The sequence below is a fragment of the Acinetobacter sp. YH01010 genome (assembly GCF_013420775.1).
In the GTDB taxonomy this organism is placed as follows: domain Bacteria; phylum Pseudomonadota; class Gammaproteobacteria; order Pseudomonadales; family Moraxellaceae; genus Acinetobacter; species Acinetobacter amyesii.
Genome location: NZ_VOYF01000014.1, coordinates 1 through 57,671 on the forward strand (window position 1 = coordinate 1; position 57,671 = coordinate 57,671).

Sequence of the window (57,671 nt, forward strand, 5' to 3'; positions counted from 1 at the left end):
AATGGGAGTGCATGAGCTGTGGTACAGCTCATGATCGAGATATAAACTCAGCTCTAAACATTCTTGCGCTTGGGCATAAGCGTCTAGCTGTAGGAATCACCCTCTTTTAAGGGGGTGAGGATGTCAAAACAATGAAAACTCAAAACATTGCCATCATCGGTGCAGGTACGGCAGGATTAGCTGCTGCTGCAATGCTTGCTGCTCAAGGCCATCAAATCTGCTTATATGAAAAAGTCTTACAACTTGAACCTGTGGGTGCAGGATTATTATTACAACCTGCCGGACTGGCAGTTTTCGAACATTTAGGCATTTTGGAACATGCCTTAAGCCTAGGTGCTGTGGTAACCGGTCTTGAAGGTCAACTGGCTGGCGGCGACTTGCTGATAAACAGTCATTATCGACAAGCCGATGAACGTTCATATGGACTCGGCATTCACCGTGCCACGCTCTGTCATGTCCTCGCATCCAAAGTCCGTGAGTATCCTCAACACGTTGAGTGGTGCATGGCGCATGAGGTACATGAACTTCAAGAATCCTGTGACGGTATCAACGTGATTGGGCAGTCCGCAGATCAATCCTTTCAACGTCAGTTTGATCTCGTGCTGATCGCCAATGGCGCACGCAGCCATTTACGCCCTAAAGCATGGGAAAAGCTCAACCAAGCCTATCCTTGGGGGGCAAAGTGGATCATCGTGCCTGAATGCGAAGTGCTGAATCCACAGATCTTGCATCAGTTCTATGACTGCTCCAACATCATGATGGGTGTAATGCCTACGGGAGCAATTCCAACGCAGCCTGAACAGCGCCTTTCGAGCATTTTCTGGAGTCTACCTACAGAAGATTTAGAAGGATTCTTAAAAACCAAAAGCGCACAGCAGCAATGGTTGCTTGAAGTTTCGAAACGCTGGCCGAGTGTTGCAGAATGGTTAGCACATGTGATTCCACATCCAGATGATCCGCAGCAATGGCTGTCTGCCAACTATCGTGATGTGGTGCTGAGCAAACTCGGTGAAGGTCGTATCGGTATCTTAGGAGATGCGGCTCATGCCATGAGTCCACAACTTGGACAAGGTGCCAATATGGCGCTGCTCGATGCATGGGCCATCAGTCATGCCCTGCTCCAATATCAACAGGATTCCTCACTGCAAAACCTCTGGCAGCAGTATCATCAACTGCGGTTGCCGTCCGTGCGGTTTTACCAATTTTTTAGCCGCCTACTGACACCGTTTTATCAATCACATCATCGCTGGACAGCACCGCTGCGTGATATTTCATTTCGTGCCATGTATCAGCTGCCGTTTTTCCGCAAAGAAATGGCCATCACGATTTCTGGCTTAAAAACAGGTGCATTTGGACAAATGAATTATGCCGACATTGCCCGAAAACCTGCAGATGATTCTGCGGCTGAACTGCGCAATTTAAAATTTGATTAAGAATTAACTCCCCATCATTCTCTTGATGGCTTACACTATAGTGCTGCTCAAATGCTGCGGCATTTATTTTTTGATTTTTGAATTGGTGAAATCCTCATGAACAACCTGCAATGGCTCGATGAAGTAAAATTTAACGAACAAGGCTTAGTGCCTGCTATTGCACAGCATCATCAAAGCGGGCGCGTATTGATGGTGGCATGGATGAACCGTGAAGCGTTGGCGCAAACTGCAGAAAAAAATCAAGCGGTGTACTTTTCACGTTCACGCAATAAGCTATGGCATAAAGGTGAAGAATCTGGCCATTTCCAAACCGTACATGAAATCCGTTTGGACTGTGATGCTGACGTGATTGTGCTACAAATTGAACAACATGGCGGCATTGCCTGCCATACCGGCCGTGAGTCATGCTTCTACCGCAAGCTTACTGCCAATGGCTGGGAAATTGTCGATGCGCAATTGAAAGATCCTGCTGCAATTTATGGTGTAAAATCAGCAAATCCGCATACCCTTGCGATGAATGCATCCAATGCGCAATCTGAGCAAGTCGAAGTACTCGACTACTTAGGTAAAATGATGGCTGAACGCAAACAAGCTGATCCTGAGTCCTCTTATGTGGCGAAGCTTTACCATAAAGGCCTGAACAAAATTTTAGAAAAAATCGGTGAAGAAAGCGTTGAAACCATCATTGCCGCTAAAGATTTTAAAATCGAAGCCAATGAAGACAACAAAAACGATTTGATTTACGAAGTGGCAGATCTTTGGTTCCATACCATTGTAATGCTAGGTTATTTCGATATTGATCCTCAATTGGTACTCAACGAACTCGCTCGTCGTCAAGGCCTTTCGGGTTTGGTTGAAAAAGCCAACCGTCAGCACTAAAAGTCTCAACCGTGCCAGATCTTAAAAAACCGACCGCGACCTATGAGCAGGCCACTGCCATAGATAACGCACGTCTTGGCAAATCATTTAAAGTGATTGCCTATGCTGGCACAGGTAAAACCACTACACTCCAAATGATCAGTGATGCCATGCCTCAGCGGCGTGGCATGTACTTGGCATTTAACAAAGCCATTGCCACCGAAGCACAGAATCGTTTTCATCAAAATGTCGACTGTCGAACCTTTCACTCATTGGCCTATCGTAGTGTTCCACGTGGAGTGACTGACAAACTGCGTCTACCACGTTTAAGTCCGAGTTTTATTGCCAAAGAATATCGACTAGAACCGATCACCCTACGCCGTATGATGGGCGGTCGTTATGAAAAATATGTACTCATGCCTTCGCGCTTGGCGAGTCTGGTAGCAAACGCTGTCAGTTATTTCTGTTCGACCAGTTCACAGTACCCTGCCCCACGACATCTACAAGCGCCGAGTTGGTTGCATCCTGACGATATCGAAAGCTTACAAAAGCATTTATATCCTGCGATTGAACGTCGTTGGTTAGAGTCGATTGATCCGAACCATGCAGCAGGGATTGGGCACGATATTTATTTAAAACTTTGGGCTTTGTCTGAACCAAATATTCCTGCGGATTATGTGCTGTTCGATGAAGCTCAAGATGCTGACCCACTAATGCTGGGGATTTTACTGAAACAGCGGAATACCCAAGTCATCTATGTTGGCGATGCGCATCAACAAATTTATGCATGGCGTGGCGCAGTCAATGCCATGCAGCAACTCCCATTACCTGAATCACGTTTAACCACGTCGTTCCGTTTTGGTGAAGAAATTGCCTTGAACGCCAATGCTCTGCTGGGCGCATTGAATGAAACCGTACCGTTATTGGGTAATCCACAACTCAACTCTAAAGTGGTTAATAAGCCTCATACCAAGATGCGGGATGCCATTTTATGTCGTACCAATGCACGCGCGATGGAACTGTTATTGGCGGGTTTGGTCAAAGGTGAAAAAGTTAGCCTGCAAGCAGATCATGCGCGACTCAATCGTTTTGTCGATGCTGCAGCCATGCTCAAACAAGGCAAACGCGTGGTCGATGTCCCAGAGCTTGCATGGTTTAACTCATGGCATGATGTACATGAATATTGTGAAACCAATGACGGCAGCGATATTAAACCGCTGGTGAAGTTGGTCGATGATCACGGCACTGACCCGCTGAAAAAGGCGCTGGCGAAAATCACCCCGATTGATCAAGCCGACTACATCATCTCGACAGCCCATAAAGCCAAAGGTTTAGAATGGGATCGGGTACATATAGAAGATGACTACCAATTTAAACTCAACGATAAAGATTATAAAATTAGTGACGAAGAGTTACGGTTACTTTACGTGGCTTGCACACGTGCTAAAGTAAGTTTAAATATCCATCATATTTATGACTTGATGCAGCATTTAAAGCGTCAAATGCCCAAATCTTTGGCACAGGCGGTCAGCTAGTATGATGACAAAGGTGAATAAACAATAAATCAGTAAAAGGTGCACCATGAAAATACAATCGATTCAACTCAAGCACACCCTTCATTTTACTGATATCACCCTCAATTTTAATTATCACGATCTACCGATTACCTTAATTTTGGGTGATCAAAGCTCCGGAAAAACCTCCCTACTGCGCTTTAGTTATCAGGCCCTCACTTGGTTTGCTGCACGCTATAAAGATTTGCGTACTGCAGGCGTGGTGATGCTCGATCAAGACATCATGTTAAATCGCTTACAGTCGAAACTTGATATTCAGGTCAGTTTTCCCGAAGACATTGGCGCATTTCAGCTCTCAAGTGATCAACAAGACCAAGACCCGCAATGTTGTTCATGGCAATTGTATAAAACTTTAAACAGTCAAGGTGTCGGCCTCAGTAAGGCCGAAACACAGCAATTAGAATCCATGGTTGCACTATATCAAAAAGCCCTCAAAGCTGATCCGTTACAAGGGTTGCCACTCATTGCCTATTACCCTGCTGAACGCTTCGTCAACGACGTAAATATTCTCAATAAAAACAATCCTGCTATTTTTCAGCCTTCACATGCCTATGAAATCTTGGCCATTCCCTTTACCACGTTTATTCGTTTTTTTGAGTGGTTTCGTGAAATATCCGACATCGAAAATGCACAAAGTGCCGAATTAATTCAAAATTTATTACATCCAAAAAACCCAACTGACGCATCCAACACATCTGACACGCCACTTTTTGGACAAAAACTGGCGCAAGCTCAGGCCGATCTACACGCGCCGTCACTCAGATCATTAAAACAAGCTTTAGAGACCGTGTTGCCCGATGTGACCAATATTTATCTGCAATATCACCCCAAATTACAGTTAATGGTCTGCTATCAAGGCAAAGACATGTTGTTTCAACAGTTGTCGAATAGTGTGCGCAACCTTGTGGCCTTAATTGGTGATATTGTGCGTCGCCTCTGCCTACTCAATCCTCATAGCTTATATCCGTGCCAAGAAGGTGACGGTATTTTATTGATCGACGCCATAGACCACCAACTCGATCAAAACATGACTCAAGTGATTTTGACCCGTTTAAATCAAGCGTTTCCACGACTCCAAATCATTGCCAGCGGCAACCGTCCTGAACTGCTGGAACAGGCTTCTCGTTTTCAGTGCTTACAACTACAGAATAAAAAGCTCAGTGAGATTCAGCCTGAAAAACTACAAGAAACTTATGATCAGATTTATCAGCAGTTGCAACTCGGATCAAAGGTATCGCTTCCAGCCAAAACTGAAGAGACTGAATTAAATGAGCCACTGAACAGCCCAGATACGATCCAGCACATGTTGCAATTAATCCAGACGCAACTGACCGAGCAACAGCAACAAGAATTGGTTAGGGCTTTATCACAGCGGGGTGATCAGGACGTTACGATCCAACCGCTAAGTTAAAAAAACTGAGGCTGATTAAGTGAGCGTAATCCATAGCCTCGATGTTTAAATATTCAGCAACAAGGCCGCAATAGATGTCTAGACAGTTTCGTCAGGCGTATAATGTGTAAGTGGTTCATAAAAAAGATTGATGTTGTTTTACGCATGTAATATGATCGGTTTTATTTGCAATTTTCATAGTAACATCGGAAATTGCTATCGCTTTACGAGTTGCGCAACACAGCTTGTTTTTAATTTTTTTGACACACATGGCTTTCAAGATTGAATTTTTGGACTGCTCTTTGCTGTCCTGTAATCCTTGAAAGATGAAATACACCTAGGTTTCACCGCCTAATCATGACAATGGATACGAGTGTGCTACCGATTATTATATTGTTACCGTTAATACTAGGCACAACACTTGTCTCGTGGTTGAAGCAATTCTCTCGCGGGGTAACAGCTTTAGGGGCGATTGGCGTCAGCCTCAGCAGTTTAGTTTTATTATTGAGTCAGGCTCAAGATGTCTTTAATGGCAAAACCATCATTCAAACTTGGCCGTGGCTCACTCAAGTTGGCATAGATTTCAGTTTCCGTCTCGATGCACTGGGCTTATTGTTTTCCCTGCTCATTACCGGGATCGGCACCTTAATTTATATCTATGCCTACTATTATTTAAGTCCAAAGAACTCGCTCAGTAAACTGTATGTTTTATTGATGCTGTTCATGGCTGCCATGCTCGGCATTTCATTGTCTAATAATTTAATTTTATTACTCATTTTCTGGGAACTCACCAGTATTTCATCATTCCTTTTGGTCGGTTATTGGAGCAATTACGACGCAGCTCAGCGTGGCTCTCGAATGGCTTTGACCATTACAGGCATGGGTGGTCTATGTATGTTGGGTGGTTTTGTTCTGTTGGCGCAAATCACGGGCACCTATCAAATTGACCAAATCTTGACGATGAGTAGCCAAATTCAGCAGCATCCGCTTTTTGTGCCCACACTGCTATTAATTTTAATGGGGGCATTTACCAAAAGTGCGCAGTTCCCTTTCCATTTTTGGTTGCCAAATGCCATGGCGGCACCGACCCCCGTCTCGGCTTATCTACACTCTGCCACGATGGTGAAAGCCGGAATTTTCCTGCTTGCGCGCTTATTGCCGATCTTTGCAGGCGCTGCGTTGTATCACAACTTGGTCACCTTTATTGGCTTATTTACCTTATGTATGGCGGCCTTCTTTGCCATTTTCAAAGAAGATTTAAAAGGACTTTTGGCCTATTCCACCATCAGCCATTTAGGTCTGATCGTTTGTTTACTTGGGATCGGCTCTCCCCTCGCAGTTGCAGCTGCCATTTTCCATATCATTAACCATGCAACCTTCAAAGCAGCCCTATTTATGATCGCGGGGATTATTGACCACGAATCAGGTACACGTGATTTACGAAAACTCTCTGGTTTATGGCAATTACTTCCGTTTACCGCAACGCTGACCATGATCACTGCAGCCTCTATGGCAGGTGTCCCATTAACCAATGGTTTCCTTTCTAAAGAGATGTTCTTTACTGAACTTTTAGCCAACCTGACTGGGCCAGTGATGATCGTGTCAGCGATCATTGCCACCTTTGCCGGTATCTTTGCTGTCGCGTATTCGGTGCGTTTGGTTCATGGGGTGTTTTTTGATGGTCCATTAGGGAAAGATGTTCCTAATAAAGAAGCACATGAACCACCGTTTGGCATGCGCGCACCGGCAACCTTACTGGCTGCTTTATGTATTTTAGTTGGACTCTTCCCTGCATTATTGGTTGAGCATATTGTCAATAGTACCGCGCGTGCGAGTATTCAAAATACTGCGTTTGAAGGTACACATTTAGCGATTTGGCATGGCTTAAATGCCCCCCTTTTGATGAGCGTGATTGCACTCTTGGGTGGTTTAGTTTTCTATTTCGCATTGGCGAAGGGCGGCAAATTACGCCGGATCGACTTAGATCCACTTTTGGGTCGATTACAAGGTAAAGTGCTGTTCGACTTATTTTTAAAGCATCTATTACTCAGCTCAAGAAAGTTCCGTCGCTTTACTGAAAATGGCAAATTACAAAGCTATTTATTATGGATTTTGATCTTTAGTGTGGCCATCGTCATCGTTCCATTTTGGCTGCAAGGTATCGGCACAGGCAGCCGTGAACTGATACATGCACCAATCATCGCAATCGTTCTGTGGCTATTATTATTCTCTGCATGTTGGATGATGCTTTGGTTCCACCATGAACGGATTAAAGCCGTCCTCATCAGTGGTGCAGTCGGTCTGGTTGTGACTATGGTGTTTATCTGTTTCTCCGCTCCAGATTTGGCGCTCACGCAGATTACTGTTGACGTGGTGACCACCGTGCTCTTACTCATGAGCTTATCATTATTACCACAGCTCACACCTTATGAGTCGAGTGTGTCTCGTCGTTGGCGAGATGCAATAATTGCGATTATTGTAGGTCTAGGGATCGCATGGATTTCATGGCTGATCATGACCCGCGATCATAATTCCATCTCATGGTTCTTTATGCAGCAATCCATCCCACTTGGTGGTGGTACCAATGTGGTCAACGTGATCTTGGTCGACTTCCGTGGCTTCGATACCTTTGGTGAAATTACCGTACTGGGAATTGCCGCAATTGGTACGCTGTGCATGATGGATGGTATGCGTGCTCATGGTACCACCATTACGCAAGGTCTGACCTATCGTTTTAATCCGTCACCACTGATGTTCCGTATTACATCATCATGGATTTTGCCTTTAGCACTCGTCATCAGCTTATATATTTTCCTACGGGGTCATAATTTACCAGGCGGTGGCTTTATTGCAGGCTTAATTACCTCTTTAGCCTTAGTGATTCAATATATCGCGCTCGGTCAAGACCGTGCCGAACAATTGATTGGTGCAAAATCAGGTCGCTTATATGAAGTTTGGATTGGTATTGGTTTAACCATTGCGGGGCTGACAGGGATCGCGGCTTGGCTATGGGGGCGTCCATTCCTGACCAGTGCTCATATCTATGTATCGCCACCCATTTTAGGTGAAATGCACCTTGCCTCCGCTGCCCTCTTCGACACAGGTGTCTACATCACCGTTGTGGGCGCGACGATGTTAATGATTTCCGTCTTAGGCGACTCGCGTCACTCGAGTATGTCTGGTCCAGTTCCAAGAGGCGAATAAGATGATTAGTTTAGAATTTTTACTCGCTTCAGCCATTGGCTTACTGACTGCAACAGGGGTCTACCTGATTTTGCGGGCACGTACCTTTCCTGTCGTACTGGGTTTAGCCATGATTGGCTATGCCGTGAACTTATTTTTATTTGTCATGGGGCGTATTCATGTCAACGCACCTGCCGTGTTAACTGAAACCACCAAAGCGACCGATCCTTTACCACAAGCCTTGGTCCTGACAGCCATTGTGATTGGCTTTGCGACCACTGCCTTTATCGTACAATTGGCTCTGCGTAGCCGCTATGAAACTGGAACAGATCATGTGGACTCCAAAGAAGAAATACCGCAAATTGACCCGCGGGAGGATGAGCCATAATGCATGACTTCATCCAATTTTGGACTACGCATAGCCCGATTTTCAGTATTTTAATTCCTGCAATTACTGCATTTATTTTAGTCCTGCTGGGCAACCCCGGTTCTGGCTCGTTGGCGCATGACTGGCGACAACCTTGGCGTCGCGGAATCAGTTATGTCTCTGGTATCCTCGGACTGATCACATCCATCAGTTATTTGATGATTGCCAGCTCTGGTCAAGTTTTGGTTTATAACTTGAGTGAATGGACCGCACCATTCGGCATCGTTTTAGTCTTAGATCGACTCTCTGCTTTCATGTTGGTGCTAACCTATGGACTTGCTGTGCCAGTGATGTGGTTTGCTAGCAAAGAATGGGACGAACGTGGTCGTTATTTCCATGCCATGTGCCATTTCTTACTGATGGGTTTGTGTGGTGCGTTCCTGACAGGCGATTTATTTAACCTGTTTGTGTTCTTTGAAATCCTGTTGATGGCATCATATGTTTTGCTCTTACATGGTCAAGGCAAAGCACGTTTTCAGCTTGGTATTCATTACGTCACCATTAACCTATTTGCCTCTGCCCTTTTCCTGATTGGACTCGGGATGATTTACGGCAGTGTAGGTAGCTTAAATATGGCTGATGTTGCACGACTTATGCCTTTGCTTGAAGCGGATCAACATCGTATCGCAGTGGCTGGTGCATTGTTACTGTTTACCGTCTTTGGCATCAAAGCTGCAATGCTGCCTGTAGGGTTCTGGTTACCAAAGACCTATGCTGTGGCAACCACGCCTGTCGCAGCCTTATTCACCATCATGACTAAGGTCGGCATCTATGCCATTCTCCGTGTCAATGGTACTGTGTTTGACGATGGGATTAGCCGTGAAATCTTACAACAGTGGCTGTTACCGATTGGCTTAGTAACCTCGCTCTATGGTGCTTATGGTGCTATCGGAACCGATCGTTTACGTCGTTTTGTCGGTTTTATGATTTTGTCTTCTATGGGGACAATATTGGTTGCGATTTCACTCTTTAATACGGATGCATGGGCTGCGGGGCTTTACTACCTGATTCACAGTACCATCATTGGTGCAGCTTTTTATATTCTCTCGGGTTGGATTACCTCACAACGTGGCGAATTTAAAGATCATTTTAAAATTGCGCCCCATATGAAACAGCATAATACCGTTGCTGTCTGCTATTTCATCATTGCGTTGATGATGGCTGGTCTACCGCCCTTTAGCGGCTTTTTAGGTAAAGTATTTCTCTTACAAGCAACGGCAAACTCACCTTACCAAATCATGATTATTTTGATCGTATTGTTGGTGAGTTTACTCAGTATTATCGCATTCACCCGAGTTGGTTTTGTGCTTTTCTGGCGTTCATCTCGCCCAGAAGATGATATTGATACTGAAGAATATCAGCGTTATCAGGCTTTGCCGAATAAGGCACCGCTTCGTAATGACAAAACCATTTATCTGCTGTTAACAGCGCTTGTGGGATATATGGTTTTTGCTGCGCCGATCTATGACTATACCTACAAAACTGCACAGCAAATTCAAGACAATCCATTATATGAATCGTTGCTACTGAAAAAGGATGAAGAAGGCCAAATCATCAGTGTTCAACCTTATGATCCTGAAAATTTACCTGAAACCAAATATGGTGGTGAATCAGCCGATCCAAATGCACACCTCATTCCTGCATTGATCGCACCTGAAACTCTACATGGCGAGCATATTTCTGAGTACAAGCAACGCCAAATTCAGGGACAGCAACAAGAAGAAAAACTACCTGAAGATACCCAACTAAAACCGATGGAGGCACCTTAACATGGCGAAAACATCTGTATTAAATCGCTGGTTTCCGCATCCATTGGTATCAGTCATGGTTGGTCTGAGCTGGGTTATGTTGGCGCACAGTCTAGATGCGGCCACACTCTGTATGGCCTTGGTTTTAGCCATTGTTATTCCGCGATTGGTTCGCCCTTTTATTGACCGAACGCCGAATATCAACTGGCTGGCGGCATGTAAATTATTCTTTGTGGTGCTGTGGGATATTATTGTCAGTAATATCCATGTTGCAAAATTAGTCCTTGGGCCAACACATAAACTTCATCCGAAATGGTTCCGTGTTCCTCTCGATACACAGCATGAGGAAGTCAATTCTTTACTTGCGATGATCATCACCACCACACCCGGTACGGTGTCTGCTGGGATTGACCAAGACCGTGGTGATATTTTGGTCCATGCACTGAGCACGGATGACCCTGAAGCGGAAATTCAAACCATTAAAGAGCGCTATGAACGCCCTCTCATCCTCATTTTTGGCGCTGATACAGGAGAATCCGCATGACAATTTTACCGTATGCGCTTGGCATCTGTTTAGTTGCTGTGACGATCTCGATGTTACTGTGTCTCATTCGCTTGGTGATGGGACCCTCAATCGTAGACCGGCTACTTGCTTTAGATACCTTATTTTTAAATGCTACCTGTTTAATTGTCATTTTAGGTATTTATTGGGCAAGTACATCGATGTTTGAAGGGGCTTTATTGGTTGCCATGCTGGGGTTTGTGTCTACAGCCGCTTTAGCACGATATTTCACCACTGGCCACGTCATCGACTAGGAGTACATTAATATGCAATTAGTCATGGAAATTTTGGTCTCGATTTTTTTGGTTATTGGCGCTTTTTTCATGTTGGTCGGCGGTATTGGCATGGTTCGCCTACCCGACTTATTTATGCGTCTGCACGCACCGACCAAATCGAGCACCTTAGGCTTAGGAAGTTTTCTAATAGCTGCAATTATTTATGCGGCATTTCAAGGCCGTTTTGGTTTTGCAGAGATCTTGATCACGCTCTTTGCCTTTATTACAGCACCGGTTTCTGCAAACCTTATGGCGCAAGCGGCATTACATTTACGACTTCGCTCGATGAGTGGTGATGCACCAGAAGCTCTCAATCGCCCTCTTCCTTGGCAACGAACTCGCCGCCGTGCCTTTCACTCTAAAGTCCATTCAAAACCGGAAGATCTGGATTAATTCCAGATCCAGTTTTGTTTATGTCTTCGAGCTAAAAAAATCTTTGATTCGCATCCACATTTTTTCAAATACGCTACTTTGAGCCATATATTGCAAACGCTTTTGATTATATGGCGTCGTTTTCAAACCATATTTTTCAGCTAAATCAATCAGCATATTTGTTTCATAACTACTTTGAAAATGATCAGACCATTTAGGCTGATATTGACTCATCTCAAGATTCGCCAATTCATAAAACAGCTGTACCATCACGGCATCCTGTCTTGAAACAAAATTTTTCTGCTCATTAATCTGTAAACTAGCCTGCTCTCGTATAGCATCATATTCTGCTGTTGTGAGTTTTCGCTGATTCTTCCAGTGTGCATCGGGTACATAACCTGTTCCATAATATACATTCAACAATAGATATTCATGAAAATATTTTGCTGTCACACTTTTTCTTTGGCTGTTAAAATATTCAGATGAATCCATTCACTGCTAAGATGTATCGATGGATCATGCTTCATACCTTCTGCAATCCAATTTTTGGCTAGTTTAATATTGCCGATCAACTCATAAGCTGTGCCTAAATTCACTGCCATCTTCGGTAAACCTGGATGCTCTTTTTCAATTTCACTTAAAACCTTAATGGCTAAATCGTGACGACCTGCGTGGATCTGATGTACGGCAAAATCAATTTCTGCTTGATAGTCTATTGGGCTAGGATGCCTTGATACAAAGTTATTCAATTTCTCATCATGATCTTCTTCAAGTTGATTTTCTTTTTATGAATCAGATGTATAAAAATCTTCTACATAGGTATTTAAACATGCCCAACTTGGCATAGTGATGAGTAATATGCTGCTCAATAGCATGATTTTTTTTCATTTCATTGTTTTTACAGATAGGCGGATTGAATATCATGTTCGACCTGTCTTTCATTAGCACATTATAATTTTAAAGTGATTGAGTTTTTAAGTTACTGCTATTCAAACATAAAAAAGCCACCCGAAGGTGGCTTTTTTCATTCAGCGAACTGAATTATTCATCATCTTTTTTTGCTTCGTCAGTAGGAGGTAAGTCCTTGACCGCTTCCGCAATTAGACCAAACATATAGTTGCCATAAGCATTTGTTTTGTCGTAATGGAAACGCAAACGTGGCGTAATACGTGTTTTGATACGACGGCTTAGTTCATGACGCAAGAAACCAGATGCTTTATTCAAGACATCTAAAGTCTCTTTATTTGCTGCTTCACTTTGCTCATCGCCTAGCTCACGCCCCATTACAGTCACATAAACTTCGGCATATCCTAAGTCTGGGCTCACCTTCACGGCAGAGATGGTCACAAGACCACCTAAGCGTGGATCTTTCAGCTCCTGACGGATCAGTTCTGACAACTCACGTTGTACTGTATCCGCCATACGCTTCAGACGTTGACTACCCGCCATTAAAGACTCCGTTTAATTAATTGAACATCGTACACTTCGATCTTATCTTGTGCTTTGATGTCTTTATAGCCTTTCACCGCAAGACCACATTCCATACCGGCACGAACTTCTTCAACCACATCTTTGTAGCGACGAAGAGATTCAAGCTCGCCTTGGAATACCACCACGTCATCACGTAATACGCGAATCGGTTTATTACGGTGTAATGTACCTTCAAGTACCATACAACCTGCAGCAGCACCGAATTTACTTGAGTGGAACACTTCACGTACTTCAGCAACACCCAGAATTGTTTCACGGTGTTCAGGCGCCAATTTACCGCTCATCGCATCTTTCACATCATCAATTAATTGATAGATGATCGAGTAGTAACGAATGTCGATACCATCAGCATCAGCTTTTTGACGTGCAGTATTATCAGCACGTACGTTAAAGCCGAGAAGAACCGCTTCTGATGATTCAGCAAGTGTTACGTCAGACTCAGTGATCGCACCAACACCTGAACCAATAATACGTACTTTCACTTCATCAGTTGCAAGTTCAGCAAGTGCAACGTGTAATGCTTCCAAAGTACCACGTACGTCTGTTTTCAATACCACGTTGACAATAGGCACATCTTTCTTGCCCATAGACGCCATGATATTTTCAAGACGCATCGCAGATTGACGCTCAAGACGTTTTTGACGTTCACGATCCATACGTGCATCAGCAACTTCACGTGCTTTCTTCTCGTCATTTACAACAAGAACTTCGTCACCCGCCATTGGCGCTTCAGGAAGACCCAAGATTTCCACAGGAATCGAAGGACCAGCAGATTTAATACGTTGACCATTTTCATCTGTCATTGCACGTACACGACCGTATGACGAACCTGCAAGAACAAGATCACCCACTTTCAATGTACCGTTTTGAACAAGAATCGATGTTACCGCACCACGCCCTTTGTCTACACGTGCTTCAATTACAACACCTTGTGCCGCACCCTCTTCAGATGCTTTAAGCTCAAGAAGTTCGGCTTGAATTGAGATCAAGTCAAGAAGTTCGTCGATACCTGCACCGCTGTGCGCAGAAACCATTGCCACTGGAACGTCACCGCCCCATTGCTCAGGTACGATTTCTTTCGTCGTCAACTCATTCAATACGCGATCTGGATCAGCAGACTCTTTATCCATTTTGTTGATAGCAACAATAATTGGCGTACCTGCTGCACGTGCATGGTCAATCGCTTCCGCAGTTTGTGGCATAACACCATCATCTGCTGCAACAACCAACACTACGATATCTGTAGATTTCGCACCACGTGAACGCATTGCAGTAAATGCTGCGTGTCCCGGTGTATCTAAGAAAGTAATAATACCTTTTTCAGTTTTCACATGGTAAGCACCAATATGCTGTGTGATACCACCTGCTTCACCTGCAGCCACTTTAGAGCGACGAATACGGTCAAGAAGTGATGTTTTACCATGGTCAACGTGACCCATAATTGTCACAACTGGCGGACGAGTGGTTTGGACACCACGCGCTTCTTCAGCTGCTTCAAGTAAGTTGTCTTCTGCTTGTGTATCCGAAACAAGTACTGGATTGTGACCCATTTCTTCAACAACAAGTGCTGCAATTTCTTGATCAATCGCTTGGTTTTGAGTAACCAATTCGCCCATTTTCATGAGTGATTTGATAACTTCGCGAACTTTAACCGCCATTTTCGCAGCCAAGTCAGCAACAACAATTGTTTCACCAATTTCAACATCATAAACTTGTTTTTTAACTGGTTTTTCAAAGCCATGCTTGTTCGCTTGACTTGTTTTTAAACCACGTTTATGTGAGTTATCACGGAAAGATTGCTCTTCGCCACGACGACCACCTTTTTTAGGTGAACGTGAATTGTTGGTATTGGTACCACGTTTAATTTCACGGTCTTCTTTCGCAAATGAATCTTCATATGCCTGACCTACAAGGCCGGCAGCAAGCGGAGAATCATCTACAACACGAATGGTCGCAGTAGTGTCTTCGTTAGAATACTTAGACGCCATTTGACGCATTTGCTCAAGCGTACGTTGTTGCGCTTCTTCAGCGGCTTTACGACGCGCCGCTTCTTCTACAGCTTTCAATTGTGCTGCTTGAGCTTCACGTGCTTTTTTCTGTTCTAGAGTTTCAACAGGTTTTGTAATTGGCTTGTTGTTTGACTTACGTTTTACAACAACCGCAGCTTTCGGTGTTTCTTGCTTCGCATGTTCTTGCTTCGCAGCAGCACGCATTGCTTCTAAAGCTTGTTTCGCTTTAGATACTGGTTGTTGCTTCGGTTCTTCAGCTTTCGCTTCAACCTTAGGTTCCTGTTTACGTGCTTGTTGGTCAGCTTGTGCTTTCGCTAATGCTTCAGCTTTAATTTGCTCAGGATCCGGTTTAACAAATGTATGTTTCTTACGAACTTCTACATTAATCGTTTTTGCCTTGCCCGATGTACTCGCCACTTTAGCAGTACTGGTAGTTTTACGTTTCAACGTGATTTGTCCTGCATTGCCCGCATCCTGACCATGAACTTTTTTCAAATGGTTAACGAGGGCATTTTGTTGTTCAGTGGAGATAATATCGTCAGGTTTAGTTTGTGGTAAACCCGCATCACGAACCTGTTCCAGCAGCTTCTCAACTGGACGACCCACGCTGAGAGCTAACTCCTTAATCGACTTGTCCGTCATATATTACCTCCTAGTTAAACCATGATTCGCGCGCTTTCATAATAAGTTGACCTGCTTTTTCAGCACCTAAACCTTCGATATCAGAGATATCGTCAGTGGCTTGATCTGCAAGATCATCTACAGTTACCACACCGCGAGCGGCAAGCGCATATGCGATTTCTTTAGTCACGCCTTCCATTGCAGCAAGCTCTTCGCTTGGCTCTTGGATGTTTTCTTGTTGCTTCAATGCATCAGCCAATGCAATTTCTTTTGCACGACCTTGTAGCATTTCAACAGTTTCAGCATCAAGTTCGATCTCATCGAATGTTTCCGCAGGAACATACGCGATTTCTTCTAATGATGTGAAACCCATTTCAACTAACGCCATCGCTAAGTCTTCATCAATATCTAGACGTGTAACAAACATATCTAAATATTGTTGCGCTTCGTTTTGTTGGCGTGCGTGATATTCTTCTTCAAGCATCATATTGAGCTTGTAACCAGTCAATTCAGATGCTAAGCGTACGTTTTGACCTTGAGAGCCAATTGCACGTGCTAACTGATCACTCGTTGCAAAAATAATATCTGCAGTACGTTCTTCTTCATCAATCACGATACCTGATACATCAGCAGGCTCTAGAGCACTTGCAATGTATTGTGCAGCGTCATCAGACCAAACGACTACATCAATACGCTCACCATTTAACTCTGATTGAACTGCTTGGATACGTGTACCACGCATACCAATACATGCACCTACAGGATCAATACGGTGATCGTTTGTTTTCACAGCGATTTTAGCACGAACGCCAGGTTGGCGTGCAGCAGCCTTAATCTCAATGATTTCTTCAGCAATTTCAGGAATTTCTTTCTTCATCAATGCAATAAGCATTTCTGGTTTAGAACGAGAAAGTAATAACTGAGCACCACGGCCTTCACGGTTTACGTTAAACAAAATCGCGTTTACACGTTGTTTAGGACGTAGAATTTCTTTAGCGATCATTTCTTCACGCGCAAGATATGCTTCTGCATTGTCACCTAAATCAATGATAAAGCCATCTTTGGTTTGTTTTTTCACTTCACCGTAGATGAGTTCACCAACTTTAGATTCGTAAGCATCTGCAATTAGCGCTCGCTCTGCTTCACGAATTTTTTGAACAATCACTTGTTTCGCAATTTGTGCCGCAATACGACCGAAATCAATCGATTCAACTTCAAGTTCACGGATATCCCCAATTGCCCATTTTGCAGGATCTACATCAGAGATCGCATCTTGGCATGCTGGCATTTCGTGATCTTCGTCGGCAACCACTTCCCATTGACGGAAAGTACGGTAATCACCAGTACGACGGTCGATTTCTACACGTAGACGAGCTTCTTCCGAGTGAGTTCCCTCGTAGAATTTCTTCTTAGTCGCTGCAACTAAAGCTTGTTCAAGCGCTTCAAAAATTGCATCACGACTTACACCTTTTTCGTTACTAACCGTTTCTACTACGGTAAGAATTTCACGAGCCATAAGTCACCTATTCGTTCAGATTCTTATTTATTAAATTAATCTTGGAAAACCAGATTTGCTTTATCAATATTGTGGCTGTCAATATCCAATACTTGTTGCTTTTCAACTTCAACCTGAATCATTTCACTTTCAAGGTCTACGCTTACAAGTTTGGCTTGGAATTTACGACGATTATCCACAGCACTGATCAAACGCAAAGCGACTTGCTGACCAATGTATGCCGTCATTTGTTCCAATTTAAAGAACTGACGATCCCAACCTGGAGATGACACTTCCAATGCATATTCGCCTGAAATTGGATCATGTACATCCAACATCGCACCCACTTGCTGAGTGACACGAACACAGTCCTGCACGCCGATACCACGGCCTTGCTCAACTTCGCCATCTTCATTGATGACAGGTTCTGCATTTTCATCAACTTCACGGTCGATATAAATACGTAACAGTGAACGCTTACCTTGAGGTTGGAAATCAATCCCCCAAAGTTCTACATCACATGCTTGCACCGCTGGGGCAATTAAGTCCTGAAGTGCTTGAGTTTTATTTGATAGCTTCATTTACTCTCGTCAAATTTGTGCGATTCGATGGTCGAAATGACCACTACAGACCAATGCAAAACTATAGTAGTAGTGAAACATGACGGTTTGACCAAAATACTGTCGACACTACACGATAGCCAATAAAAAAGGGCGTAAATCGCCCCATTATTACACAGAAAACCATAGTCCACTGTGCAAAAAGGCCCACCTAGTTGTGAGCCTCTTTTAGAAACTTGGTAGCGGGAGCTGGATTTGAACCAACGACCTTCGGGTTATGAGCCCGACGAGCTACCAGACTGCTCCATCCCGCATCAACATGCAAAAATTATATACAATTTCTTGGCCATTTTCAATCTAAAACAACCTGAAGAATTGCCCTACTGAGTTGCATCTCAGAGGATTGGTAGCGGGAGCTGGATTTGAACCAACGACCTTCGGGTTATGAGCCCGACGAGCTACCAGACTGCTCCATCCCGCATCAACATCACAATGACTTTCAGACAAACTGCTTATATAGATTGTGCGCTATATAAGATTGGTAGCGGGGGCTGGATTTGAACCAACGACCTTCGGGTTATGAGCCCGACGAGCTACCAGACTGCTCCACCCCGCATCAATATGCAAATAGTTCTCTCAGCTTTAAAAGCTGTCCATTTAAAAGTTTGCATCTTAAAAATAGAATTGATTGGTAGCGGGAGCTGGATTTGAACCAACGACCTTCGGGTTATGAGCCCGACGAGCTACCAGACTGCTCCATCCCGCATCAACAGAGTTTTGCTGCATACACCAACTTATGTTCTGGATTATAAGTTGGTGCGGAAGGGGGGACTTGAACCCCCACGCCCGAAAGCACTACCACCTCAAGGTAGCGTGTCTACCAATTCCACCACCACCGCAGCTGTGACGCATTCTAGTCGCAACACGTCAAAAAAGAAAGCGCTAAATAAATTATTCAGCGCTTTTTGGTGCAGTTGGCGAAGTTTCAGCCGATTTTGCTGGCGCAGTCGGTACTGAAGAAATCGCATTCAGACTATAAGCATCTGTCGTTTGTTTCTTTGCAAACACAGCAAGTGTCAAGCTCGTAACAAAGAACAAAGCCGTTAAAATTGCAGTCAAACGGGTCATAAAGTTACCCGAACCAGATGCACCAAATACAGTTGCAGCACCGCCGCCACCAAAAGATGCACCCGCATCTGCGCCTTTACCATGCTGAACTAAAATCAGCACGATCATTAAAATCGCTAAGATAATATGTACCACCAGCACAAACGTATGCATGCTGAACTCCTAATTATTTTGTATTTGCAAATGCTTGAGCAATTTTATAAAACGACTCTGCATTTAATGATGCACCACCGACGAGCGCACCATTGATATCTGGACAGGCTGCCAACTCTACTGCATTTTCAGGTTTTACACTACCACCATAAAGAATTGCAGTATGAAGTCCCATTGGGGTGATTTGGCTTAAACCTTCACGAATTTTAGCATGCATCGCTTGTGCATCTTCAGGTGACGCTGTTTTCCCTGTGCCAATGGCCCAAATTGGCTCATAAGCCACCACAATTTGTTTCCACTGCTCTGCTTGTACGACAGCAGCAATATCACATATTTGTTGTAACACAACTTGTTCTGCTTGGCCGCTTTCACGTTGTTCTAAGCTTTCACCCACGCAATAAATCACAGTTAAACCCGCGTTTAATGCATTTTTTACTTTTTCATTAATGATATGCGGTTGATCAGCAAAAATTTCACGGCGTTCTGAATGACCAATCAGTACAAATTCAACACCATAATCTTTTAATAGCTCAGCACTGAGCTCACCCGTATATGCACCTGTACCTGCGACGCGAGAAACATCTTGTGCAACAGTCATAATATGACGGCTAGCCTGTGCTAATTCATTTTGCACCGTGGTCAGAGCAATAGCTGTTGGTGCAACCCCAATATGGCATGCCGCTTCAGCAATATTTTGTTCATCTAATAATTGCTTAAAATTCTTAAGAAGTGCGCCAGCATCGGCTTGCAATGGGTTCATTTTCCAGTTACCCACTACCCAAGGCGTAATCGTCGAACCCGACATATTTATCCCACATGACAAAGATGAAATCGGGCACATTCTACACGTAATTCATAATTTTGAAGATAAATTTCAACACATTTGCGTGTTCGAATGACTCTAGTCATTCCAAGATCTTCACTTTTCTGTAAAAAAATTAAGCAGATTTAAGGACTGGTTCATGCTTTTTACCAATTCTTAGCTAGTGACAACACTTTAAGATATGGTATTTTTGTGCAACAAAAGTATAATTTTGCTATACCAATTATAAACAGACTGAAGCATAGGCAAGTAAAAGCATGACAGCAGTTCAAGGTTCTTCAAGATTTACGGGGTTTATTCGTCGCTTAGTTGACGAAGGGCATCTGTCTGCCGAAAAAATGCAAACAGCGCTGCAAAATTCAAAAAAGGCTCATCAAGATATCGTGCCGCATTTGATTCAGGAATATCAACTTTCAGCACGCCTGATTGCAGAAACCATCTCGATAGAGTTCGGTGAACCGGTTTTTGATATTTCAACTTATGACACGTCTTTAATCATTCGTGATGAGTTTGAAGATAAGTTAATTACCAAGCATCGTATTTTGCCCATTTTTAAACATGGCAATTTGTTATTCGTTGCGATCAGTAATCCCACCAATATTGAAGCTGTAGATGCTATCCGATTTGGTAGTAAGCTGAATACCGAAACCATTATTGTTGAACATGACAAACTTGAAAAGTTAATTGAACAGAACTTCGCTGAAGAAAGTACTTTTGACTTTGATGATGACTTTGATCTTGATTTAGATAGTGAAACACCCGATCCATCTCAAGAAGATGAAGATGAAGCAACGGGTGATGAAGCACCGATTGTTAAGTACATCAATAAACTACTAGTCGACGCCATTCGCATGGGTGCATCCGACTTACATTTCGAACCCTATGAAAAGTCTTACCGCGTCCGCTACCGTGTCGATGGCGTATTAAGAACAATTACCAATCCGCCCTTGCAGCTCGCTACTCGACTTGCTTCGCGTTTAAAAGTCATGTCACAAATGGACATCTCTGAAAAACGTATACCTCAAGACGGTCGTATTAAGTTAAAGCTGTCAAAGAACAAAGCCATCGACTTCCGTGTGAACTCCTTACCGACCTTGTTTGGTGAAAAACTTGTTCTACGTATCCTTGACCCTTCTAGTGCGATGTTAGGGATTGATGCGTTGGGTTATGAACCGGATCAAAAAGAACTGTTCATGCAGGCTTTAGAAAAACCGCAAGGCATGTTGCTCATTACCGGTCCAACGGGTTCCGGTAAAACCGTATCTTTATATACAGGTCTAAACATTCTCAACCGTGAAGATACCAACATTTCAACGGCCGAAGATCCTGTGGAAATTAACTTAGAAGGGATCAATCAGGTCAACGTAAATAATAAAGTCGGCCTCACCTTCTCTGCAGCATTGAAGTCATTCTTACGTCAAGACCCTGATATTGTGATGGTCGGTGAGATTCGAGATTTAGAAACGGCTGAAATTGCCATTAAAGCAGCTCAAACGGGTCATATGGTGATGTCTACACTACATACCAATAGTGCACCTGAAACATTGACACGCTTACGCAATATGGGCGTGCCCTCATTTAACATTGCGACATCCGTGAACCTTGTCATTGCGCAGCGACTTGCGCGTCGCCTATGTTCACAATGTAAAGAAACAGTAGAGGTACCAAAACAAAGTCTACTGGAACTTGGTTTTACTGAAGACGATTTAAATACACCAGAATTTCAAATATACCAACCTGTCGGTTGTTCCGAATGCCGCGAAGGCTATAAAGGTCGTGTCGGTATATATGAAGTCATGAAAGTGACACCTGAAATTTCAAGAATTATTATGGAAGATGGCAATGCCTTACAAATTGCCGAAGCTTCAAATCAAGCAGGTTTTAACAATTTACGCCGTTCAGGCTTAATTAAGGTCATGCAGGGGGTGACTTCACTTCAAGAAGTCAATCGTGTGACCAGTGAGTAAGTGAATTAGTATTTAAAAATAAGGATAAATTCATGGCTGTAAAAAAAGCGCAGATGATGCCAACCTTCAGTTATGAAGGCGTGGATCGCAAAGGGGCGAAAATCAAAGGGGAAATGCCTTCGCGTAATATGGCTTTAGCCAAAGTCACTTTACGTAAGCAAGGCATCACCATTAAAACCATTCGAGAAAAACGCAAAAATATTCTCGAAGGCTTGATGAAAAAGAAAGTATCCACTTTGGATATCACGGTATTCACGCGCCAACTTGCAACCATGATGAAAGCCGGTGTACCGCTCGTTCAGGGTTTTGAAATCGTGGCGGAAGGCCTAGAAAACCCAGCCATGCGTGAAGTGGTCTTGGGGATCAAAGGTGAAGTTGAAGGCGGTAATACCTTTGCTGGTGCGCTGCGCAAATATCCGCAGTATTTCGATAACCTATTTTGCTCCTTGGTTGAATCAGGTGAACAGTCGGGTGCATTGGAAACCATGCTAGACCGTGTTGCCATTTACAAAGAAAAAAGTGAATTGCTTAAGCAAAAAATCAAAAAAGCCATGAAATACCCAGCAGCGGTCATCGTTGTCGCTGTTATTGTGACGATTATTTTGATGGTAAAAGTGGTTCCCGTATTCCAAGACTTGTTTTCATCATTTGGTGCAGACTTACCTGCCTTTACCAAAATGGTGGTCAACATGTCGGAATGGATGCAAAAATATTGGTTCTTCCTCATCATTGGAATTGGAGCTGTGATTGCTGGTTTCATGGAAGCGAAAAAACGTAGCAAGGCTTTCCGTGACTTCTTGGACAAAGCTGCACTGAAAGCACCGATTTTTGGTGATTTGGTTTATAAAGCAATTATTGCCCGCTACAGCCGTACCTTGGCAACCACATTTGCAGCCGGTGTACCCTTAATTGATGCGCTTGAATCAACTGCAGGTGCAACCAACAACGTGGTATATGAAACAGCTGTGTTAAAAATTCGTGAAGATGTGGCGACCGGCCAGCAATTGCAATTCGCCATGCGTGTCACCGATAAATTTCCACCTATGGCAGTCCAAATGGTCGCTATTGGTGAAGAGTCTGGTGCTTTAGATGCCATGCTAGATAAAGTGGCGACACATTATGAGAATGAAGTAGATAATGCCGTAGATGGCTTAACCTCGATGATGGAACCCTTAATTATGGCGGTACTGGGTGTCCTCGTTGGTGGTCTTGTGATTGCAATGTACCTTCCAATCTTCCAAATGGGTTCAGTGGTTGGTTAAAACCAAGAAAAGGAAATATTTTGTTTACTGATTATTTTAGCTACTTAATCAACAACCCAACTGCGATGTATATCGCAGTTGGGATTTTTAGTCTTTGCATCGGTAGTTTTTTGAATGTGGTGATTTACCGCACGCCGAAGATGATGGAACAAGAATGGCGCACAGATTGCCAACTATTTTTGCATCCAGACCAACCGATTATTGATGAAACCAAGATTACCCTGAGTACCCCTGCTTCAACCTGTCCAAAATGTAAAACGCCCATTCGTTGGTATCAAAACATTCCTGTCATCAGTTGGATTGTGTTACGTGGAAAATGTGGAAGTTGCCAAAACCCGATCAGTAGCCGTTATCCACTGATCGAGCTACTCACCATGGTCTGTGCGCTGATTGTTGTTGCAGTTTTTGGTCCAACCATCCAGATGCTGTTTGGTTTGGTGCTGACTTATGTCTTGATTGCCTTAACATTTATTGACTTTGACACCCAACTTTTACCTGACCGTTATACCCTTCCTTTGGCTGCACTCGGACTTGGCGTGAATAGCACTGCCATTTATACCTCTGCAACCTCAGCCATTTGGGGATATATCATCGGCTTCTTATGCCTATGGATCGTTTACTATTTATTTAAAATTATCACTGGCAAAGAAGGCATGGGCTATGGTGACTTTAAGCTTTTAGCTGCCTTGGGTGCATGGATGGGCCCTTTCCTGCTTCCACTGATTGTATTACTCTCTTCACTAGTGGGTGCAATCATTGGCATTATTTTGCTCAAAGTTCGTAAAGATAACCAACCTTTTGCATTTGGTCCCTATATTGCCATCGCCGGATGGATCGCCTTTTTATGGGGTGATCAAATTATGAAAATTTATTTGGGTCAATAAGGTCGTTGTATGACATTTGTCTTGGGTTTAACAGGTGGTATTGGTAGCGGTAAATCAGCTGCAAGCAATTGGTTTGAACTCCAAGGCATTCAAGTCGTCGATGCTGATATCGTTGCACGGGAAGTTGTCGAACCGGGGCAACCCGCACTGAATCAAATTCAGCAACAATTTGGTGATTGGGTTTTACTTGCAAATGGTGAGTTAAATCGGCGTGCATTACGCAAGCATATCTTTAAAGATCCTACAGCACGTCAAGCACTTGAAGCCATTACCCATCCTGCAATACGCCAGTCCATTATCCAACAATTAAACGAAGTCACTAGCCCCTATGTCATCTTGGTTTCACCACTATTATTTGAAACCAATCAACATGAATTGACCAATCACACCTTGCTGATTGATGCCACAGAACAATTGCAAATTCAGCGTGCATCACAGCGCGATGGTCAAAATATCGAGCAAATCCAAAAAATTATTCAAGTTCAAATGTCACGTCAGGAAAAGCAAAAAATCGCCGATGATATCGTGCTGAATGATGGTCATTTAGATCATCTATATGCGCAGCTTCGACCCTTGCATCTCAAGTACTTAGCGCACGCTGAAAAAAGCTAAATAAAAAAGCAGTCTTACTCAGACTGCTTTTTTTGTTGTTCGAGTTGCTGCTCTAGACTGTCCTTTCGCCCCAACCATTTCCACGGTTGAATCGCTCCAATCCCCATCCCGACTAATCCGCACACGATTGCAAAACTTAAAGGTTCATTTAGCAACGGCACCGCTAAAATCGCAGCAATAAAAGGTGCCAAAGTTACGATGCTTCCGGCTTTAAATGCACCTAAGCGCTTGATCGCCTCTACATACGTTAAAGTCGCAATAATCACCACAAAAACACCGTGAAAGAAGACTTGCCCAACGAGCTGCAGCGGCTCAGGATCGGACCAATGCTTTGGGAAAAATAGTAAGTAAATTGGCACAAATATCACAGCAGACCAAATCGCAACCCCCGCCATGGCATGCCAAGCAGAGAGCTTCCATTGCTTAAGCAATACCGTAAATATCCCCCACCAAATGGCACTGATAAAAAATAGCAAATCACCGAGACCAAATGCTACACCGGTTTCCACATACATCAAATAGCTCATTAAGCTAATGGCCGAAACCATAATGACCACACTGATCCAGGTATGCTTATCGAGCGGCTGCTTGAAGATCAAAAACGCGGCTATGGCTGTACATAAAGGAATACAACCATTGAGGAAAATTGCAGCATGGGCCGCAGGAGCATAATGAAATGCGCTATAGGCCGTTAAACAATAGGTCACCCCACCGAGCATAGCAAGGATAAAAGGCTCTTTTTTCCATAAAAAAGCCGTATCTTTTTTATAAATCAAAATTGGCATTAAGATGCAAAATGCCAAAGCAAACCTGAGCGCCGTGATATCCCAAGCACTGATTCCCCAATTGGCGCTTAAACGCGCCGTTAAGGTAAATCCACCCCAAATACACATGGTAATGAACACATATAAATAACCTTGCTTTTGAGGAGACATCATCACTGCTATTTCAATTTATTATTACGTTGACGACATGCTTCATACAATGCCATACCTGTCGCGACACTGACATTTAAGCTTTGCAAATTACCAGCCATTGGAATGTAAACAGTTTGATCACATTGCGCCTGCGTAATAGGACGTAAACCTGTATCTTCAGCGCCCATCACCACACATACACCCGTACCTGTGAAGTCAAAATTTTGAATCGGCAATGCTTTTTCATCTAGCATAGTGCCGACCACACGTACATTAAAGTCTTCTTTGATTTGAGCCAAGGTACGTGCCAAGTTCGTCACCTGAATAAACTTCACTTTTTCAGCACCACCTGCAGCAACTTTACGGGCTGTTGGGGTAAGCGTCGCTGAACGATCACGCGGTGCAATCACAGCTTCAACACCCATGGCTGCCGCTGTACGAATGCATGCACCAAGGTTATGTGGATCTGTAATATGATCTAATGCCAATAGCAACGCATTTGGATTGGCTTGTAATAAAGCCTCTAAATCTTTTTCGTTCAAAACTGGATGTGGACGTACAGCAGCAACCACACCTTGATGAAACGGTTGTCCCGCAAGTTTTTCCAAACTATCACGGCTAGCTTTTTGAATGCTGACACCAAACGGTTCTGCAAGCTCAAAAATACGTTTTAAACGCTGATCATCACGTCCTTTTAACGCAAATAAAGTTAAAACGCGTTCTGGCTCAAGTTCCAGTAATGACTCCACTGAATGAACGCCATAATAATATTCCGGTTTCGCCATGAACGACCTCTAAATTGCAAACTTCGATAAACTTTTGAACAGGGTATGACACCCCTAGAGCACAGCATAGGCTGCCAAAAAGAAAAATCCTGCAAAGCAAGCTTTACAGGATTTATGCTATGACACATAGTTTAACCGATTTGAGGTTAAAAAACTGTGCCTAAATTGATTGAATCGTTAGCCTTCTAAGTGGCACACATAATCCAACACTTCGTCTGTTTCAATTTTAAATCGGCTATTACCTGGCACGTAGAATGATTGACCCGCACGGAATAATTCGCTTTCTTCGCTATCTGCAATTTGAACACGACATTCACCTGAAATAATTTCCATACGTTCAGGTACATGGGTTTCAAAAGTCAGCGCTTGTTCAGTTGGAAGCAACACACCCAGTGTTTTCTTTGTTCCATCTTCAAATTGCACAGTATGGCTGATGCATAGACCGCCAAAATAAACATTTGATTTTTTGATTACCGATACATGATCAAACTGTGCTGACATGCGTTTTCTCCAGATAAAGCATATTTATAATATTTTGATCGATGTAGTTTAATTGTGCTGCAAAAACTAATCAATCTGTGTTGAAAACTGTGCGATAGATAATTACAAAAATCTGAGTACCGGATGTGCCCCAATTTCATCCCACCACCTCAACATTTAGAGTCTAAAACAAGCTGTGCTGTTGTACAAAATACTTTTTTGTTTCATCCACTAAAGTCCTAGTTAGGGTTGATCGAAACGCTGCAAACTCATTTCAAAAAAATAGCAGCGTGATGAATCATATTGGTGGATTTGAATGACCAAATCATGACGTTTTATGGCAATAACACGCTAGATTAAATACAAGAATACATACACAAACGTGTTTTGTGAGGACTTGGCAGGATGTTGGATGGTTTCAGCTCACGTTATGCAAGATCATCTACTCTTTGCATCACAACACTGCATGGATACAGCGGATAAGAAACTAATTTCTTGTTAAACTGAATTTAAGATAGAATTATGAGGTTTTTCGTCATCTTAAAATAAAACTTGTCTTGTGACTAAAACAAAACTTAATTATCTTTAACTAGAACTTTTCGCAGCTCGGATGCGTTTATGCTGACACATTTAACTCTGATCAATTTTGCATTAGCCGACCATTTAGCCATCGACATTGAACAAGGCTTTAATGTCCTGACGGGTGAAACGGGTGCAGGTAAATCTTTACTTCTAGACGCATTATCAGCTTGCTTAGGTGAACGTACAGACACCAACTATGTGCGCTATGGATCAGACAAAGCCGATGTGACAGCGACCTTTAGCTATCAAGAGCACAGCCCTGAAGCGCTTTGGCTCAAAGAACACGAACTAGATGATGAGTCAGGCGAAATCCATTTACGTCGCGTGATTTTTGCAACAGGTCGCAGCAAAGCATGGATTAATGGACGTCCGAGCAGCTTATCCGAATTAAAAGAAATTGGCCGCTTATTGGTACAACTCTATAGTCAACACAGCCAACAACAGCTCTTAGAACCGCCCTACCCAAAACATTGGCTAGATCGATATTACAATTTTTATCAGCCTGCTCAAGCCGTGCGTGATGCCTATAGCAAATGGCAAAAGGACATTCGTCAGCACCAAGCGGCACTTGATGCGCAAGCCACACGTAAGCAACGGATAGAAACGCTTGAACTTCAACTAGAAGAACTTGAAGACGTTGTGCAAACGGACTACAAGGAAATTGAGCAAGAATTTGACCGTCTCAGTCATCATGAACATATCATGCAGGATTGTAGCTATGGTCTAAATGCCCTCGATGACGCCGAGCAAAATATCAATCAAGAAATGGGCGCGATCATTCGTCGGATTGAATCGCATGCAGGACGTAGTGAACAACTTTCTGAAATTTATACATCGCTGCTGAACGCTCAAAGTGAAATTGAAGATGCGACAGCAAATTTACGTCAGTTTATTGATCGTCAAAGTTTCGATCCTGAACGTATGGACGAATTAAACACTAAACTCGAAGTTTTTCATCGCTTAGCGCGTAAATATCGTACTCAGCCTGAAGACTTAAAAAATGATTATGATGCGTGGCAACTTGAGCTAGAACAATTACATCAACTTGAAGATCCTGAAACCTTAGCTGAACAAGTAGAAGTGTCTCATCAAGACTTTTTAGTCAAAGCACAGCATTTGGATGATATTCGTCGTGAAGCGTCTACCCCATTGGCGAAGCAGTTGACTGAACAAGTGAAGCAGCTCGCGCTCCCAGAGGCTCATTTTGAATTTAAATTTGAGCCTCTAGAACAAGCTTCAAGTGAAGGTTTAAGCTTTATTCAACTTCTGTTCACCGCAAACAAAGGGATTCCTGCTCAGCCTTTAGCACGCGTGGCATCGGGGGGTGAATTGTCACGTATTGCATTAGTCATGCAAGTGATGAATGCTGAAAAAACCGAATCCGAAGTGTTAGTCTTTGATGAAATTGATGTCGGGATCAGTGGCGGAACAGCAGAAATTGTCGGACGTTTGTTGGCTGATTTGGCACAGCATGTTCAAATTTTATGTATTACTCACCAAGCCCAAGTCGCTGCTCAATCTGACCAACATCTCCTGGTGAAAAAACGTCAAACGGATCCTGCAAGCAGTACCATTATCGAATTAGAAGAAGATGATCGGATCCAAGAGCTGGCTCGAATGACTGGTGGTGTGGAGATTAGTCAAACGACCTTACAACACGCAAAACAGTTGCGACAATTAAAATTTCAACATAGTTAATTTTTGATGCTTTCAAAAAAGCCTGTGTATTCAAAGTACACAGGCTTTTTTCTTAAATACACTATTTGACAATCCCCTGATACACAAAGGCTTTCGAGCCTAAGCTATAGCGTAAATATTTATACTGCGGCTGATGTTGTTGATTGAGTAACATAACATCCACGTGTTTCGGACTGATTTTGAGATATTCATTACCGCTACGACGATCGGTTTCATAATGGCAGTCATAATCTACCGAGATTTGATCTAGTTTCTTTTGCTTAGTTTGAAATACATAAGATTTAAGTAACTGTTTTGGTCCAACTTCAACAGCTCTTAGATGATGTAGTCCACTGCAATTATCACCTTTATAATAACTCTTCACCAAATATACGGTTTTATTTTGGATGTTGACCGGCAAAATTTGATTGATATAGCCTGAGTCAAATTGATCTAAATGTTGCGTTTTTCCCGTTGCATATTGCACATAGCTGCTCCACTCCCCCATGGTGCCTCCACCAGACACATCAAAACTATAAAATTTAAGTTTTTTATCTGGTGAATATTGCACATGAACAAAACCTTGCTTTTCGAGTTGCGTAAATCCGTAGTGAAAACCGCTCGGATCTGCCGCAATGACATCCACAATTTCACGTTCTATCGCTTCATTGACCTCATAAAAATTTAAGTTTTTATATTTTTTAATCACCTGAGATTCATGTTTTTGTAAGTCAGCGCTTCCTGCAAAGCCTGAAATAGGTAGGCTTGCACAGAGTGCCATCCCTATTATTTTTGAATAATGTGTCATTGTTTTACCCTCAGTTTATCCTGCTATTTTAAGCAATCTCAGTCATCCATCACGTATATCTTCTCCTCACTTTTGTACTGCTGTTGTTCAAATCACCAATCATCGCTTCACAATTCACCACATTGCAGACCCGCCTGCACGATGAAGATTTTTAGCATGTCCCTCACTGGTCGAGCATGACAAATATTAAATTTGCAGAAAAACTCATTGTTGAAAACTTATGAGTCTAGTATGTTGATAAATACAACGTTATTCGAATGCAATTCCCCCCAAGAATGAAACTTACCCCAATAAGGAGAAGCCATTAGGTGACTAAACAATACCTCACACACCGCTGCCTGATTGCTCCACCCGAAATGAACGATGAATTCTTTGCCAATACGGTGATTTATTTAGCGCGACATGATGAAGATGGCGCTCAAGGCATCATTATTAATCGTCCATCAGGTTTACAGATCAAAGAACTCTTGAATGATTTGGAAATTGAGGCAGATAATGTGCATCCTCATGAAGTGTTGCAAGGTGGACCTTTGCGCCCAGAGGCAGGTTTTGTTCTTCATACCGGTCAACCAACATGGCATTCGTCTATTGCTGTAGGTGAAAATGTCTGTATTACCACGTCTAAAGATATTTTAGATGCGATTGCACACAATGAAGGTGTGGGTCGTTATCAGGTGGCTCTAGGCTATGCCAGTTGGGGTAAAAGCCAATTAGAAGAAGAAATTGCTCGGGGTGATTGGCTCATTTGTGACTCAGACATGGATTTAATATTTAACTTACCTTATGACGACCGCTGGGACGCTGCCTATAAAAAAATGGGCGTAGACCGCGCGTGGTTATCATCTGAGATTGGACATGCCTGATTTACCACAATATCAAATGATTATGGCCTTTGACTTTGGCACACAAAAAACAGGAATAGCTGTGGGACAAGCCTTGATTGAAAGTGCAAATCCCCTGCCACTCTTTCCCATGAAAGATGGCATTCCCAATTGGGATAATCTACTCAAGATTGTGAAACAGTATCAGCCGGATTTGTTCATCGTGGGTCTACCGCTCAATATGGATGATAGCGAGTCTGAACTCTCCACACGTGCGCGTAAATTTGCACGACGCCTTCGCCACCAAACCAATATTGAAACCTTGATGGTCGATGAACGCTTAACGACACGTGAAGCGCGTGATGAATTAGATCATTATCAAGCCCAAGGCCGTGCGAAGAATCTTTCTGCCGACAGCCTTGCTGCAGCATTGTTTATTGAAAGTTGGTATCGAAATCCAGTCGGGCTAAAACCTTAAGCGCTTTCAACAAACAGGCAAATAAAAAAGCATCCAAAAGAGGATGCTTTTTTATGCGCAAGATTGATCACTCAATGCTGCGCAAATGAAATGATTGGGGATAACTTAGTTTTTATCCACAATATGAATCGTGGTGGTTCGACCCGCGACAAAAGCCAACTGATCATGCGGCACTTCATCCAGTACAATTTTCACTGGTACACGCTGTGCCAAACGAACCCAACTAAACGTTGGATTGACATTGGCCAGTAAACTATCAGTCGATGTACGTTCACGGTCTTCAATCCCTGTTGCAACGCCTTGTACATGGCCTTTATAAACTTCAGAACTTCCCATCAGTTGGACTGTTGCAGGTGCGCCAACATAGATTTTATCCAGTTTGGTTTCTTCAAAATATCCCACAACATACAATTGTTGACGGTCAATTAAGGCCGCTACGGCTTGTCCTACTTTGACGTAATTCCCTGCTTTGAGTTCAAAGTTAGACAATGTTCCATCAGTCGGTGCAACCACTTCCGAACGTTTTAAATTCAACTCAGCCAAATGCAAACTGCTATTCGCTGCTTCAATTAGGGCTTTTTGCTGCACCACACTGGCTTTGGCTTGTTCAATCGCTGCCTGAGTTTGCTCATGCTCTGCATGTGATTGATCACGCACTGCAAACATTTGATCTTGTTCTTGTTTTGAAATCGCACCGTCCATCAAACTTGCATAACGATTTGCATTTTTATCTGCAAGATTGATATTGGCTTGTGACTTCACTAGATTGGCTTTGGCTTCAGCAAGCTGTGCTTCAGCCCCTGCCAGTCCTGCTTTGGCTTTCGCCAAGTCAGATTTGGCTTGCTCAACATCCAAGGCTTGACGTGCCACATCTATACGAAATAACACTTGGCCTTTTTTCACTTGTTGGTTGTCTTGAACCAAAACGTCTGTGACCAAACCTGAAACATCCGATGACACTTGAATCACGTCACCACGTACCCGTCCATCACGCGTCCAAGGTTCCGAATTGTAATATTCCCAAATATGTTTCAGCGCAAGTAATGCGCCACATAGCACAATTATTAGCAATACAGGCCGAATATATTTTCGGACATTCAAATTGGTCATACGATTACCTCAATCATTTCATTTTTTTAGGGGCTTAGAACTGGCAGAAAATAAAGATTTCATGCACCAGCCAAAGCAACATCACAAATACACCCAAATAAAAAATATTGGGCATCGGCACCCAATCTTGCGCCATCCATCGGTCAAGCAAACGCATGATGATCCGCAATAACAGATAGGCCAATACCGCTTGAATCAATAGAATGGGCACATAGACGCCATATACATTTAGCTCACCCATGTTGTGCCTCGACCTGTAAATGATTTGGAGTCTGCTGTGTTAGAACATGACACAAACTGCTTTGAATATTGTTCAGTGAATACTGAATTCGATGCATAACATCGTCGTTTTCAATACCCTGAACGGCCTGATTCAATCGTTGAATTCGCTCTACAATTTGCTGTTTCAACCTCATATACACATTCTTTTGCCCTTGTTCCATGGCCCGAAAATAGTCATCTAAATCTTGTTGTAACTCTTCGAGTTCACCGACCAGTGCATCATTCGGATCGAGTTTATTCATCAGTTCTTGTAAGCGGGTCAAATCAATCACCGCACTGGCTTCCACCAAAGCCCACTCGATCTGTTGTTTCAAATTTCCTGATTGCACCATTTTGCTGTTTAAGATGCCGATTCGGTCCAACATACTGCGTAAATGCACCCGAAACGGTAAGCCGTACGGCAGATATAAAGCCTGACGCAATGCCTTGTAATGCTGTGAAAGTATGCGTTGGGCCGTCATATCTGGTGACATTGCACGTACTAAATGAATAATAAATACCGAGATAATGGGTCCCAAAACCGTCCCAATCGATGCATCGAAGAAAAACACCTGATCGAGGCTAAAGCGGTTTTGAAAATTCAGCCCCATGATGGTGCCCATCAAAAGCGGCAAGCTGATCCCAATCAAAGGCGGATGTAAAAATAGCATCAGACAGAACATCACAAACGGTGCTAACACCACGATCAACTGCCAAAAGGCGGTCACATGCGGGAAAATGCCATAGGCGTAGATGAACACCATGAACGCCGCATACATATTGGCGCGAATAAACCTTTTCAATGCAGGAACAGGGTTATCCATTGCAGTTAAAATACAAGCACTGATCGCAGCCATTTCGGCCATCATATATCCAGCTTTCCAACCACTAACGATCCAAAAACCCGTAGAAATTAAAATAATCAAACATGCAGACACCCCGCCACGAATGGCAACCCCCGCATCTCGGTGCAAAGTCGGATAATGACTATTGCCCAAGGCGGTCAGTGTAGCTGGTAAAGTGGAGTCGCCTTGCTGTACCCGCTGCCAAAGCAAGCGAATCGCACGAATATTCTGAATAAAATGGCGAATATCCATTTTTAGACTGCCCAAAATCACCTGTTGTGATGGCAATGCCTGTGCATGAATGTGTTGAAAATCTTGCTCAAACTGTTCAGGCAATTGATTAAGTTCACTTTCCTCAATCTGATGTTGATCTAATAAAAACGCGGCAATATGTTCATGGGCTTGCTTGAGTGCCGTCCGATAATGTGTGTCCAGACCATCTAATTGTTTCATCCGTTCAGACATGGCCACCAAGTTACTGACCAACAAACTCAACTGATGCAAGATTTCCTGCAATGGACGTGTCATGCCTTTTAAGGTAGATTTTTCATAAGACAAATGCACCGCCATGACATGTATATCCGCGATATCTCGTGCAATATTGCCGAGGTTTTTTGAATAATTTTCTAGTTCGGCGGGCTCTAATAAAATCTGATCAAAAATTTCTTTGGTATCGGCAAAGGTTTTACTCACCCGTGTTTCGACGGCAGGGCCAATATGCATTGGAAATAATGTCGTGGTCACGATGGCACTACATACCACACCCACCGTAATTTCGAGAAAACGCCCCAAGGCCATATCGAAGATCGAAGCGGTATCAATAAAATACACCACGTTAAAACAGATAATGACCGTGGTATAACCCGCCAACATGGAAACATAACTACGAGGCGTACGGTCTAGCAGTGACAAATACAAGCAAAACCCAACCCAAACCGCTAAAAACACCGTAAACAGTACAGGCATGTGGATGAGATGTGGCAGTGCCACCAGTGACACAGCCGCCCCTAAGAACGTCCCTAATACACGATACAAACTTTTTGAAGACGTCATGCCTGAATATGGATTCGCGATCACGAAAACGGTGCCAATTGCCCAAATCGGATAAGCCAAATTCAGTACAAAGGCTACATACAATGCCAACATGCCCGCGATGAACGTTTTGGTCGCAAAAATCCAGTCCATTTTATTGGGCCGAAAAGCGAGTATTTGTTTCGTCAGCAGCATGATTGATCTCGTCAGTTTGCTTCTTTTTAGTGAAAACGGCCTCGTATCGAATGCTTAAACATTCGACAGCACAACCTGTATCACGGCACAGGAATGACTAGAAATTTCAATAAGTAAAGAAGCGATTCAAATCGTGTTTCAAACCATTTGAATACAAAAAGTAATGTGCAACATTGCCTGCGCATCGAAAGAATGAGCGATATTTATTCAATATAGGATATTTTCACAACAATTTTGCTTAAAAAACAAATTAAAGTCAATATTAATATCTTATTTTGATAATTAATCTATATTTTAAATGCATATTTCAATTTTTTATTATGCTTTTATCAGAATAACCCAAGAAACCCTGTGATATTTCAGATTTGTTTCATTTCCAATGTAGAAAAGCGCAACATCAGGCCGAGCAATTTGTTATAAAGTAACTTAACGATTCATTTTTATTGTGACCAAGCAGGTTCTTATGGCGCTTTCCAGTTTTGGTAAAATTCTCACCGTACTCGACTTATTTTCAGTTGCTCGTCCCATCATCAATGTCGACATTATTAGTGAAGAATTAGGCTTATCTAAACCAACGAGCTATCGCTATTTAAAAGAACTGGTTTCTGCTGAATTATTGCAGCGCCTCAGTGGGACTTCTGGCGATTACACACTGGGTTCAAAAATTGCTGTGCTTGATTTTATTTCTCGCACCACTGATCCATTGGTGCAAATTAGCATTCCCTTCATGAAAGAAATTGTGGAACGCACAGAGTCTTGTTGCTTATTGACGCATCTGAATATCGACTCATGTATTGATGTACATCATGAACTTTATAAAGACTATGCCGCTTTGGCTTATGGTCGAGGTAGCCCGCGTCCGATGTACAAAGGCTCATCGTCTAAAGTGATTTTGTCGCAGTTACCTAAGCAACGGATTTTAGATTATTACCACCGTTTTGCGGACGAGTTATCACAAGTTGGTTTTGCGCATAATGAAGAAGAATTTATGCTGCAAATGAAAAAGATTAAAAAGCAGGGTTATTATTTTTCCAATGGTGAAGTTGACCCGAATATGTCGAGCCTATCGATTCCGATTAAATTTTCCAGTAAAGAACCCCCACTTGCTTTGACCCTATTGGCGTCTAAAAATCGTTTTGAATTTATGAATTTTCAAAAAGTCGTAGAAATGATGCAAGACTGTACAGCGCGTATTGAGAAAAAATACAGCAGTATGATGGAAGAATCGGACGCCATTTAAATCTGATCAGTTTGCGCACAACTGATGCGATGTTGTAAAGATGATATTTAATTAATCTGATAAATTTATATTATTAATTGAATTTATTAATTATAAATTCCAGATAGATTATCATAATATGATTATTGTTCTTTAGCAGTCATCTCAACCATGTGTTCCATGATTTCAGTTGATTGTCACTATACTCTTCCTCAGAGAAAGAAAAAAGCTCATCTAGATATGGGCTTTTTTTACGGCTGTTGATCATAGAAATAACGAAAGGTTAAATTCACCCTCGGCTCGGTCACTTTCATCGACTTCATTAGGGCATGTTTCCAATACCGTTGGGTTTGCCCACGCATCACAATCAACTGTCCACTTTGCAGTAAAAGCTGTACTTTCTCTTGAGTGCTTTTATGTTTAAAGCAAAACTTTCGGCTTGCGCCAAAACTCAAAGATGCGATCACCACCTGCTGTGTGGGTGAAAGCAAAGATGGCTCATCATCACTATGCCACCCCACCGCTTGCGTACCATTTTCGTATAAATTGGCCAAACAGGAATTAAACGTCTGACCCACCCGTTGCTCAATATGTTGCTTTAAGCGCAGTAAAGCTGGATTCCAGATCAATGCCTGCTTTTGCATGCCTGAATAGTGATACTCATAATGAGCATCTCCATACCAAACCACTTTTCGTTCCGTTTGAAAATACTGTCCATGCAAAATGACTTCATCATGCTGCCAAGCCAACTGCGTGAGGAAATAGCGTAAATATTTTTCACTCTCTTCGGCGTTGAAGATCAATCCATAATCTTCAACTTCACCATCATAGGGCAACAGATTTGCATGCGGTTCAGGCGTAAATAATTCAAAATTCATCGGTTCAACTCAACACTGTTTGGCACAGCAGCGTGATGCTGATGTCGTGAGCACATTTAAAAAATATCTTAGCCGAAAAACTCTCGTCACAAATCAAAACATTGTCATTACTTGTCGCATAGAATTTTCAGTCTTAGACTAAAGCTCATATTCACAATAAAAATAATTGCTTATGAACCTTTGGCAGCTTTTCCAAAAATTACGTCCATTTGTACAGCCATACCGCTGGCTGGTGGTCGTGACGCTGATCTTGACCTTAATTGGCTCACTCACGGCACAGGTGAATGCCCTGACACTCAAATATGCCGTAGACAGCATCAATCAGCTTTTACAACAAGGCCTCGGTCTAGCCAATGGTTGGCATATATTAATCACCATCACCGTAGTTTTACTGGGAAAAGAAGTCATCAATGCCATCGTGCAATTTGGACAAAAATCGTTTGGTGAAAAATTACGTATTTTAATTTCTCAGGATTTGTCCCAAGGCATTATTGAAAAATTTATCACCTATCGATTGGCATTCTTCGATCAACAAGACAACCAAGCAGGCAAACTCCAAACTCGAATTGATCGGGGTGTCAGCTCGCTCACACGACTGGTTCAAATCTTTTTTATTGATATTTTACCGTTATTTACCAGTGCCATTATTGCACTGGGCTTAATGTATTATGCCAATGTTTGGGTTGGCGTGGTGGCCACAATTATTGTGCCGATTTATTTTTGGTTGACCTTCAAACAATCACAAAAACTGGCAGGCAAACGCCGTGCCCTCCGCGATAATTTTGAAAAGAAAAATCAGGGTATTCTAAGTATTATCAACTCGATAACGGTCATTAAATCCTTTAACAAAGAAGCCGTCGAATCGAAAAAGCAATTAAATCTGCAAAAGTCGCTGACTGAAAACCAAATGCAGACACGGCAAACCAGTTATATCTTTGACGGTCTCAAAACTTTTATCGAACAAGTCGGCGTGGTGCTGATCATCATTCTGACGGCCTATTTTGTTTTGGATGGGCAAATGAGTATCGGGATGATTATGTATCACGTGTTGTTATTTAATAATGTCTCTGCCCCGATTCGCTCGCTGCATCGTATCTATGATGAAATTAACTCTGCGATGATTTATTCAGAAAGCTTCTTTAACATCTTAGAAGCGGATCATGAAATTGAAACCAGTGGTACTGCCCAACCTCCGATTCAAGGTCAATTTGAATTGAGCAATGTCGAATTTAGTTATCCCAATGGTTTTCAGGCATTACACCGTATCAATATGACCATCCAACCAAATAAAATTACCGCCTTGGTTGGTTTATCTGGCGCTGGTAAATCGACATTAATTAGCTTACTGGATAAGTTTTATCATCCTCAAGCGGGCAATATCAAACTCGATGGCATCGATTTAGAACAGATTGATACACAGTATTTACGTGAAAATATTGGTTTGGTATTGCAAAAAAATCATATTTTCCCAGGTTCAATTTTTGAAAATATTCGCTATGGCAAAAGTACAGCTACAGAGCAAGAAGTCTTCGATGCAGCACGGAAAGCCTCGATCCATGATCAGATCTTAAAACTTCCGCATGCCTATGAAGCCGATGCTTTACTGCTCTCAGGTGGACAGCAACAGCGCATTGCCTTGGCACGTATGTTCCTAAAAAATCCGCCGATTATTTTCTTGGATGAACCGACTGCAAGTTTAGATGCGATCGCTGCTGAACAAATTAAAAATAGTTTGGATCAAATTAAGCAAGGTCGTACCGTCATCATGATTTCGCATAGTTTGTCGCAAATTATCGATGCCGATTACACCTACGTCATGAAAGATGGACAAATCGTAGAACACGGGGAGCATCATGATTTGTACCATCAAGAAGGTGCCTATAAGCAAATCTTCGATGCGATGGCGAAAAGTTTAAATATTGACAAAATTGCCCGTACTTTTGAAGAAGACGAAGAAACACATAGTTAATTTAGACCGAAAAAAGCCCATCATTTGATGGGCTTCGTTCATCTTGATGTTAATCAATTAACGCTGAACTTTTTGCTCAATTTCTTCAACACTGGTGTGACGGACATCTAGACCTTTCACCATATAAATCACTTGTTCAGAGATATTTCGAGCATGGTCACCAATACGTTCAAGTGAACGCAGCACCCAAAGTACATTCATCACCCGAGTAATGTGGCGTGGATCTTCTATCATATACGTCATGAGGGTACGGGTTGCCGATTGATACTCGCGGTCAATATCAGCATCGGCCAAAAGGACACGTAAAGCCTGATCTACATCCAAACGTGCAAAGGCATCGAGCGCATCATGAATCATCACGCGGACTTGGTTGCCAATATGACGTGTTTCCATATAGCCACGCGGTGAACCCCCCTCTTCACACAAGCTTTGTGCAATACGGGCAATTTTTGCCGCTTCATCACCAATCCGTTCTAAATCGGTGTTGGCTTTCGACATCGCAATCACCATGCGTAGATCAATTGCAGCAGGATGACGACGCGCCAAAATTAGGGTAAGCGCTTCATCAATTTCAGTTTCCATACGGTTCACCGTATTGTCTTGAAATTGAACATCAATCGCCATTGTTGCATCCGTATCCAATAAGGCATGAATGGCATTTGCAACCTGCTGCTCCACCAAACCACCCATGGTCATAAATTTGGTATGCACATCCTGCAACTCTTCATTGAATTGCGAAGAAATATGATGGTTTAAAACAGGATTATTAGGCAAAGCGAGTCTCCACTACAACGTGAATCGGCAGATTTTAGTGCCATATTAAAGCATATTGATTGTGAAACTTTTATGACCATGGATTATTTCTTTAGTAGGATCGATGGCTGATTTTTCTGATCGACCAACCACGCATTCATTTCCACTAAATCAGCTTCCGTTAATTTCCCAACGGAGGCTTTGAGTTGCAGTACATGTATTAAATAATCGTACTTGGAATTTAAATAATCTTGACGGGCTGAAAAGGCATTACGCTGTGCCAGTAGCACATCAACCATAGTTTTCAGACCTTCTTGGTACTGGGCTTGTGAGGCCAAAGACACTTGCGCGGAAGAATCCATTGCAGCTTTACGTGCCTGTAATTTACTTTGATCCGTTTCGACTTGCATATATGATTTTTTTACATCGGTTTGTGCTTTTCGAATCGCTGCATCCACCAGTGCTTGGCTTTTTTCAACATTGATCGCCGCTTGCTTAATGGATTTCTGTGTCCGTCCACCATTAAACACATTCCAGTTCATTTCAATCCCCACCTGATCAAATTGACCATCTTGCGACATGATGGATTGTGGACTTTGCTTGTTATACCCATAGGTCCCTACCGCTTCAATCTGAGGATATAAGGCAGCTTTTTCGACGCGTTTACCATCTTCCGCATAACGTTGTTGCATACGCGCTTGTAAAATACCTAGATTCTGCCCCTGAGCCAGTTCTTCCCACGCTTGCACATTGTTTGGAATCGGTTTTTCAAACTGAAAATCTTCACGTAACACCGCCAGATTTTCTCGATATGGCCCAATCAATTGCTGTAATTGTTCCTGCGCCAAAACCAATTGAACATTGGTTGCCATGCGGTTTGCCCGTGCATTTTGATATTGTGCATTGGCTTCACTGACATCACTTTTTGCCACTAGGCCTTCTTTTAATTTGCCATTCATCATACGCAACTGTTCAGATAGCGCCTGTTCTTCTTGTAGGTTGGCAACCGTCAAAGCTTGTTGACGTAGGACATTAAAATAAGCTTCAGAAACATTTAAAATATGATCTTGTTTTTGAATCCGCAGATTAATTTCACTTAAGTTAATCGAGGTCTTGACTTGCTTCAGCCCTTCCCATGCATCCCAACGAAAAATGGGCTGACGGGCAGTGAGCGCAATTTGTCTTGTTGTGGTGCTGTCTGGCATGATCAGCCCGGCTTGAGCGCCGCTTTGGTTGGAATTTTGATTTTTTCGGGTCACATTTCCGGAGATTGTTACCGTCGGGAGTAAGTTCCCATTGGCAATCCCCAAATTCAATTTATCCGCTTCATATTGTAGTTTATTGGCTTGCCAATTGGGGTCTTCTTGTTTTGCGCGTTCATAAGCTTGCACAAGATCTAGCGCACACGCCCATTGACTCGTGAAAAGCAAACAAAGACTCACCACAACTTTTTTGTTCATTTTTTTTGTAAATTCCTAATATTCAAATACCCGAGATTGAATATTCAAGCCTAAAACTAAGCAGATACTAATCATATCCTTGCAAATTTCCGTATGATTTTTATTAATTTTTTATATCAAATGCGACAAAATCAGATAATTTCAGTCGTTTTCGGACATTACTCACAACGCTATAACAAAGAACTGTACAATAGTACACATATTGCACGTGTTTCATCTATAGAATAGTCGACATTCCATCGGACAATACCACTTCTATAGCGCATCGAGTTCCTGTGTCAAAATTTTTTCAGCTGCCTGCAAAGTTTAGTGCAATGTTTTTATGTTTCAGTATGTTGAATGGATGCCAACAACAGCCTGAACCACAACCTGCACCAGAGTTTCCCAACAATAAGACTGTTCAAAAAGAAGCAGTCGATTTGTCTTTGCTGTGCAAAAAACTGGAAAAAAACATGCTGGAAATTGATGATCAACGCACAACTTTCGCTTTAGAACAAATCAACCAAGATCTCAAAGTCTGCTTACCGCTGTTAAAAGCGGACGAACAAAAAAAATTACTGCGCTTGTCCAATCAAATGTATCGCAACTTTTTACATGTTGAACGTACGGCTCAACAGCAAATGGCGTTCGAACAATTTGCCTTTGATATGGCTCAGCATCCCACCATTCAACAAAATCATTATGAGCAGCTCACCGCCCGAGATCAGTATTTACTGAAACATAAAGGCCAAGCCTATGTGGAATTGTTCGATGCAGGTGAAGGACAGTTACGCTATCGCCGTAGTCCTGAATATTTAGCCAAAATTTTTGCGCCTTATATGCAAGAATCTGAGCAAGTCTTTATTGAAAAACTGGCTGAACAAAATGCACAACCTGCCTTGCTGCAACAAAGTTTAGCCATTGAGCCACAAGAGATTGCGACACGTGCCATTTTTTGGGAAGACTATCTGAAACAATATCCAGATAGCCCCTACAAAAAAGATGCACAACAATTACTATATCAATATAGCCAGTTGTTATTTATTGGTTCAGCGCATAGCCCAGTTTCTAATGATTTTTCAGACCGCCTCAGTATTCAAGCCAGTTCTTTAGAAGAAATTGAACGATTGGCCCAATTAAAAAACTCCAGATTGGCAGATCAGGCGCGTTTATTTTTAAAATTATTAGATCAAAATACTGCCGCGTCTACTCAGCGATCTGAAGCGCAGCTGTTGAATTTCATTGGTGTCCGCAATCCTGATCCGCATTATAAGAAAGACTGTTTTAGTGACGCCATCTGTGTAAATCAGTCCTCTACTTAGCCAATGCAAGTTCAATTGCACACGGGCCTAGCCAAAATTCTGCACTGCAAAATCGATGAAAAATAACACTGTTTTAAAACAGCCTTCATGCTAATATCCGCACAAAGCTTGACGGAGCGCAGGTAATTTCCTGCTGAGATCATCTAAATTTAGTTCGCTAAATTTAAGGATGAGTACCGTTGAACCTGATCAGGTTAATACCTGCGTAGGAATCAAGCCATCTAAAAACTTAAGCCCCTCTTATCTCTTGGTGTTACGCCTTTATTTTCAGGTGAATCCATCAGATAAACCGCCACGTTTTTGGTCGTGCTTGATTCGTTGATGTCATTCATAAGGATCATTGCAATGAACCAATTAACGAATCTCACCGCTTCAGATCGCGCTGCTCAACATGAACAAGATGCTAAAGATCTCACTCGTATTCTCCCTGCATCAAAGAAAGTCTATATCCAAGGCTCACGTCCTGATATTCGCGTACCAATGCGTGAGATTAGCCTTACAGATACGCCTACAGGTCTGGGTGGAGAAAAAAATCTGCCCATTATGGTCTATGACACCTCTGGTGCTTATACCGACCCCAATATTCAAATTGACCTGAATCAAGGTCTACCCAATGTCCGTGAATCTTGGATTGAGTCTCGAAATGATACGGAAATACTCGATACCTTAACTTCAAAATTTGGGCAAGAACGTCTTCGAGATATTCGTACTGCAGAGATTCGTTTTGCGCATATTTCAAAACCGCGTCGTGCTCGTCGTGGACACAATGTCTCTCAAATGCACTATGCCAAACAAGGCATCATCACCCCTGAAATGGAATACATTGCGATTCGTGAAAATCAACGTCAGCGTGAAGGTGTTGATATGCGCCAACATGCCGGTCAAAATTTTGGCGCCCGTAATTTAACTGAAATCACACCTGAATTTGTACGTCAAGAAGTGGCTGAAGGTCGTGCCATTATCCCTGCCAACATTAACCATCCTGAATGTGAACCGATGATTATTGGTCGTAACTTCTTGGTGAAAATCAATGCCAACATTGGTAACTCAGCACTTGGTTCAAGCATCGATGAAGAAGTGGCAAAAATGACGTGGGCAACTCGTTGGGGCGCTGACACCATTATGGATTTATCGACAGGTAAAAATATCCATGAAACCCGAGAATGGATTATTCGCAACTCACCTGTACCCATTGGCACCGTACCGATTTACCAAGCTTTAGAAAAAGTTGATGGTGTCGCAGAGGACTTAACCTGGGAAATTTTCAAAGACACACTGATTGAACAAGCCGAGCAAGGTGTCGATTACTTTACGATTCACGCAGGCGTGCTGCTTCGTTATGTTCCACTCACCGCCAACCGTTTAACTGGTATTGTGTCACGTGGCGGATCCATCATGGCGCAGTGGTGCTTAGCGCATCATGAAGAAAACTTCCTGTATACGCATTTTGATGAAATCTGCGAAATCATGAAAGCCTATGATGTGTCATTCAGTTTAGGTGATGGTTTACGTCCGGGGTGTATTCAAGATGCTAACGATGAAGCTCAATTTAGTGAATTACGCACCTTAGGTGAATTGACTCACCGGGCATGGGAACATGATGTACAAGTCATGATTGAAGGCCCAGGCCATGTCCCAATGCACATGATCAAAGAAAATATGGATCTACAACTCGAGGTTTGCAAAGAAGCGCCTTTCTATACGCTTGGGCCGCTCACCACCGATATTGCCCCGGGCTATGACCACATTACCTCTGCGATTGGTGCGGCAATGATTGGTTGGTACGGCACCGCGATGCTGTGTTATGTGACCCCGAAAGAGCACCTTGGTCTACCAGATAAAAAAGACGTCAAAGATGGCATTATCACCTACAAAATTGCAGCCCATGCCGCAGACCTTGCCAAAGGTCATCCTGGTGCGCAGGCTCGTGATAATGCATTGTCGAAAGCACGCTTTGAATTCCGCTGGGAAGACCAATTTAATCTGAGCTTAGACCCTGATACAGCGCGTAGCATGCATGATGAAACTATGCCGAAAGAAGCACATAAATCAGCCCATTTTTGTTCGATGTGTGGACCTAAATTTTGCTCGATGAAAATCACACAAAATGTGAGAGATTATGCAAAAAATCAGCAAGATATGCAGCTTTCTTCAGAATCTAATCCTGAAATTGAAACAGGTTTACAGAGCATGAAAGCGGCCTATCATGAACATGGTCAAAAGTTGTACCACAAAGTGTAAAGCTTAAAAAAAATCTTTTGTATTCAACAAAATCTCGGTTAGGATGAAATGGAAGATTTCATCCTAATTAGCGCTTATGAATATTATTAAACAGGCCACATATAACAAAAAAGATTACAGCATTGAAGGGCGTGAACATCTTTATAAAGGCTTTATTCAAGTTGAAAAAGTTCAGCTTCGACACCGCTTATTCCATCAAGACAGCATGATTCCAACCATTCAGCGTGAATTGATTCATCGTCCTGAAGCAGCAGGTGTGCTGATCTATAGTCATCAACAACAAAAATTTGCCTTAATTGAACAATTCCGCATTGGGGCGATTGATGATGAAACTTCGCCATGGCAACTAGAGATTATTGCCGGCGTGCTCGATGGTGATGAATCTGCTGAAAGCTGCATCCGCCGTGAAAGTTTGGAAGAATCAGGCTGTGAATTAGATGCACTACAACATTTATTTAGTTTTTATCCCTCTGCGGGTGCCTGCGCGGAATTATTCCACCTTTATAGTGCTGAAGCTGAACTTCCTGAACATGGCGGAGTCTTTGGCATGCCTGATGAAGGAGAAAATATTCAATTGCATATCTTAAACTATGCTGATATTCCTGAATTATTAACCAATGGTCGGCTAAAAAACGCACCTGTCATTATGGCCTTGCAATGGTTACAACAACAAATACATACTACAAGGAATGTCTAAGGGGAAGGACATGACTTTAAGGGATACACCACAATACGACTGGACACTGATCCAGATCTCGGACACACATTTAATGGATCAGGAAGATCTTGAATTTGTCCGCATGAATCCAGAGCAGAGTTTTCACGATGTGATTCAACAAATTCAGTTGAACCATCATCACATCGATACGCTTGTCCATACTGGCGATCTTGCACAAGTGCCGGTAGAGCGTACCTATGCGCGTTATCTCGAATATATGCAACAGCAGCCGTTTCCGTTTTATCAGATTCCGGGGAACCATGACGAAGCGTCTTGCTTCCCATTTCATCAACAGGAAGATCGTGCTCACTGCATCGCATTAGGCAATTGGTGTCTGATTTTACTGAACAGTGCGGTTAAAGGAAAAGTGGATGGTTGGGTATCACAACAGCAGTTGGAACAATTAGATCAGTTACTCACAGCACACCCACAGCAACACATCATTGTGGCATGCCACCACCACCCTTTTGCCATGCAATCGCATTGGATAGATCAGCATAAACTAAAGAACGCTGAACATCTCATAGATGTGCTTTCACGCCATGACAATGTCAAAATTGTACTATGCGGACACGTACATCAAGACTCGTCTAATCAATGGCGCAATATTCAGTTTTTATCGACGCCTTCGACCAGTGTTCAGTTCAAACCACATAGTGAAAATTTTGCCTTAGATGAGGCTTTACCAGGGTATCGTGCACTCTATCTGAATGATAATGGTGAATTTAAAACTGAAGTTGTTCGGGTCAAATTGAAACAACCTCAAATTAATGTTGAAATTTCAGGTTATTAACTTTTCAATTTGATTTTTTTGCTTTACTTTATGGCTTCTAAAGGAAAAGTGATAGTTAGAATCCAAACATCAAAGACTATCAATAAGCAGAAAAAGTCTATATGATGACGACCCCCACAGAAGGAAACTCTGTGTTGGGTGGATAAAAAACTTGCATATCACCATATTTTTTGCGTATAGATATATGCATATGATGAGGAATGCCCTACATGGCGAATGACAACCAAAATCAAGTCTTAGACGAACAAACTGATGTAGTAGACGAAAAGTCTACCAAACGCGTGCGCAAATCAAAGCCAAAGGCGACTGAAAGTGGTTCTACTGCAAGCTTATTTGGTATTGAACCTTATCAGCCTAAAAAGAATGAAGAATACATGTCTGAAGGGCAACTTGAGCATTTCCGTCACATCTTATTGGCGTGGAAAGCTGAGTTAATGTCTGAAGTAGACCGTACTTTGAATACCATGCAAGACGAAAATACTGCGCTTCCAGATGTGAACGACCGTGCAACGCAAGAAGAAGAATTTGCGATTGAACTTCGTACACGTGACCGTGAACGTAAACTGATCCGTAAAATTGAACAATCAATTGAAGCGATTAAAAATGATGACTACGGTTTCTGTGAAACGTGTGGTATCGAAATTGGTTTACGTCGCCTAGAAGCACGTCCAACAGCAACTTTATGTATCGACTGCAAAACACTTGCAGAGATCAAAGAGAAGCAAAATAACGGTTAATTCTGTGTTGAGTAATTCCTCTCTAGCCCTCCCTTTAGATAAGGGAGGGAAAGCTGCAGAGCATTACGTGGGTCGGTTTGCGCCATCGCCAACCGGCCCTTTGCATTTTGGCTCTTTAATTACAGCAGTCGCAAGCTACTGCGATGCCCGTGCCCATCAAGGGCAATGGGTCGTTCGTATCGAAGATACCGACATTCCACGTATATTTCCCGGCAGCGAAGAACATATCTTACGTTGTATTGATGCATTTCAATTCGAACCAGATACCGAGATCATTTTCCAAAAAGACCGCCTTGAAATCTATGAGCAAGTCATTGCGCATTTGCATGCCCAAGACTTGGTCTATGCTTGTCAATGCACCCGAAAAATGCTCGGTTCAAATCATATCTATCAAGGCACATGTCGTAATCTTGGCCTTCCCCTTCAGGATCAGGCTATTCGAATCAAAGTCGATGCACAGAAGATTTGTTTTACCGACCGCTTACAAGGGACGCATTGCTCGAATCTGCAACAGGATTTGGGTGACTTTGTCTTAAAACGCCGTGATGGCATTATCAATTATCAACTTGCTGTCGTGGTTGATGACTACCTACAAGGTATGACCCATGTTGTACGTGGGGCTGATCTTTTGGACAATACCGAACGTCAAATTTGGCTCGGACAGGTTTTGGGTTATCCGCGCCTTGAATACATGCACTTGCCATTGGCAATGAATAATCAGGGACAAAAGCTGTCAAAACAGAATATGGCTCAAGCTCTTGATTTAAGCCAAGCGGCACCGTTATTACAACAAGCATTGCAGGCCCTACACCAACCGCCAGTCGACTTAGACACGCCGCGTATTATGCTGCAACAGGCGATTGCGCAGTGGGATATTCAACATATTCCCCATGGCACAGCATTGCCTCAAATCTATCAATAAACCCAAATATTGATCTAAGCCAATCACTCGATTTTCAATTGAATTATGCTTTAATAAAGTGATCAATCGACCATTGGAGAGCCTAATGTTTTTTATTTTTGGAGTTGGTCCGAAAACCAAAGTCATTGAAAAGAGCCAATTTACTTGCCCTGTCTGCCGCAGCAGAACTCAGTATGAGTTAAAACAGCAACGTAATTATTTTTCTTTATTTTTTATCCCATTGATTCCCCTTTCTAAAGCCAAGGCGAGCTTGGTCAAATGTCTCCATTGTGGAACGGAGATGCCAGCCAGTGTCCTCCACCATGCATCTCCCGATCCGCAACGAGATACCAATTTAGAAGCTTGATTCTTCTTTACTTGGGTTTACTTCTTTGGTCGTCGCATCGATCTTTAAGATCAGACTCACCATAACCGCACAGATAATCAGAGAAGACCCCCCATAACTAATAAACGGTAAGGTCAAACCCTTGGTAGGAAGCATGCCCATGTTCATGCCGGCATTCACCAAAATTTGCAGCAAGAAGATAATACTAATGCCATAAGCCAAGTAGCCTGCACGTAAGTATTGATGACGTAAAGCACGATGACCAATGCGAATACAGCAGACCAACATCACAAATGACAGCGTCAATACGGTCAAAATCCCAAAGAAGCCAAATTCTTCGCCCAAAACCGCCAACATGAAGTCGGTATGTGCCTCAGGTAAATACGACATTTTTTGAATACTATGACCCAAGCCGACACCAAACCATTCACCGCGACCAAAAGCCATTAATGCATTCGACAACTGGTAGCCTGCGCCTAATGGATCATTCCATGGATTTGAGAAGGACATCAAACGTTCTAAACGATAAGGTTCAAATAAAATCAAGAACACAAAGGCCATGATGATCGCACCAAAGGCAATTGCGAACTGAATCAACGGTGCACCTGCGAGGAAGAATACCCCTAGCATGGTTAAGGCAATCACCACCGTCGCCCCTAAATCGGGCTCAGCCATGACCAAACCGACAGTTGCAGCCATAATCACTGCCAAACGTACCAAGCCCTTGATGTTATTGCGGACTTCTTCGGCACGCCGTACCACATAGTCTGCGGTAAATATCGCCATCATGACTTTGGCGACTTCCGAAGCCTGTAAGGTAAAACCTGCGATCCGAATCCAACGCTTAGAACCATTGACTTCAGTACCTACCGCCAAAACGGCAGCTAACAGGACAATGGTCACAATCCATAAAAAGAAGGTGTTGTTAAACCACACATTTAACGGCACTTTATAGGCGATATACGCAGCCATGGCGGCAGCGGCAATCGAAATCCCGTGTCGTGAAATGTAATGGAAGGCATTTTCATGCATGCGCTCTGCATAAGGCATCGAAGCAGATGCCACCATGATCGACCCAATACACAACAATGCCAAAACACAGAACATTAAAACATTGCGCACGTTGACCTCGGCAGGTAACCGAGGAATCCAACGCTCTACAACTTCATTTATTCTATTTATGGTCGTCTGAGCTAACCCAGCCATACAACTTTCCTTATCGTTCTTTTAAACGAGTGCATTCACACAATCAACAAATTGGTGTCCACGCTCACTGTAACCTTTAAACATATCAAAACTTGCGCACGCTGGAGACAATAACACCACATCATTGGCTACCGCATTTTGTTGGCACAGCTCAACCGCTTGTTTCAAACTTTCAGCATGAATCAGCGTGGTTGTCCCTTCAATCGCTTTTTCAATAATTGGACGATCTTCACCAATCAATACCGCAACTTTGGCATATTTTGAAAGTGAATCACGCAGCGCAGTAAAGTCCTGCCCTTTGCCTTGACCACCTAAAATAATCGCCACTTTACCGCCTTTGGCTTCAATCGCAGCACCAAGACCATCAATTGCAGCTAAAGTCGCACCAATATTGGTGCCTTTAGAGTCATTATAATAACGAACACCATGCACTTCTTTGACAAATTCACAACGGTGTTCTAAGCCTTTAAAGGTTTTCAAGGTTTCCAACATGCCTTCTAGTGGCAAACCAATCGCTTCACCCAAAGCCAAACATGCCAAGGCGTTTGCCACATTATGAGTCCCTTGGATATACATGTCCGCACTTTTCAGTAAACGCTCACGACCACGCGCCAACCAAATTGTGCCATCAGTATCGCGCAGAATACCGAACTGATTCATATCTGGTGCATTTAAGCCAAAGCTTTGCATTGGGGTGACATCTGGAACCAATGGACGTGTTAATGAGTCATCACGGTTATACACCACTTTTTTCACCGCTTGGAAAATACGATGCTTCGCAGTGTGATAGCCCATCATATCGCCATGACGGTCCAAATGGTCTTCGCTCATGTTCAACACAACAGCAACCTCTGCTGCCAAGTTCGACGTGGTTTCTAATTGAAAACTTGAAAGCTCTAAAACATAAAGCTCAGGATCATCTTTGGTGAGATCCAAAGCCGGTCGACCCAGGTTACCACCCACTGCCACTTTTTTGCCTGCATCTGCTGCCATAAGACCAAATAAAGTTGTTACGGTACTTTTCGCATTCGAACCTGTAATCGCGACAATTGGCTTATCTGTCGCACGACGTAAAATTTGAATTTCAGAAACCACAGGAATATTGGCTGCAATGGCCGCCTGAATTTGCGGTAATTTTGGATCTAGCCCCGGGCTGATAATAATTTCTTCTGCTTGGAGTAATAAATCTTGATCCAACTGACCAAAACTGGTTTGTACATCACTTGGAATTTGATCATGACCCGGTGGGACTGCTCGTGAATCGGTGACTGCAACGCGGTAGCCATGGCTATGTAAGAAATTCACTGCGGAAACACCAGAAATCCCTAATCCGGCAACAACCTTCAATCCACCACGCTGTATTAACATTTTCGCCCCATTTTTTGGTCGGTTTTTAAATCTGACAAAATGTTAGCACTTTGCTGTTTTGAATGCTTTTTATGTTTTCACTTTCTCGCAGTTTTTTTGTGTCCGCTCGTAAAAAACCGCCCATCTCGGGCGGTTTCTTCAAGCAATTGAAGGTGAGCTTATTTCCATTTCACCGCTTGTACTTCAGCTTTTTTTGCAGACGAATTATCCGAAGCTGAACATCCACAACCGCCTGCACAGCCTGCGACCATTTTGGGCTTTAACCATTTGGCTAGACTGTTCCAACCACGGTTTGCACAGTGCTCAGATAAAGTTGTGAAGACTGAGTTCGATGTTTTTGGAAATACCTTCTTAAACACCACGACAGCACTCCAAATCACCAATACCGCAATAATTATTGATTCAAGCATGTCTCTCTCCTTTGTTCAGCTTTTGCCATTCAAGATTCACGATCCAAAATAGCGTGTTGCAATTTGATACGTGATGAATGCCATTAGATAAGCCAAACCAAATAAATAGATAGTCATGAAACTCACCGTCTTCAAGGAGCCAGTTTCACGTTTAACTGTCGCCAGTGTCGCCAAGCAATGTGGCGCATAAATAAACCACACCAATAATGATAGACCGGTTGCCAATGACCAACCCAATGACCCATCGCTACTAATTAAATTTGCCAGACCTTGAGACATAGCATCGTCATCTGTTGCAGACAAGGCATACACCGTACCCAATGCCGCCACAACGACTTCACGTGCAGCCATCGCTGGAATTAAGGCAATACAGATCTGCCAGTTAAAACCTAATGGTGCAAAAATCGGTTGTAATACATGCCCAAGCATACCTGCCAATGAATAATCAATATCCGGCAAGGTTGCGCCTTCTGGCGGTTGCGGGAAAGTACACAAGAACCATAACAAAATCGATAAAGCGAAAATGATGCCACCGACACGTTTCAAGAAAATCTTGGCACGGTCCAGTAAACCAATCCAAACACTCTTAATATCTGGGAAACGGTAGCTTGGAAGTTCCATCAATAAGGCATGCTGTGATTTATCTTTTTGGAAGAATTTCAGCACTGTTGCCACAATTAAGGCACTCACAATCCCTGCTGCATATAATGCAAATAGCACCAAGCCTTGTAAGTTAAAGACGCCCCAGACCATTTGCTGTGGAATAAATGCCGAGATCAACAAAGCATAAACCGGTAAACGTGCCGAACAGGTCATCAATGGAGCAACTAAAATCGTTACCAGACGATCTCGGGGGTCTTGAATACTCCGGGTTGCCATGATGCCCGGTACAGCACAGGCAAAGCTCGACAGCAAAGGAATAAAAGCACGTCCACTCAAACCCGCTTTAAACATCAGCTTATCTAGCAAGAATGCTGCACGTGGTAAATAGCCTGATTCTTCTAAAACCAAAATAAAGAAGAATAAGATAATAATTTGTGGGAGGAAGACAATTACGCCACCCGCACCTTCAATAATCCCTTTAACAACCAAGCTCTGTAGTAATGGATTGGAAATCATGCCACCTGCGGCTTCACCAACCCAATCCTGCACCCATTCAATACCTTCCATAAACGGCGCAGCCCACGCAAACACCGCTTGGAAGATAATAAACATCATCACCGCTAAGGTAATTAAACCAAAGACTGGATGTAAAAAAATTTTATCGAGGAAGTCTGAGCGTTTATCTTCATGATCAACAAACACCACTACGTCTTTTAAAATTTGTTCAATTTTTTCGTGGTTAGTCCCAGAAAGATTGGTATCACTTAATGATGCATCTGGTTTTCTGAAACCTTCAGCATCCAAAGCACCCATTAAGTTTTCAATACCCGCATTACGTACAGCAACGGTTTCTACGACAGGCACACCCAAACGCTGAGACAGCTTTTGGGTATTGATTTGCATGCCACGACGACGTGCTTCATCCATCATGTTGAGGACAAGTAAAATTGGACGACCCAAATCGATCATTTCCATGACCAAACCGAGGTGCAATTTTAAGTTTGTCGCATCAACTACACATAAAAAGACATCTTGATGCCCTTCTTCTGCAATTTTACCTTGCACGACATCACGCGTAATGGCTTCATCAGGACTCGTCGCTTCTAGGCTATACGTCCCCGGCAAATCCAAAACTCGAACAGATTTACCCGATGGCAACGTAAATTGACCAACTTTACGCTCAACCGTTACCCCAGCATAGTTCGCAACTTTCTGACGTGTACCAGTTAAATGATTGAATAATGAAGTTTTACCACAGTTTGGATTACCAACGAGGGCAATACGTAACGCATCACTCATGCTGATGCCCCTTCCATTGCTATTTCCACTTTTTCAGCTTCTATTTTTCGCAGTGCGAAACGAGTAAACCCAACTTGAATTAAAATCGGGTCACCACCAAAAATACCTTTGGTAATCACCTGTACTTTTGTTCCGGGAACAAAACCCAAAGTCTCTAAACGGCTAGCGACTAAATCAGCCGGAGCATTGTTGCCATTCTGGTTACGATGTACCTTATGAATGACTGCGCTTTGTTTCACTTTCAAATCAGATAATCGCACGCAACTAACCCTAAAAAATTTTGAATATTATACAAACAAATGAGAATAATTAACAAATCGGATTCGATTTCAATTCTCATTTAACAATCTAGCATCGACACGACTATTTTTTTAAATTACATTGCATTAAACCATTGTGATTTCTTGGTTTAATTTCAAAAATGAGCGGCACATGTTAAATAAAAAACCACGAATCCCGACCCCAGTCCAAATTCCAGAAACACTCAGTTTTTTACACGGATATCGTGATGATTTAATAGCTCAAACCGTCAGTCCACACACTCGAAATGCATATTTATCTGATTTAATTCAATGCAGTGAGTGTCATACGCATGTCATGACTGATTGGAGCAGTGACGACATTTCAGATGTCTTGCTCAGCCTGACGAAACAAGGAAAAAGTCCACGCTCGATCGCCCGCTCACTTTCTGCACTGCGTTCATTTTTCAAGTTCTTACGCGAACAAAAAATACGCAGCGACAATCCAGTTGCAATCCACAAAACACCCAAATTGGGTCGTGCCCTACCAAAGGATTTATCTGAAGCAGATGTTGAAGCCCTGATTAATGCCCCAGACCTCAACACCGCATTGGGTCTACGTGATCGTGCCATGCTCGAAGTGCTGTATGCCTGTGGTTTACGTGTCTCTGAGTTATTAAATTTAAGATTAGAACTGATCAATCTGAAACAAGGCTATTTACGGATTACCGGTAAAGGCAATAAAGAGCGCTTAGTTCCTTTAGGTCAAATGGCGGTGGAATGGATCGAGAAATATTTAGCTGAAGCACGTCCCGTCTTATACAAAAGCGCAACCGATGCTTTATTTCTCACTCAACTCGGTGGAATGATGAGTCGCCAAAACTTTTGGTACGCGATTAAACGCTATGCGCTCATTGCAGGTATTCAAGCCGAATTATCACCACATACCTTGCGTCATGCCTTTGCCACGCATTTGCTCAACCACGGTGCCGACTTACGTGTCGTGCAGATGCTGCTCGGCCACAGTGACTTGTCTACCACGCAAATTTATACCCATGTCGCGCAAGTTCGTATGCAAAAATTACATGCAGACTATCATCCAAGAGCTTAACGGCAGGAAATATCAGACCAAGAAGTTCTATCGTGCCCGATATTTTTTGCTATGCTTACTCACCTGTTTGATAAAGCTAAAAGAAAAGGGTTGTTTATGTTATTTACCCGTTCAAAAATTTTTCTCGCATCGACACTTGTTGCCAGTATGGCGTTAGTGGCTTGTTCTAATTCAAATAATGACGAAAAGAAAGACGCGACATTAACGGCAAGTACACCTGCAACTGGTGAAGCTTCGAATTTATCTGAACGTAATGCTCAGCAGCGTTTAATTGATACTTTGCAATCCAATTTGCAAAAAGCCAATATCAATGCCAAAGTCACTGGGGTGAAAGCGACTGAAGTTCCTAATTTGTTTTGGGTGAGTTTTGAAGGCATGCCTGCAGTCTATGCTACAGCTGATGGTAAATACATTTTCCAAGGCGACGTGGTTCGTTTGGGTGAAAAACAACTCTTTAATGTAGGCGATACGCTACAAGCAGACGCCAACAAAAAACTATTTGATCAATTAAAAACCGAAGACTTACTAATCTATAAAGCCAAAGGTAAAACCAAACACGTGGTTTATGTGTTTACCGATGTCAGCTGTCCTTATTGCCATAAGTTACATGAACAAATGGATGATATTAATGCCCGTGGCATTGAAGTCCGTTACATCGCTTGGCCACGTGGTGAACAACACATGCCAATGATGGAAACTATCTGGTGTAGCAAAGACCGTCGTGCCGCATTTGATAAAGCCATTGCCGGTGAGCAAATCGAGCCAGCATCATGTAAAAACCCAGTGCGCAGCATGTATGAAATGGGTCTAAATATTGGTGTGAATGGTACGCCAGCGATCTATAACGCAGAAGGCAAACACATCGGTGCTTACATGTCGGCTTCCGAACTTGAAAGTGCGCTTAAATAACTAATTTTTATAGGCTAAATGAATGTTTTTTATGGGTGGGAATAAAGTGATTTCTACCCTAGAGTCCGAACGTTTTTTTAGCTATGATCTAAACTCACTTAAAGCAATGATGAAATAAATGGAGTGTGACGTGAAACCAGTTCGTCTGGCAATCCTCGGTCTTGGTACTGTGGGTGGTGGTGCCCTTAAACTACTAAAAGAAAATGCTGCTGAGATTAAACGTCGCACCGGTCGTGAAATTGAAATTACCCATGTGGGTACGCGTCGCCCTCGTCCTGATTTAGAACTACCTGCTTCAGTGAAGCAAAGTGCTGATTTATTAGATATCGTCCGTCAACCCGATGTAGACGTTGTGGTTGAAGTTATGGGCGGCATTCACCCTGCGTATGAAGTAATTCGTGAAGCAATCGTTCATGGCAAACAAGTGGTTACAGCCAACAAAGCTTTATTAGCTGAACACGGCAATGAATTATTTAAATTGGCCGATGATCATCACGTTCAGATTGCTTATGAAGCAGCTGTCGCAGGCGGTATCCCAATTATTAAAGTCCTCCGTGAAGGTTTGGCAGCCAATAAAATTGACTGGCTTGCAGGTATTATTAACGGTACAGGTAACTTTATCCTGACTGAAATGCGTGAAAAAGGTCGTGCCTTTGCAGACGTTCTCAAAGAAGCGCAAGAACTCGGTTATGCCGAAGCAGATCCAACTTTCGACGTCGAAGGAATCGATGCAGCGCACAAGTTAACATTGCTGGCTTCTATTGCTTTTGGTATCCCACTCCAGTTTAACAAAGTCTTCACTGAAGGCATCAGCAAAGTCACTGCGCAAGATGTCAAATATGCAGAAGACCTTGGTTTCCGTATTAAACATTTAGGTATTGCACGTCGTGCTGCAACGGGTATTGAGCTTCGTGTTCATCCAACGCTGATCCCTGAAGACCAACTGATTGCCAATGTAAATGGCGTTAAAAATGCTGTATTGGTTCAAGCCAATGCTGTTGGTCCAACGCTTTACTATGGCGCAGGCGCAGGTGCAGGCCCGACAGCATCAGCGGTGGTTGCTGACGTTGTCGATATTGTCCGTGACATCTCATATACCGAAGATGGCGCAGGTACAATTCCACAGCTTGCTTTTGAAGCACTGACCGATTTACCGATTCTTCCGCGTGAAGAAATGACCACAGGATACTACATCCGTATTAATGCCGAAGATCAAACTGGCGTTCTTGCTGATGTCACTACAATTTTAAGCCGTGCGGGAATCAGCATCGATGCGATCATGCAACAACCGCGCTTAAAAGACCTTATTCCTATCGTGATTCTGACTGATCCAGTTAAAGAATCTAAAATGGATGAAGCCCTTCAACAAATTCAAGCATTGCCTGTCATTCATGGCGAAATTGTACGAATTCGTTTAGAATCGCTTGATAATTAATCGGGTCGAGGGGAATATTTCAGTTCCTCTCGCCAAGCTCTACACACAATTGGAACATCATCATGTCTAATGCCAATCGTTATACTGGTTTAGTTGACCGCTATCGCGACCGTTTACCCGTATCTGCAACTACTCGCGCAATTTCTTTGGGCGAAGGTAATACGCCACTGATTAAGCTTGAGAACATTCCACGCATTATTGGCAAAAATGTTGAAATTTATGTGAAGTACGAGGGCTTAAACCCGACTGGTTCATTTAAAGACCGTGGTATGACCATGGCTGTAACAAAAGCAGTTGAAGAAGGCTCTAAAGCAATTATCTGTGCATCTACAGGTAATACATCTGCTGCAGCGGCTGCTTATGCTGCACGTGCAGGCATTAAAGCATTTGTGCTCATCCCAGAAGGCAAAATTGCCATGGGTAAAATGGCACAAGCGATGATGTATGGCGCGGTAACAATGCAAATTCACGGTAACTTCGATGACGGTATGCGTCTTGTAAAAGAAGTTGCAGATCAAGCACCAGTTACGATTGTAAACTCAATCAACCCATACCGTCTGCAAGGTCAAAAAACCATTGCTTACGAAATCGTTGACGAATTAGGTCGTGCACCAGACTACCACTGCCTACCTGTAGGTAATGCAGGTAACATCACAGCACACTGGATGGGTTATACCGAAGCTGTGGCGAATCAGCCTAAAGAAGAATTTGTACAAGTCGTTTATGATCCTGAAACTGATCAATTCACAGGTCCAAAACCTGCGGGTCTACCAACAATGGTGGGTTACCAAGCTGCTGGCGCGGCACCATTCCTTCGCGGCGCACCTGTAGAAAACCCTGAAACAGTAGCAACTGCAATCCGTATCGGTAACCCACAAAGCTGGAACCATGCTAAAGCAGTAGTCCGCGATTCAGAAGGCTGGTTCGATGAACTTCAAGATGCTGAAATCTTAGAAG

The 57,671-nt window shown here is 42.8% G+C and carries 54 protein-coding genes, 5 tRNA genes and 1 riboswitch (1 of these 60 running past the window's edge); of the genes, 31 read left to right on the forward strand and 28 right to left on the reverse strand.

Annotated features, from left to right (window positions below; genetic code table 11):
* The 11 genes from FTT77_RS12625 to FTT77_RS12675 all read left to right on the forward strand — a co-directional run.
* On the forward strand, positions 1-110 hold a 110-nt coding region (locus FTT77_RS12625), incomplete at its 5' end, for a zinc ribbon domain-containing protein (protein ID WP_179994364.1).
* Positions 111-131: 21 nt separating this feature from the next.
* A complete protein-coding gene (locus tag FTT77_RS12630) occupies positions 132-1,433 on the forward strand; it encodes an NAD(P)/FAD-dependent oxidoreductase (RefSeq protein ID WP_180026547.1) in 1,302 nt (433 codons plus the stop codon).
* A 96-nt stretch (positions 1,434-1,529) separates the two neighbouring features.
* Positions 1,530-2,312 (forward strand): bifunctional phosphoribosyl-AMP cyclohydrolase/phosphoribosyl-ATP diphosphatase HisIE, encoded by a 783-nt coding sequence (hisIE, locus tag FTT77_RS12635; RefSeq protein WP_180026546.1) that lies wholly within the window; start codon positions 1,530-1,532, stop codon positions 2,310-2,312.
* An 11-nt stretch (positions 2,313-2,323) separates the two neighbouring features.
* Positions 2,324-3,826, forward strand: coding sequence for a UvrD-helicase domain-containing protein (locus FTT77_RS12640; protein ID WP_111884125.1), 1,503 nt, complete (start codon positions 2,324-2,326; stop codon positions 3,824-3,826).
* 46 nt (positions 3,827-3,872) lie between these two features.
* A complete protein-coding gene (locus FTT77_RS12645) occupies positions 3,873-5,276 on the forward strand; it encodes an AAA family ATPase (RefSeq protein WP_180109422.1) in 1,404 nt (467 codons plus the stop codon).
* A gap of 342 nt (positions 5,277-5,618) precedes the next feature.
* Positions 5,619-8,459, forward strand: a complete 2,841-nt coding sequence (locus FTT77_RS12650) for a monovalent cation/H+ antiporter subunit A (protein WP_180026550.1) — start codon at positions 5,619-5,621, stop codon at positions 8,457-8,459.
* Position 8,460: 1 nt separating this feature from the next.
* Positions 8,461-8,826: a Na+/H+ antiporter subunit C gene (locus FTT77_RS12655; RefSeq protein WP_078189407.1), complete on the forward strand. Its 366-nt coding sequence runs from the start codon at positions 8,461-8,463 to the stop codon at positions 8,824-8,826.
* The gene (locus FTT77_RS12660) at positions 8,826-10,634 is read left to right on the forward strand and encodes a monovalent cation/H+ antiporter subunit D (protein ID WP_180026544.1); all 1,809 of its coding nucleotides are present in this window, start codon (positions 8,826-8,828) and stop codon (positions 10,632-10,634) included. Before FTT77_RS12655 ends, FTT77_RS12660 begins: the two co-directional genes overlap by 1 nt.
* Before the next feature lies 1 nt (position 10,635).
* A complete protein-coding gene (locus FTT77_RS12665; protein ID WP_168378198.1) occupies positions 10,636-11,157 on the forward strand; it encodes a Na+/H+ antiporter subunit E in 522 nt (173 codons plus the stop codon).
* Positions 11,154-11,429, forward strand: a complete 276-nt coding sequence (locus FTT77_RS12670; RefSeq protein ID WP_078189410.1) for a monovalent cation/H+ antiporter subunit F — start codon at positions 11,154-11,156, stop codon at positions 11,427-11,429. Before FTT77_RS12665 ends, FTT77_RS12670 begins: the two co-directional genes overlap by 4 nt.
* Positions 11,430-11,441: 12 nt before the next feature.
* Entirely contained in the window at positions 11,442-11,843 is a 402-nt protein-coding gene (locus FTT77_RS12675; protein WP_168378199.1) for a Na+/H+ antiporter subunit G, read from the forward strand.
* A gap of 18 nt (positions 11,844-11,861) precedes the next feature.
* On the opposite strand, the gene FTT77_RS12680 is transcribed toward FTT77_RS12675, so the two are convergent.
* The 13 genes from FTT77_RS12680 to tpiA form a co-directional block, all read right to left on the reverse strand.
* Positions 11,862-12,275, reverse strand: a complete 414-nt coding sequence (locus FTT77_RS12680) for a hypothetical protein (RefSeq protein ID WP_180026543.1) — start codon at positions 12,273-12,275, stop codon at positions 11,862-11,864.
* The gene (locus tag FTT77_RS12685) at positions 12,272-12,571 is read right to left on the reverse strand and encodes a tetratricopeptide repeat protein (protein ID WP_180026542.1); all 300 of its coding nucleotides are present in this window, start codon (positions 12,569-12,571) and stop codon (positions 12,272-12,274) included. The genes FTT77_RS12680 and FTT77_RS12685 overlap by 4 nt, the downstream gene beginning before the upstream one ends.
* 292 nt (positions 12,572-12,863) lie before the next feature.
* Positions 12,864-13,271 carry a ribosome-binding factor A gene (locus tag FTT77_RS12690; RefSeq protein ID WP_078189413.1) on the reverse strand — a complete coding sequence of 136 codons (408 nt, stop codon included), beginning with the start codon at positions 13,269-13,271 and terminating at the stop codon, positions 12,864-12,866.
* Positions 13,271-15,964 (reverse strand): translation initiation factor IF-2, encoded by a 2,694-nt coding sequence (infB, locus tag FTT77_RS12695; RefSeq protein ID WP_111884116.1) that lies wholly within the window; start codon positions 15,962-15,964, stop codon positions 13,271-13,273. The genes FTT77_RS12690 and infB overlap by 1 nt, the downstream gene beginning before the upstream one ends.
* A gap of 10 nt (positions 15,965-15,974) precedes the next feature.
* Positions 15,975-17,459, reverse strand: a complete 1,485-nt coding sequence (gene nusA, locus FTT77_RS12700; protein ID WP_078192558.1) for a transcription termination factor NusA — start codon at positions 17,457-17,459, stop codon at positions 15,975-15,977.
* Between the two features lie 35 nt (positions 17,460-17,494).
* Positions 17,495-18,019: a ribosome maturation factor RimP gene (rimP, locus tag FTT77_RS12705; protein ID WP_078189416.1), complete on the reverse strand. Its 525-nt coding sequence runs from the start codon at positions 18,017-18,019 to the stop codon at positions 17,495-17,497.
* 216 nt (positions 18,020-18,235) lie between these two features.
* Positions 18,236-18,312, reverse strand: a tRNA-Met gene (locus FTT77_RS12710).
* A 90-nt stretch (positions 18,313-18,402) separates the two neighbouring features.
* A tRNA-Met gene (locus tag FTT77_RS12715) sits at positions 18,403-18,479 on the reverse strand.
* 58 nt (positions 18,480-18,537) lie between these two features.
* Positions 18,538-18,614 (reverse strand) — tRNA-Met (locus tag FTT77_RS12720).
* A gap of 73 nt (positions 18,615-18,687) precedes the next feature.
* Positions 18,688-18,764 (reverse strand) — tRNA-Met (locus FTT77_RS12725).
* Positions 18,765-18,812: 48 nt separating this feature from the next.
* A tRNA-Leu gene (locus tag FTT77_RS12730) sits at positions 18,813-18,897 on the reverse strand.
* Positions 18,898-18,949: 52 nt separating this feature from the next.
* Positions 18,950-19,279: a preprotein translocase subunit SecG gene (gene secG, locus FTT77_RS12735; protein WP_078192560.1), complete on the reverse strand. Its 330-nt coding sequence runs from the start codon at positions 19,277-19,279 to the stop codon at positions 18,950-18,952.
* 13 nt (positions 19,280-19,292) lie between these two features.
* On the reverse strand, positions 19,293-20,084 hold the full coding sequence (gene tpiA, locus FTT77_RS12740) for a triose-phosphate isomerase (protein WP_180004673.1): 792 nt from the start codon (positions 20,082-20,084) through the stop codon (positions 19,293-19,295).
* Between the two features lie 275 nt (positions 20,085-20,359).
* Between tpiA and pilB the strand changes: the two genes are divergently transcribed.
* From pilB to coaE, 4 genes are all read left to right on the forward strand, one after another.
* Positions 20,360-22,069 carry a type IV-A pilus assembly ATPase PilB gene (gene pilB / locus FTT77_RS12745; protein WP_180026541.1) on the forward strand — a complete coding sequence of 570 codons (1,710 nt, stop codon included), beginning with the start codon at positions 20,360-20,362 and terminating at the stop codon, positions 22,067-22,069.
* A gap of 32 nt (positions 22,070-22,101) precedes the next feature.
* The gene (locus FTT77_RS12750; protein ID WP_180026540.1) at positions 22,102-23,331 is read left to right on the forward strand and encodes a type II secretion system F family protein; all 1,230 of its coding nucleotides are present in this window, start codon (positions 22,102-22,104) and stop codon (positions 23,329-23,331) included.
* A gap of 65 nt (positions 23,332-23,396) precedes the next feature.
* Complete coding sequence (locus FTT77_RS12755) at positions 23,397-24,215, forward strand: A24 family peptidase (RefSeq protein ID WP_180026549.1); 819 nt, start codon at positions 23,397-23,399, stop codon at positions 24,213-24,215.
* 9 nt (positions 24,216-24,224) lie between these two features.
* Positions 24,225-24,827, forward strand: a complete 603-nt coding sequence (gene coaE, locus FTT77_RS12760) for a dephospho-CoA kinase (RefSeq protein WP_180026539.1) — start codon at positions 24,225-24,227, stop codon at positions 24,825-24,827.
* 14 nt (positions 24,828-24,841) lie between these two features.
* Here the strand turns inward: coaE and FTT77_RS12765 are convergent, their stop codons facing one another.
* The 3 genes from FTT77_RS12765 to FTT77_RS12775 all read right to left on the reverse strand — a co-directional run bounded on the left by FTT77_RS12765 (position 24,842) and on the right by FTT77_RS12775 (position 27,030).
* Positions 24,842-25,762, reverse strand: coding sequence for a DMT family transporter (locus tag FTT77_RS12765; RefSeq protein ID WP_373685444.1), 921 nt, complete (start codon positions 25,760-25,762; stop codon positions 24,842-24,844).
* Positions 25,763-25,770: 8 nt separating this feature from the next.
* Complete coding sequence (gene rlmB / locus FTT77_RS12770) at positions 25,771-26,529, reverse strand: 23S rRNA (guanosine(2251)-2'-O)-methyltransferase RlmB (protein ID WP_180026537.1); 759 nt, start codon at positions 26,527-26,529, stop codon at positions 25,771-25,773.
* A gap of 177 nt (positions 26,530-26,706) precedes the next feature.
* Positions 26,707-27,030 (reverse strand): pyrimidine/purine nucleoside phosphorylase, encoded by a 324-nt coding sequence (locus tag FTT77_RS12775; RefSeq protein WP_067763086.1) that lies wholly within the window; start codon positions 27,028-27,030, stop codon positions 26,707-26,709.
* A gap of 597 nt (positions 27,031-27,627) precedes the next feature.
* Here FTT77_RS12775 and recN point away from each other — a divergent pair.
* On the forward strand, positions 27,628-29,289 hold the full coding sequence (gene recN / locus FTT77_RS12780) for a DNA repair protein RecN (RefSeq protein WP_180026536.1): 1,662 nt from the start codon (positions 27,628-27,630) through the stop codon (positions 29,287-29,289).
* A 61-nt stretch (positions 29,290-29,350) separates the two neighbouring features.
* Here the strand turns inward: recN and FTT77_RS12785 are convergent, their stop codons facing one another.
* A complete protein-coding gene (locus tag FTT77_RS12785; RefSeq protein ID WP_180026535.1) occupies positions 29,351-30,076 on the reverse strand; it encodes a hypothetical protein in 726 nt (241 codons plus the stop codon).
* Positions 30,077-30,384: 308 nt separating this feature from the next.
* On the opposite strand from FTT77_RS12785, the gene FTT77_RS12790 reads away from it, so the two are divergent.
* The gene (locus FTT77_RS12790; protein WP_111884875.1) at positions 30,385-30,939 is read left to right on the forward strand and encodes a YqgE/AlgH family protein; all 555 of its coding nucleotides are present in this window, start codon (positions 30,385-30,387) and stop codon (positions 30,937-30,939) included.
* Positions 30,932-31,375 (forward strand): Holliday junction resolvase RuvX, encoded by a 444-nt coding sequence (ruvX, locus tag FTT77_RS12795; RefSeq protein ID WP_111884874.1) that lies wholly within the window; start codon positions 30,932-30,934, stop codon positions 31,373-31,375. The genes FTT77_RS12790 and ruvX overlap by 8 nt, the downstream gene beginning before the upstream one ends.
* 105 nt (positions 31,376-31,480) lie before the next feature.
* On the opposite strand, the gene FTT77_RS12800 is transcribed toward ruvX, so the two are convergent.
* The 3 genes from FTT77_RS12800 to FTT77_RS12810 are packed head-to-tail and all read right to left on the reverse strand — an operon-like array spanning position 31,481 to position 34,818.
* Complete coding sequence (locus FTT77_RS12800; RefSeq protein WP_180109421.1) at positions 31,481-32,485, reverse strand: HlyD family secretion protein; 1,005 nt, start codon at positions 32,483-32,485, stop codon at positions 31,481-31,483.
* Between the two features lie 34 nt (positions 32,486-32,519).
* Positions 32,520-32,726, reverse strand: coding sequence for a DUF1656 domain-containing protein (locus FTT77_RS12805; RefSeq protein WP_078192571.1), 207 nt, complete (start codon positions 32,724-32,726; stop codon positions 32,520-32,522).
* Positions 32,719-34,818: an FUSC family protein gene (locus FTT77_RS12810; RefSeq protein WP_180109420.1), complete on the reverse strand. Its 2,100-nt coding sequence runs from the start codon at positions 34,816-34,818 to the stop codon at positions 32,719-32,721. Before FTT77_RS12810 ends, FTT77_RS12805 begins: the two co-directional genes overlap by 8 nt.
* Positions 34,819-35,281: 463 nt before the next feature.
* Between FTT77_RS12810 and FTT77_RS12815 the strand changes: the two genes are divergently transcribed.
* Positions 35,282-36,058, forward strand: coding sequence for an IclR family transcriptional regulator (locus FTT77_RS12815; protein WP_180026532.1), 777 nt, complete (start codon positions 35,282-35,284; stop codon positions 36,056-36,058).
* Positions 36,059-36,288: 230 nt separating this feature from the next.
* On the opposite strand, the gene FTT77_RS12820 is transcribed toward FTT77_RS12815, so the two are convergent.
* Positions 36,289-36,915, reverse strand: a complete 627-nt coding sequence (locus tag FTT77_RS12820) for an alpha-ketoglutarate-dependent dioxygenase AlkB (RefSeq protein ID WP_180026531.1) — start codon at positions 36,913-36,915, stop codon at positions 36,289-36,291.
* Between the two features lie 172 nt (positions 36,916-37,087).
* On the opposite strand from FTT77_RS12820, the gene FTT77_RS12825 reads away from it, so the two are divergent.
* The gene (locus FTT77_RS12825; protein ID WP_180026530.1) at positions 37,088-38,884 is read left to right on the forward strand and encodes an ABC transporter ATP-binding protein; all 1,797 of its coding nucleotides are present in this window, start codon (positions 37,088-37,090) and stop codon (positions 38,882-38,884) included.
* 57 nt (positions 38,885-38,941) lie between these two features.
* Here FTT77_RS12825 and phoU read toward each other — a convergent pair whose 3' ends face one another.
* Together phoU and FTT77_RS12835 are read right to left on the reverse strand one after the other, a co-directional pair.
* A complete protein-coding gene (phoU, locus tag FTT77_RS12830; protein WP_078189433.1) occupies positions 38,942-39,658 on the reverse strand; it encodes a phosphate signaling complex protein PhoU in 717 nt (238 codons plus the stop codon).
* An 83-nt stretch (positions 39,659-39,741) separates the two neighbouring features.
* Positions 39,742-41,097, reverse strand: a complete 1,356-nt coding sequence (locus tag FTT77_RS12835; protein WP_180026529.1) for a TolC family outer membrane protein — start codon at positions 41,095-41,097, stop codon at positions 39,742-39,744.
* Between the two features lie 314 nt (positions 41,098-41,411).
* Between FTT77_RS12835 and FTT77_RS12840 the strand changes: the two genes are divergently transcribed.
* From FTT77_RS12840 to FTT77_RS12870, 7 genes are all read left to right on the forward strand, one after another.
* Positions 41,412-42,398, forward strand: a complete 987-nt coding sequence (locus FTT77_RS12840; protein WP_180026548.1) for a hypothetical protein — start codon at positions 41,412-41,414, stop codon at positions 42,396-42,398.
* 102 nt (positions 42,399-42,500) lie between these two features.
* Positions 42,501-42,627: riboswitch (TPP riboswitch) on the forward strand.
* A 116-nt stretch (positions 42,628-42,743) separates the two neighbouring features.
* Positions 42,744-44,639: a phosphomethylpyrimidine synthase ThiC gene (gene thiC, locus FTT77_RS12845; RefSeq protein ID WP_078189435.1), complete on the forward strand. Its 1,896-nt coding sequence runs from the start codon at positions 42,744-42,746 to the stop codon at positions 44,637-44,639.
* 76 nt (positions 44,640-44,715) lie between these two features.
* Positions 44,716-45,336: an NUDIX domain-containing protein gene (locus tag FTT77_RS12850; protein ID WP_111884865.1), complete on the forward strand. Its 621-nt coding sequence runs from the start codon at positions 44,716-44,718 to the stop codon at positions 45,334-45,336.
* A 10-nt stretch (positions 45,337-45,346) separates the two neighbouring features.
* The gene (cpdA, locus tag FTT77_RS12855; RefSeq protein WP_078192576.1) at positions 45,347-46,150 is read left to right on the forward strand and encodes a 3',5'-cyclic-AMP phosphodiesterase; all 804 of its coding nucleotides are present in this window, start codon (positions 45,347-45,349) and stop codon (positions 46,148-46,150) included.
* Positions 46,151-46,359: 209 nt separating this feature from the next.
* Positions 46,360-46,887: an RNA polymerase-binding protein DksA gene (gene dksA, locus FTT77_RS12860; RefSeq protein ID WP_180004689.1), complete on the forward strand. Its 528-nt coding sequence runs from the start codon at positions 46,360-46,362 to the stop codon at positions 46,885-46,887.
* Positions 46,888-46,891: 4 nt separating this feature from the next.
* Complete coding sequence (gene gluQRS / locus FTT77_RS12865) at positions 46,892-47,809, forward strand: tRNA glutamyl-Q(34) synthetase GluQRS (RefSeq protein WP_373685443.1); 918 nt, start codon at positions 46,892-46,894, stop codon at positions 47,807-47,809.
* 85 nt (positions 47,810-47,894) lie between these two features.
* Positions 47,895-48,155: a zinc-ribbon domain-containing protein gene (locus FTT77_RS12870; protein ID WP_078189439.1), complete on the forward strand. Its 261-nt coding sequence runs from the start codon at positions 47,895-47,897 to the stop codon at positions 48,153-48,155.
* Here the strand turns inward: FTT77_RS12870 and ftsW are convergent.
* The 5 genes from ftsW to FTT77_RS12895 form a co-directional block, all read right to left on the reverse strand.
* Positions 48,144-49,340, reverse strand: a complete 1,197-nt coding sequence (gene ftsW, locus FTT77_RS12875) for a putative lipid II flippase FtsW (RefSeq protein ID WP_078189440.1) — start codon at positions 49,338-49,340, stop codon at positions 48,144-48,146. The genes FTT77_RS12870 and ftsW overlap by 12 nt on opposite strands.
* Positions 49,341-49,361: 21 nt before the next feature.
* On the reverse strand, positions 49,362-50,708 hold the full coding sequence (murD, locus tag FTT77_RS12880; RefSeq protein ID WP_078192580.1) for a UDP-N-acetylmuramoyl-L-alanine--D-glutamate ligase: 1,347 nt from the start codon (positions 50,706-50,708) through the stop codon (positions 49,362-49,364).
* Positions 50,709-50,866: 158 nt separating this feature from the next.
* Complete coding sequence (locus FTT77_RS12885; protein ID WP_180026527.1) at positions 50,867-51,118, reverse strand: DUF6587 family protein; 252 nt, start codon at positions 51,116-51,118, stop codon at positions 50,867-50,869.
* A gap of 36 nt (positions 51,119-51,154) precedes the next feature.
* Positions 51,155-53,020, reverse strand: a complete 1,866-nt coding sequence (locus FTT77_RS12890; RefSeq protein ID WP_180010675.1) for a ferrous iron transporter B — start codon at positions 53,018-53,020, stop codon at positions 51,155-51,157.
* Positions 53,017-53,280 (reverse strand): FeoA family protein, encoded by a 264-nt coding sequence (locus FTT77_RS12895; RefSeq protein WP_111884859.1) that lies wholly within the window; start codon positions 53,278-53,280, stop codon positions 53,017-53,019. The genes FTT77_RS12890 and FTT77_RS12895 overlap by 4 nt, the downstream gene beginning before the upstream one ends.
* 172 nt (positions 53,281-53,452) lie before the next feature.
* Here FTT77_RS12895 and xerD point away from each other — a divergent pair, with 172 nt between their 5' ends.
* The 4 genes from xerD to thrC all read left to right on the forward strand — a co-directional run.
* Positions 53,453-54,370 carry a site-specific tyrosine recombinase XerD gene (gene xerD / locus FTT77_RS12900; RefSeq protein WP_180010677.1) on the forward strand — a complete coding sequence of 306 codons (918 nt, stop codon included), beginning with the start codon at positions 53,453-53,455 and terminating at the stop codon, positions 54,368-54,370.
* A gap of 96 nt (positions 54,371-54,466) precedes the next feature.
* Positions 54,467-55,279 (forward strand): DsbC family protein, encoded by an 813-nt coding sequence (locus FTT77_RS12905; RefSeq protein WP_180010679.1) that lies wholly within the window; start codon positions 54,467-54,469, stop codon positions 55,277-55,279.
* A 130-nt stretch (positions 55,280-55,409) separates the two neighbouring features.
* Entirely contained in the window at positions 55,410-56,714 is a 1,305-nt protein-coding gene (locus FTT77_RS12910) for a homoserine dehydrogenase (protein ID WP_180008061.1), read from the forward strand.
* A gap of 62 nt (positions 56,715-56,776) precedes the next feature.
* Positions 56,777-57,671, forward strand: the 5' portion of a protein-coding gene (gene thrC, locus FTT77_RS12915) for a threonine synthase (protein WP_078192584.1). The gene runs 245 nt beyond the window's last position; only the first 895 of its 1,140 coding nucleotides appear in the window; it begins with the start codon at positions 56,777-56,779; the stop codon falls past the right edge of the window.

Coding starts and splice junctions, on each gene's coding strand:
- rimP (WP_078189416.1), bottom strand. CDS start 18,019: ATGAAGCTATCAAATAAAACTCAAGCACTTCAGGACTTAATTGCCCCA.
- recN (WP_180026536.1), top strand. CDS start 27,628: ATGCTGACACATTTAACTCTGATCAATTTTGCATTAGCCGACCATTTA.
- FTT77_RS12750 (WP_180026540.1), top strand. CDS start 22,102: ATGGCTGTAAAAAAAGCGCAGATGATGCCAACCTTCAGTTATGAAGGC.
- FTT77_RS12800 (WP_180109421.1), bottom strand. CDS start 32,485: ATGACCAATTTGAATGTCCGAAAATATATTCGGCCTGTATTGCTAATA.
- nusA (WP_078192558.1), bottom strand. CDS start 17,459: ATGGCTCGTGAAATTCTTACCGTAGTAGAAACGGTTAGTAACGAAAAA.
- FTT77_RS12775 (WP_067763086.1), bottom strand. CDS start 27,030: ATGTCAGCACAGTTTGATCATGTATCGGTAATCAAAAAATCAAATGTT.
- FTT77_RS12885 (WP_180026527.1), bottom strand. CDS start 51,118: ATGCTTGAATCAATAATTATTGCGGTATTGGTGATTTGGAGTGCTGTC.
- FTT77_RS12810 (WP_180109420.1), bottom strand. CDS start 34,818: ATGCTGCTGACGAAACAAATACTCGCTTTTCGGCCCAATAAAATGGAC.
- murD (WP_078192580.1), bottom strand. CDS start 50,708: ATGTTAATACAGCGTGGTGGATTGAAGGTTGTTGCCGGATTAGGGATT.
- FTT77_RS12805 (WP_078192571.1), bottom strand. CDS start 32,726: ATGGGTGAGCTAAATGTATATGGCGTCTATGTGCCCATTCTATTGATT.
- dksA (WP_180004689.1), top strand. CDS start 46,360: ATGGCGAATGACAACCAAAATCAAGTCTTAGACGAACAAACTGATGTA.
- rlmB (WP_180026537.1), bottom strand. CDS start 26,529: ATGGCGAAACCGGAATATTATTATGGCGTTCATTCAGTGGAGTCATTA.
- hisIE (WP_180026546.1), top strand. CDS start 1,530: ATGAACAACCTGCAATGGCTCGATGAAGTAAAATTTAACGAACAAGGC.
- FTT77_RS12820 (WP_180026531.1), bottom strand. CDS start 36,915: ATGAATTTTGAATTATTTACGCCTGAACCGCATGCAAATCTGTTGCCC.
- FTT77_RS12645 (WP_180109422.1), top strand. CDS start 3,873: ATGAAAATACAATCGATTCAACTCAAGCACACCCTTCATTTTACTGAT.
- xerD (WP_180010677.1), top strand. CDS start 53,453: ATGTTAAATAAAAAACCACGAATCCCGACCCCAGTCCAAATTCCAGAA.
- FTT77_RS12850 (WP_111884865.1), top strand. CDS start 44,716: ATGAATATTATTAAACAGGCCACATATAACAAAAAAGATTACAGCATT.
- FTT77_RS12905 (WP_180010679.1), top strand. CDS start 54,467: ATGTTATTTACCCGTTCAAAAATTTTTCTCGCATCGACACTTGTTGCC.
- FTT77_RS12670 (WP_078189410.1), top strand. CDS start 11,154: ATGACAATTTTACCGTATGCGCTTGGCATCTGTTTAGTTGCTGTGACG.
- FTT77_RS12890 (WP_180010675.1), bottom strand. CDS start 53,020: ATGAGTGATGCGTTACGTATTGCCCTCGTTGGTAATCCAAACTGTGGT.
- ruvX (WP_111884874.1), top strand. CDS start 30,932: ATGCCTGATTTACCACAATATCAAATGATTATGGCCTTTGACTTTGGC.
- FTT77_RS12660 (WP_180026544.1), top strand. CDS start 8,826: ATGCATGACTTCATCCAATTTTGGACTACGCATAGCCCGATTTTCAGT.
- FTT77_RS12825 (WP_180026530.1), top strand. CDS start 37,088: ATGAACCTTTGGCAGCTTTTCCAAAAATTACGTCCATTTGTACAGCCA.
- FTT77_RS12840 (WP_180026548.1), top strand. CDS start 41,412: ATGTTTTTATGTTTCAGTATGTTGAATGGATGCCAACAACAGCCTGAA.
- FTT77_RS12665 (WP_168378198.1), top strand. CDS start 10,636: ATGGCGAAAACATCTGTATTAAATCGCTGGTTTCCGCATCCATTGGTA.
- FTT77_RS12675 (WP_168378199.1), top strand. CDS start 11,442: ATGCAATTAGTCATGGAAATTTTGGTCTCGATTTTTTTGGTTATTGGC.
- cpdA (WP_078192576.1), top strand. CDS start 45,347: ATGACTTTAAGGGATACACCACAATACGACTGGACACTGATCCAGATC.
- infB (WP_111884116.1), bottom strand. CDS start 15,964: ATGACGGACAAGTCGATTAAGGAGTTAGCTCTCAGCGTGGGTCGTCCA.
- FTT77_RS12785 (WP_180026535.1), bottom strand. CDS start 30,076: ATGACACATTATTCAAAAATAATAGGGATGGCACTCTGTGCAAGCCTA.
- pilB (WP_180026541.1), top strand. CDS start 20,360: ATGACAGCAGTTCAAGGTTCTTCAAGATTTACGGGGTTTATTCGTCGC.
- FTT77_RS12650 (WP_180026550.1), top strand. CDS start 5,619: ATGGATACGAGTGTGCTACCGATTATTATATTGTTACCGTTAATACTA.
- FTT77_RS12815 (WP_180026532.1), top strand. CDS start 35,282: ATGGCGCTTTCCAGTTTTGGTAAAATTCTCACCGTACTCGACTTATTT.
- FTT77_RS12690 (WP_078189413.1), bottom strand. CDS start 13,271: ATGGCGGGTAGTCAACGTCTGAAGCGTATGGCGGATACAGTACAACGT.
- tpiA (WP_180004673.1), bottom strand. CDS start 20,084: ATGTCGGGTTCGACGATTACGCCTTGGGTAGTGGGTAACTGGAAAATG.
- FTT77_RS12835 (WP_180026529.1), bottom strand. CDS start 41,097: ATGAACAAAAAAGTTGTGGTGAGTCTTTGTTTGCTTTTCACGAGTCAA.
- thiC (WP_078189435.1), top strand. CDS start 42,744: ATGAACCAATTAACGAATCTCACCGCTTCAGATCGCGCTGCTCAACAT.
- FTT77_RS12765 (WP_373685444.1), bottom strand. CDS start 25,762: ATGTCTCCTCAAAAGCAAGGTTATTTATATGTGTTCATTACCATGTGT.
- FTT77_RS12870 (WP_078189439.1), top strand. CDS start 47,895: ATGTTTTTTATTTTTGGAGTTGGTCCGAAAACCAAAGTCATTGAAAAG.
- ftsW (WP_078189440.1), bottom strand. CDS start 49,340: ATGGCTGGGTTAGCTCAGACGACCATAAATAGAATAAATGAAGTTGTA.
- FTT77_RS12655 (WP_078189407.1), top strand. CDS start 8,461: ATGATTAGTTTAGAATTTTTACTCGCTTCAGCCATTGGCTTACTGACT.
- coaE (WP_180026539.1), top strand. CDS start 24,225: ATGACATTTGTCTTGGGTTTAACAGGTGGTATTGGTAGCGGTAAATCA.
- FTT77_RS12755 (WP_180026549.1), top strand. CDS start 23,397: ATGTATATCGCAGTTGGGATTTTTAGTCTTTGCATCGGTAGTTTTTTG.
- FTT77_RS12630 (WP_180026547.1), top strand. CDS start 132: ATGAAAACTCAAAACATTGCCATCATCGGTGCAGGTACGGCAGGATTA.
- secG (WP_078192560.1), bottom strand. CDS start 19,279: ATGCATACGTTTGTGCTGGTGGTACATATTATCTTAGCGATTTTAATG.